General features: G+C 71.2%; 53 protein-coding genes, 1 tRNA gene and 1 pseudogene (2 of these 55 running past the window's edge). 19 read left to right on the forward strand and 36 right to left on the reverse strand.

Features of this window, described 5'->3' with window-relative positions; genetic code table 11:
- A protein-coding gene (locus IF11_RS0110075; protein ID WP_051745743.1) for a S41 family peptidase crosses the window boundary here: on the forward strand, positions 1-1276 show its 3' portion. 2099 nt of this gene lie to the left of the window's left edge; only the last 1276 of its 3375 coding nucleotides appear in the window; the start codon falls outside the window, past its left edge; its stop codon occupies positions 1274-1276.
- Between the two features lie 56 nt (positions 1277-1332).
- On the opposite strand, the gene IF11_RS0110080 is transcribed toward IF11_RS0110075, so the two are convergent.
- The 4 genes from IF11_RS0110080 to IF11_RS0110095 form a co-directional block, all read right to left on the reverse strand.
- Positions 1333-1641, reverse strand: coding sequence for a hypothetical protein (locus IF11_RS0110080; RefSeq protein WP_030351158.1), 309 nt, complete (start codon positions 1639-1641; stop codon positions 1333-1335).
- Positions 1642-1727: 86 nt separating this feature from the next.
- Complete coding sequence (locus tag IF11_RS0110085; RefSeq protein WP_030351159.1) at positions 1728-2627, reverse strand: SDR family oxidoreductase; 900 nt, start codon at positions 2625-2627, stop codon at positions 1728-1730.
- Entirely contained in the window at positions 2624-3523 is a 900-nt protein-coding gene (locus IF11_RS0110090; RefSeq protein ID WP_030351160.1) for an alpha/beta fold hydrolase, read from the reverse strand. Before IF11_RS0110090 ends, IF11_RS0110085 begins: the two co-directional genes overlap by 4 nt.
- Positions 3520-5094 (reverse strand): flavin-containing monooxygenase, encoded by a 1575-nt coding sequence (locus IF11_RS0110095; protein ID WP_030351161.1) that lies wholly within the window; start codon positions 5092-5094, stop codon positions 3520-3522. The genes IF11_RS0110090 and IF11_RS0110095 overlap by 4 nt, the downstream gene beginning before the upstream one ends.
- A 140-nt stretch (positions 5095-5234) precedes the next feature.
- Between IF11_RS0110095 and IF11_RS0110100 the strand changes: the two genes are divergently transcribed.
- Complete coding sequence (locus IF11_RS0110100; RefSeq protein WP_206300666.1) at positions 5235-5930, forward strand: MerR family transcriptional regulator; 696 nt, start codon at positions 5235-5237, stop codon at positions 5928-5930.
- A gap of 111 nt (positions 5931-6041) precedes the next feature.
- Here the strand turns inward: IF11_RS0110100 and IF11_RS0110105 are convergent, their stop codons facing one another.
- From IF11_RS0110105 to IF11_RS0110135, 6 genes are all read right to left on the reverse strand, one after another.
- Positions 6042-6848 carry an exodeoxyribonuclease III gene (locus IF11_RS0110105; RefSeq protein WP_030351163.1) on the reverse strand — a complete coding sequence of 269 codons (807 nt, stop codon included), beginning with the start codon at positions 6846-6848 and terminating at the stop codon, positions 6042-6044.
- 659 nt (positions 6849-7507) lie between these two features.
- Positions 7508-8992 (reverse strand): DUF2079 domain-containing protein, encoded by a 1485-nt coding sequence (locus IF11_RS0110115; RefSeq protein ID WP_051745744.1) that lies wholly within the window; start codon positions 8990-8992, stop codon positions 7508-7510.
- Between the two features lie 47 nt (positions 8993-9039).
- Positions 9040-9486, reverse strand: a complete 447-nt coding sequence (locus IF11_RS37710; protein ID WP_051745745.1) for a hypothetical protein — start codon at positions 9484-9486, stop codon at positions 9040-9042.
- Positions 9479-9994 carry a SigE family RNA polymerase sigma factor gene (locus tag IF11_RS0110125; protein WP_030351166.1) on the reverse strand — a complete coding sequence of 172 codons (516 nt, stop codon included), beginning with the start codon at positions 9992-9994 and terminating at the stop codon, positions 9479-9481. The genes IF11_RS37710 and IF11_RS0110125 overlap by 8 nt, the downstream gene beginning before the upstream one ends.
- Before the next feature lie 161 nt (positions 9995-10155).
- On the reverse strand, positions 10156-10563 hold the full coding sequence (locus tag IF11_RS0110130; RefSeq protein ID WP_030351167.1) for a rodlin: 408 nt from the start codon (positions 10561-10563) through the stop codon (positions 10156-10158).
- Positions 10564-10735: 172 nt separating this feature from the next.
- Positions 10736-11146, reverse strand: coding sequence for a rodlin (locus IF11_RS0110135; RefSeq protein ID WP_030351168.1), 411 nt, complete (start codon positions 11144-11146; stop codon positions 10736-10738).
- Between the two features lie 255 nt (positions 11147-11401).
- On the opposite strand from IF11_RS0110135, the gene IF11_RS0110140 reads away from it, so the two are divergent.
- The 3 genes from IF11_RS0110140 (at position 11402) to IF11_RS0110150 (ending at position 13463) form a co-directional block, all read left to right on the forward strand.
- Positions 11402-11809 carry a rodlin gene (locus tag IF11_RS0110140; RefSeq protein WP_030351169.1) on the forward strand — a complete coding sequence of 136 codons (408 nt, stop codon included), beginning with the start codon at positions 11402-11404 and terminating at the stop codon, positions 11807-11809.
- A gap of 317 nt (positions 11810-12126) precedes the next feature.
- The gene (locus IF11_RS0110145; protein ID WP_030351170.1) at positions 12127-12360 is read left to right on the forward strand and encodes a chaplin; all 234 of its coding nucleotides are present in this window, start codon (positions 12127-12129) and stop codon (positions 12358-12360) included.
- A gap of 137 nt (positions 12361-12497) precedes the next feature.
- Positions 12498-13463, forward strand: coding sequence for a chaplin (locus tag IF11_RS0110150; RefSeq protein WP_030351171.1), 966 nt, complete (start codon positions 12498-12500; stop codon positions 13461-13463).
- Between the two features lie 98 nt (positions 13464-13561).
- On the opposite strand, the gene IF11_RS0110155 is transcribed toward IF11_RS0110150, so the two are convergent.
- Together IF11_RS0110155 and IF11_RS0110160 are read right to left on the reverse strand one after the other, a co-directional pair.
- Positions 13562-14830: an FAD-dependent oxidoreductase gene (locus IF11_RS0110155; protein WP_030351172.1), complete on the reverse strand. Its 1269-nt coding sequence runs from the start codon at positions 14828-14830 to the stop codon at positions 13562-13564.
- Between the two features lie 68 nt (positions 14831-14898).
- Positions 14899-16272 carry a carboxylate--amine ligase gene (locus tag IF11_RS0110160; RefSeq protein WP_206300731.1) on the reverse strand — a complete coding sequence of 458 codons (1374 nt, stop codon included), beginning with the start codon at positions 16270-16272 and terminating at the stop codon, positions 14899-14901.
- 162 nt (positions 16273-16434) lie between these two features.
- Between IF11_RS0110160 and IF11_RS0110165 the strand changes: the two genes are divergently transcribed.
- Entirely contained in the window at positions 16435-17691 is a 1257-nt protein-coding gene (locus IF11_RS0110165; protein ID WP_206300732.1) for a glycoside hydrolase family 26 protein, read from the forward strand.
- A 38-nt stretch (positions 17692-17729) separates the two neighbouring features.
- Here the strand turns inward: IF11_RS0110165 and IF11_RS0110170 are convergent, their stop codons facing one another.
- The 8 genes from IF11_RS0110170 to IF11_RS0110205 are packed head-to-tail and all read right to left on the reverse strand — an operon-like array spanning position 17730 to position 27779.
- Positions 17730-18932: a GNAT family N-acetyltransferase gene (locus IF11_RS0110170; RefSeq protein WP_078490590.1), complete on the reverse strand. Its 1203-nt coding sequence runs from the start codon at positions 18930-18932 to the stop codon at positions 17730-17732.
- Positions 18933-18939: 7 nt separating this feature from the next.
- Positions 18940-19680, reverse strand: coding sequence for a YveK family protein (locus tag IF11_RS0110175; protein ID WP_240627863.1), 741 nt, complete (start codon positions 19678-19680; stop codon positions 18940-18942).
- The gene (locus tag IF11_RS0110180) at positions 19677-20837 is read right to left on the reverse strand and encodes a glycosyltransferase (protein WP_030351177.1); all 1161 of its coding nucleotides are present in this window, start codon (positions 20835-20837) and stop codon (positions 19677-19679) included. Before IF11_RS0110180 ends, IF11_RS0110175 begins: the two co-directional genes overlap by 4 nt.
- Positions 20834-21676 carry a polysaccharide deacetylase family protein gene (locus tag IF11_RS0110185; RefSeq protein ID WP_240627865.1) on the reverse strand — a complete coding sequence of 281 codons (843 nt, stop codon included), beginning with the start codon at positions 21674-21676 and terminating at the stop codon, positions 20834-20836. The genes IF11_RS0110180 and IF11_RS0110185 overlap by 4 nt, the downstream gene beginning before the upstream one ends.
- Positions 21666-23333, reverse strand: coding sequence for a murein biosynthesis integral membrane protein MurJ (murJ, locus tag IF11_RS0110190; protein ID WP_051745746.1), 1668 nt, complete (start codon positions 23331-23333; stop codon positions 21666-21668). The genes IF11_RS0110185 and murJ overlap by 11 nt, the downstream gene beginning before the upstream one ends.
- A gap of 53 nt (positions 23334-23386) precedes the next feature.
- Positions 23387-24841, reverse strand: coding sequence for an O-antigen ligase family protein (locus IF11_RS0110195; RefSeq protein WP_078490591.1), 1455 nt, complete (start codon positions 24839-24841; stop codon positions 23387-23389).
- Positions 24841-26580 carry a sugar transferase gene (locus tag IF11_RS41560; RefSeq protein WP_030351181.1) on the reverse strand — a complete coding sequence of 580 codons (1740 nt, stop codon included), beginning with the start codon at positions 26578-26580 and terminating at the stop codon, positions 24841-24843. Before IF11_RS41560 ends, IF11_RS0110195 begins: the two co-directional genes overlap by 1 nt.
- Positions 26577-27779, reverse strand: a complete 1203-nt coding sequence (locus IF11_RS0110205) for a glycosyltransferase (RefSeq protein WP_030351182.1) — start codon at positions 27777-27779, stop codon at positions 26577-26579. The genes IF11_RS41560 and IF11_RS0110205 overlap by 4 nt, the downstream gene beginning before the upstream one ends.
- Positions 27780-28263: 484 nt before the next feature.
- Between IF11_RS0110205 and IF11_RS0110210 the strand changes: the two genes are divergently transcribed.
- The 3 genes from IF11_RS0110210 (at position 28264) to IF11_RS36520 (ending at position 29830) form a co-directional block, all read left to right on the forward strand.
- Complete coding sequence (locus IF11_RS0110210) at positions 28264-28503, forward strand: chaplin (protein ID WP_030351183.1); 240 nt, start codon at positions 28264-28266, stop codon at positions 28501-28503.
- Between the two features lie 331 nt (positions 28504-28834).
- Positions 28835-29284, forward strand: a complete 450-nt coding sequence (locus tag IF11_RS0110215; RefSeq protein WP_051745747.1) for a hypothetical protein — start codon at positions 28835-28837, stop codon at positions 29282-29284.
- Between the two features lie 207 nt (positions 29285-29491).
- Positions 29492-29830 carry a hypothetical protein gene (locus IF11_RS36520; RefSeq protein ID WP_037727421.1) on the forward strand — a complete coding sequence of 113 codons (339 nt, stop codon included), beginning with the start codon at positions 29492-29494 and terminating at the stop codon, positions 29828-29830.
- Positions 29831-29910: 80 nt separating this feature from the next.
- Here the strand turns inward: IF11_RS36520 and IF11_RS0110225 are convergent, their stop codons facing one another.
- From IF11_RS0110225 to galU, 10 genes are all read right to left on the reverse strand, one after another.
- The gene (locus IF11_RS0110225) at positions 29911-30546 is read right to left on the reverse strand and encodes a vitamin K epoxide reductase family protein (RefSeq protein ID WP_030351186.1); all 636 of its coding nucleotides are present in this window, start codon (positions 30544-30546) and stop codon (positions 29911-29913) included.
- 56 nt (positions 30547-30602) lie between these two features.
- A complete protein-coding gene (locus tag IF11_RS0110230) occupies positions 30603-31109 on the reverse strand; it encodes a DUF5949 family protein (RefSeq protein WP_030351187.1) in 507 nt (168 codons plus the stop codon).
- 91 nt (positions 31110-31200) lie between these two features.
- A complete protein-coding gene (locus IF11_RS0110235) occupies positions 31201-32745 on the reverse strand; it encodes a hypothetical protein (RefSeq protein ID WP_078490592.1) in 1545 nt (514 codons plus the stop codon).
- A 379-nt stretch (positions 32746-33124) separates the two neighbouring features.
- Positions 33125-33198 (reverse strand) — tRNA-Ala (locus IF11_RS0110240).
- Positions 33199-33320: 122 nt separating this feature from the next.
- Entirely contained in the window at positions 33321-34484 is a 1164-nt protein-coding gene (gene sepX / locus IF11_RS0110245) for a divisome protein SepX/GlpR (RefSeq protein WP_030351189.1), read from the reverse strand.
- Positions 34485-34621: 137 nt separating this feature from the next.
- Positions 34622-35260, reverse strand: coding sequence for a GNAT family N-acetyltransferase (locus tag IF11_RS0110250; RefSeq protein ID WP_078490593.1), 639 nt, complete (start codon positions 35258-35260; stop codon positions 34622-34624).
- Positions 35257-35796 (reverse strand): MogA/MoaB family molybdenum cofactor biosynthesis protein, encoded by a 540-nt coding sequence (locus tag IF11_RS0110255; protein ID WP_051745748.1) that lies wholly within the window; start codon positions 35794-35796, stop codon positions 35257-35259. Before IF11_RS0110255 ends, IF11_RS0110250 begins: the two co-directional genes overlap by 4 nt.
- The gene (gene moaC / locus IF11_RS0110260) at positions 35793-36359 is read right to left on the reverse strand and encodes a cyclic pyranopterin monophosphate synthase MoaC (RefSeq protein WP_078490594.1); all 567 of its coding nucleotides are present in this window, start codon (positions 36357-36359) and stop codon (positions 35793-35795) included. Before moaC ends, IF11_RS0110255 begins: the two co-directional genes overlap by 4 nt.
- Positions 36360-36431: 72 nt before the next feature.
- Entirely contained in the window at positions 36432-37766 is a 1335-nt protein-coding gene (glp, locus tag IF11_RS0110265) for a molybdotransferase-like divisome protein Glp (protein ID WP_030351193.1), read from the reverse strand.
- A gap of 3 nt (positions 37767-37769) precedes the next feature.
- Positions 37770-38672 (reverse strand): UTP--glucose-1-phosphate uridylyltransferase GalU, encoded by a 903-nt coding sequence (gene galU, locus IF11_RS0110270; RefSeq protein WP_030351194.1) that lies wholly within the window; start codon positions 38670-38672, stop codon positions 37770-37772.
- A gap of 103 nt (positions 38673-38775) precedes the next feature.
- Here galU and IF11_RS0110275 point away from each other — a divergent pair, with 103 nt between their 5' ends.
- Positions 38776-39375, forward strand: a complete 600-nt coding sequence (locus IF11_RS0110275) for a 5-formyltetrahydrofolate cyclo-ligase (RefSeq protein WP_030351195.1) — start codon at positions 38776-38778, stop codon at positions 39373-39375.
- 61 nt (positions 39376-39436) lie between these two features.
- Here IF11_RS0110275 and IF11_RS0110280 read toward each other — a convergent pair whose 3' ends face one another.
- Positions 39437-42319, reverse strand: coding sequence for a penicillin acylase family protein (locus IF11_RS0110280; RefSeq protein WP_030351196.1), 2883 nt, complete (start codon positions 42317-42319; stop codon positions 39437-39439).
- A 257-nt stretch (positions 42320-42576) separates the two neighbouring features.
- Here IF11_RS0110280 and IF11_RS0110285 point away from each other — a divergent pair, with 257 nt between their 5' ends.
- The 6 genes from IF11_RS0110285 (at position 42577) to mscL (ending at position 48746) form a co-directional block, all read left to right on the forward strand.
- Complete coding sequence (locus IF11_RS0110285; RefSeq protein ID WP_106979138.1) at positions 42577-44145, forward strand: potassium/proton antiporter; 1569 nt, start codon at positions 42577-42579, stop codon at positions 44143-44145.
- 241 nt (positions 44146-44386) lie between these two features.
- Positions 44387-45784, forward strand: coding sequence for an MFS transporter (locus IF11_RS0110290; RefSeq protein WP_030351198.1), 1398 nt, complete (start codon positions 44387-44389; stop codon positions 45782-45784).
- Positions 45785-45850: 66 nt separating this feature from the next.
- A complete protein-coding gene (locus IF11_RS0110295) occupies positions 45851-46237 on the forward strand; it encodes an FmdB family zinc ribbon protein (protein ID WP_030351199.1) in 387 nt (128 codons plus the stop codon).
- 99 nt (positions 46238-46336) lie between these two features.
- On the forward strand, positions 46337-47170 hold the full coding sequence (locus tag IF11_RS0110300; RefSeq protein ID WP_030351200.1) for an S-methyl-5'-thioadenosine phosphorylase: 834 nt from the start codon (positions 46337-46339) through the stop codon (positions 47168-47170).
- 193 nt (positions 47171-47363) lie between these two features.
- A complete protein-coding gene (locus IF11_RS0110305) occupies positions 47364-48014 on the forward strand; it encodes a hypothetical protein (protein ID WP_244888230.1) in 651 nt (216 codons plus the stop codon).
- Between the two features lie 183 nt (positions 48015-48197).
- Entirely contained in the window at positions 48198-48746 is a 549-nt protein-coding gene (mscL, locus tag IF11_RS0110310) for a large conductance mechanosensitive channel protein MscL (protein ID WP_051745751.1), read from the forward strand.
- A 22-nt stretch (positions 48747-48768) separates the two neighbouring features.
- On the opposite strand, the gene IF11_RS0110315 is transcribed toward mscL, so the two are convergent.
- Positions 48769-48993, reverse strand: a complete 225-nt coding sequence (locus IF11_RS0110315) for a hypothetical protein (RefSeq protein ID WP_030351203.1) — start codon at positions 48991-48993, stop codon at positions 48769-48771.
- Positions 48994-49124: 131 nt separating this feature from the next.
- Here IF11_RS0110315 and IF11_RS0110320 point away from each other — a divergent pair.
- The 3 genes and pseudogenes from IF11_RS0110320 to IF11_RS0110330 form a co-directional block, all read left to right on the forward strand.
- Positions 49125-50069: pseudogene (locus IF11_RS0110320) on the forward strand (low temperature requirement protein A); the annotation flags it as partial.
- The gene (locus tag IF11_RS0110325; protein WP_030351205.1) at positions 50066-51097 is read left to right on the forward strand and encodes a P1 family peptidase; all 1032 of its coding nucleotides are present in this window, start codon (positions 50066-50068) and stop codon (positions 51095-51097) included. The pseudogene IF11_RS0110320 and the gene IF11_RS0110325, both read left to right, overlap by 4 nt.
- Before the next feature lie 146 nt (positions 51098-51243).
- Positions 51244-52092 (forward strand): DUF6227 family protein, encoded by an 849-nt coding sequence (locus tag IF11_RS0110330; RefSeq protein WP_030351206.1) that lies wholly within the window; start codon positions 51244-51246, stop codon positions 52090-52092.
- A 73-nt stretch (positions 52093-52165) separates the two neighbouring features.
- Here IF11_RS0110330 and IF11_RS0110335 read toward each other — a convergent pair whose 3' ends face one another.
- The 4 genes from IF11_RS0110335 to IF11_RS0110350 all read right to left on the reverse strand — a co-directional run.
- Entirely contained in the window at positions 52166-54283 is a 2118-nt protein-coding gene (locus IF11_RS0110335) for a PTS fructose transporter subunit IIABC (protein WP_030351207.1), read from the reverse strand.
- A gap of 121 nt (positions 54284-54404) precedes the next feature.
- The gene (gene pfkB, locus IF11_RS0110340; protein ID WP_030351208.1) at positions 54405-55352 is read right to left on the reverse strand and encodes a 1-phosphofructokinase; all 948 of its coding nucleotides are present in this window, start codon (positions 55350-55352) and stop codon (positions 54405-54407) included.
- Positions 55353-55363: 11 nt separating this feature from the next.
- On the reverse strand, positions 55364-56125 hold the full coding sequence (locus tag IF11_RS0110345) for a DeoR/GlpR family DNA-binding transcription regulator (protein ID WP_030351209.1): 762 nt from the start codon (positions 56123-56125) through the stop codon (positions 55364-55366).
- A gap of 107 nt (positions 56126-56232) precedes the next feature.
- Positions 56233-56677, reverse strand: partial view of a S1 family peptidase gene (locus IF11_RS0110350; RefSeq protein ID WP_030351210.1) — the 3' portion only. 851 nt of this gene lie beyond the right edge of the window; the window shows 445 of its 1296 coding nt (coding positions 852-1296); the start codon falls outside the window, past its right edge — the gene reads right to left on this strand; the stop codon is at positions 56233-56235.

A 56677-nucleotide genomic window follows, 5' to 3' on the forward strand; every position in this document is an offset into this window, starting at 1 on the left:
TACGACCGTCTATCTCGACATGCGCCGGATCCTGCACGATGTCGACCCCGGGGCCGAGTGGCGCCAGGCGTTCGACGAGGCGGGGCGCATCATCCGGGCCTATTTCTGGGAGCCGGACCTGTGCGGCATCGACTGGGACGGGGTGCTCGACCAGTACCGTCCGCTGGTCGAACGGGTCTCCTCCCCCGACGAGTTCGCGGATCTGCTGCGCGAGGTCCTCGGCGAACTGGGCACCTCCCACGCGTATGTCACCCCGGCCCGCCGCAACGAGGGCCCGCCGCACTACCAGCGTCCGATCGGTCTGCTCGGCGCCAATCTGGTCTGCCGGGACGACGAGTGGATGATCAAACGGATCCTGCCCGGTGACTCGTCCGACTCCAAGGCGCGCTCGCCGCTGGCCGGTACGAGCATCCGCGAGGGCTCGGTCCTGACCCATGTGGACGGCCGGCCGGTCGATCCGGTAGCCGGTCCCTACCCCCTGCTGTCCGCCGCCGGCGGCACGACCGTCGAGCTCACCTTCCGGCCCGCGGAGCGCAACCGCCCCTCCCGCCGCGTCGCGGTCGTCCCGCTCATCGACGAACGGCCGCTGCGCTACCAGGACTGGGTGGCCAAACGCCGCGAGGCCGTACGGGAGATCAGCGGCGGCAGATGCGGCTATCTGCACATCCCCGACATGGGCGGCTCCGGCTGGGCCCAGTTCAACCGGGATCTGCGTCTTGAGGTCTCGCGCCCCGCGCTGATCGTGGACGTACGGGGCAACGCGGGCGGCAATATCAGCGAGCTGGTCGTCGAGAAGCTGACCCGCCGGATCATCGGCTGGGACCTGACGCGTGACGCCCAGCCCGTCTCGTACGCGTCGAACGCGCCGCGCGGCCCGGTTGTCGCGCTCGCCGACGAGGCGACCTCGTCCGACGGCGACATGATCACCGCGGCCTTCCGGCTGCTGAACCTGGGGCCGGTGGTCGGCCAGCGCACCTGGGGCGGGGTGGTCGGGATGACGGGACGGCACCGGCTGGGCGACGGCACGGTGATCACGGTGCCCATGAACGCCGCCTGGTTCGACGCGTACGGCTGGTCCATCGAGAACCACGGCGTGGAGCCGGACATCGAGGCCCTGCGCACCCCTCTCGACTGGGCGGAGGGCCGGCACGCCCAACTCGACGACGCGGTCTGGGTGGCGCTGGATCTGCTGGCCGGGCATCCGGCCTCGACACCGCCCGGATACGGAGCGGTCCCGGACCTGCGCCGCCCGCCCCTCCCTCCGCGCACGACGTAAAGAGGAGGCGCACCCGGCGGAAACCGGGTGCGCCTCGCTGTCATCAAGCCATTCACTCAGGCGTCAAAGCGGTCATCCAGCTCATCGCGCACGTTCTGCGCCCTGTTCTGCGCGTTGTGCTGAGCGTCGTGCGGGGCATCGTGCTGCGCCTGCGCGTTGTCCTGCTGGGCATCGTGCTGCGCGTTGTTCTGCCCCGGGTTGCGGTCCCTGACCGGTGAGCCGGAGCCGGGCTGCGAACCACGGTCGGGCTGGCCGGGACGGCCGGGCTGCTGCGTCCGGTCGTCCTTCTTGTCGCCCTGCCGCGACTTCGCCTGCTGGGCGGCGAGCTCTTCGGCCTTGTCCTTGAACTGATCGGCAATAGCCATGGAATGTCACTCCTGAAAGGGTGTTGGGGGGCACCGGAGTGGGGCCTCGACCAGACTGACACGCCCGGACATTCCGCGCATTTCGATCAGTTACGCTGCGTGCGTTCCTGCTCGTCGGCCGCCCCGCCCGCCCCGACAAGCCCCTTTCGCACGCCCGCCAGACGAGGTCCGAAGCGCCGCATCTCGCGCTGTCCGGCCGCCGCGATGACGGCCGGCAGATATCCACGTACGGACTGCGTCCCGCGCAGCCACCACTGCGCGTACACATGCGCCGAGCGCCGCTCGATCCCGGCGACGAGCCGGTCCACGGCGGGACCGAGCGGATAGGTACGGTTCGCCGGCCACGGCAGCCGCTGCCGCAACTCCCGCATCACCTCGTCCCGGTCCGCGCCGCGCACCATGTCGGTGTCCGTCCAGGACAGATAACCGACGCCGACCCTGACCCCCTGGTGGGCGACCTCGGAGCGCAGGCTGTGCGCGAAGGCCTCGACCCCGGACTTGGACGCGCAGTACGCGGTCATCATCGGCGCCGGAACGATCGCGGCCAGCGACGCTATCTGGAGGAAGTAGCCGCGGCTTTCGCGCAGGACGGGCAGGAACGCCCGCGCCGTCACCGCGCCTCCGATCAGATTGACCTCGATGACCCGCCGCCACGCGTCCGGGTCCGAGTCCTCGAACGGACCGCCGGTCGCCACCCCCGCGTTGGCGACGACGATGTCGACCTTGCCGAAGCGCGCCTTGACCTCCTGGGCGACCCGCGCCATCGCGGTGTCGTCGGTGACATCCGCGTACCACTGGTCGCTGTCGGCGTGCAGCCGGGCGGCGACCCGCTTCAGCCCGTCCTCCTCCAGACCGACGAGGGCGACCTTCGCGCCGCGCGCCGAGAGCTTGCGCGCCACCAGTTCGCCGACGCCGCGCGCCCCGCCCGTGACGACGGCGACCTGCCCTTCGAGATTCCGGAAACCCTGCCGACCCGCCGCGCTCATGCCACGTCCTCCTTCTCACCCAGGTACGTACCGACGAGGGACCGAATCGCGCCGGTGACGGCCTCCGGGGCCTCCACGGGCGTCATATGTCCCACCCCGGTGAGTTCGGTGAGCCCGGCACTGTCGGGCAGCGCGGCGGCCAGCGCCCGTCCATGCACCGGTGGGGTCAGCCGGTCGTCACTCCCCGCGATGACGGCGGTGGGCACCCTCAACTCCCGTACCTCCGCGTCGAGATCGAGCGCTCCGAGGACATGCGCCCAGGCCACCCGGACGGGCCGCGGACACGCGTGCACGATCCGGGCGCACTCCGCGACCCGGTCGGCCGCGGCGCCGCGGCCCATCGTCCCGTAGCGCAGGATCCGCTTCGACAGCGGCGTGACCGGCCCCAGCGGGGCGCGCGAGCCGAGGATCCGCCGGCTGATCCAGGTACGGGTACGGCCGGGCCGCATCGGTACGACGAGCGCCTCCGGGATCAGCCGCGAACTGCCGGTGCTGCACAGCAGGACGGCGGCCGCGTGCTCCCGGAAGACGGGCCTGCGCGCGGCGGCCATCAGCGTCATCCCGCCCATGGAGTGTCCCGCGAGGACGGCTCGCTCCCCCGGCTCCAGCGTGGCGGCGAGCACGGCCTCCAGATCGTCGGCGAGGGCGTCCGTGGAGTAGCCCGCGGAGTGAGCCGCGGGCGGCGCCGTACGGCCGTGGCCGCGCTGGTCGTAGACGATCACCCGGTGGTCGGCGGCCAGGTCCGCGAGCTGCGCCGCCCAGAACCGGATCGAGCAGGTCCAGCCGTGCGCGAGGACGACGGCGGGGCGGCCGTCCTCGCCGTGGACCTCGACATGGATACGGGTGCCGTCGGCGGAGACGGCGGTCAGTTCACGCTCCTTGTGCGGCTGCCTCATCGGACGCTCTCCTTCGCTGCCCGGGACCCGGCGGCCCGCTTCTGCGCCTGCCTGGAGACCCGCTCGGGCGCGGCGGCGCGGATCACCTCGTACTCCGCGAGATCGACCTCCCGGGTGGCCCGGCGGAACTCGGCCGTCGTCCCCGGCCAGGCGGTGGTGTTGCGGCCCTGCTCGTCCAGGTACCAGCTGGTGCAGCCGCCGGTGTTCCAGACGGTCCGCTTCATGCGCTCCTGCACCTGGTGGTTCCAGGCGCGTACGGCGGCGGGCCGGGGTCCGAGCGCCACGCGTCCGCTCCGGCGGCCCCCGAGTCCGTCCAACTGCCGCAGATAGTCGGCCATGTAGTTCAGCTGGGACTCGATGATCAGGATCATCGAGGAGTTCCCGAGACCGGTGTTGGGGCCGATGATCGTCATCCAGTTGGGGAAGCCCGCCGCGGTCGCGCCCCGCAGCGACTCCATCCCGTCCTTCCACGCCTCCGCGAGCGTGATCCCGTCGGCGCCCACCACCCGCTCGGCGATCGGCATGTCCGTCACATGGAAGCCGGTCCCGAAGACGATCGCGTCGGCCTCGCTCTCCGTACCGTCCGCCGCGACCAGCGTGGAGCCGCGCACCTCGGCCAGTCCCGAGGCGACGAGGTCCACGTTCGGCCGGGCGAGGGCCGGATAGTACGAGCTGGAGAGCAGGATCCGCTTGCAGCCGATGCGGTACGAGGGCGTCAGCTTGGCGCGCAGCACCGGGTCCTTGATCGCCTTCGTCATATTGGCCCTGGCGAGGGACTCGACGAGCCCGAGTTCGTTCGGCCGCTTGGTGAAGGCGTGGACCTGCAACTCCCTGATGCCCCACAGGAGCCGGCGCCGCAGGGTCCCGGTGAACGGCAGCGCCCGGTGCAGCCGGCGCTCGGCCCCGGATATCGCCCGGTCGACGCGCGGCATCACCCAGGGCGGTGTCCGCTGGAACAGCGTCAGCCGGCCCACCTCGGGCTGGATCGCCGGCACGATCTGTACGGCGGAGGCGCCCGTACCGATCACGGCGACGCGCTTGCCGCGCAGGTCGTAGCCGTGGTCCCAGCGCGCCGAGTGGAAGACCTTCCCCGGGAACCCGGCGAGTCCGGGTATCTCCGGGATCTTCGGATCGGAGAGCGGGCCGGTCGCGGAGACGATGACATCGGCGGTGAGTGTTCCGCGCGAGGTCTCGATCTCCCAGCGCAGGGCGTCGTTGTCCCAGCGCATCAGCCGTACCTCGTGGTTCAGCCGCAGATGCGGCCGGAGCCCAAAGGTGTCCGCGACATGCTCCAGATACGCCCTGATGTACCGCTGCCCGGAGAAGGTGCGCGGCCAGTCGGGGTTGGGCGCGAACGAGAATGAGTAGAGATGTGAGGGTACGTCGCAGGCGCATCCCGGATAGCTGTTGTCCCGCCAGGCCCCGCCGACCGAGTCGGCACGCTCCAGCACCACGAAGTCGGTCATCCCCTCCCGTCGCAGCCGGACGGCCGCCCCGAGACCCCCGAACCCGGACCCGACCACCGCCACGTGTACGTGTTCGCGCTCGTGGTCATGTGCGTGCTGGCCCATACCGCCTCCTGACACCGGACGACACCCGCGCAACTCCGCCAGTAATCACTGGCATGATGTGGAGGGTAGAGCAGTGCCGTACTGATGGGTAGGGGGCGGGAGCGGGAACGTTACCGCTAGTACGCCATAAGCTGGCGGGCATGGCAGAAGGCCGCGAACCCCGCGAGTACCGCATGGAGGAGCTGGCCCGCGAGGCGGGCATCACCGTCCGTACCGTGCGCTTCTACCGCGAGCGCGGCCTGATCCGGCCGCCGCGCCGGGAGGGCCGGATCGCCTGGTACGACGACCGCCACCTGGCCCGGCTCCGTACGATCGCGGGCCTGCTGGAGCGCGGCCACACCCTGACCGGCATCGCCGACCTCGCCACCGCGTTCGAGAGCGGCCGGGACGTGGGCGAGGTGCTCGGCCTCGGCGAACCGACCGAGGAGACCCCGGTCCGGCTCTCTCCCGAGGAACTCGCCGACTACTTCGAGGGCGAGGTCACCCCGGACAACCTTCAGGCGGCCCTCGACCTCGGCTATCTGGCCACGGACGGCGACGAGATAGTCCACATCAGCCGCCGCCTGCTGGACGTGTCGGCGGCCCTGGTCCGCGAGGGCGTCCCCCTGGCAGCGGTCCTCGAAGCCGCCCGCCGCGTCCGCGTCCACGCGGACGCCCTGGCCGAACTCTTCGCCACGGTCCTGCGCACCCACACCACCACGCCGGACACGGAGAAACTGCGCCCGCTGGCGAAGAGCGTGGTGGAGTCGGAGTTCTCGCTGGCCCTGGACCGCCACCTCCGCACACCCCCAGAACCCCCGGCACCCCCCAACCCCCCGGAACCCGCCGCCGGTTGAGAACGGGCCCTATGCGGTCTCGGACACAAGGCGCGGCCCGCGGCCCGCGGCCCGGACACCTGCCGTGGGCGGTACGGCGCCGCGCGGCAAGGGCGCTGCCCGAGAAGGGCGTTAGCCGAGATCGTAGGTGACCGTCACCGGCGCGTGGTCGCTCCAGCGTTCCTCGTGGCTCGCCGCCTTCTCGACGTACGCCTTGACCGCACGCGCGGCCAGGCCCCGCGTCGCCACGTGGTAGTCGATGCGCCAGCCCGTGTCGTTGTCGAAGGCGCGGCCCCGGTACGACCACCACGAGTACGGGCCCTCCCCGTCCGGGTGCTGGGCGCGGACGACGTCGACGTAGTCCGCGCCCGTCTCCTCGAAGACGCGGGTCAGCCACGCGCGCTCCTCGGGGAGGAAGCCGGAGGACTTGCGGTTGGCGCGCCAGTTCTTGAGGTCGGCCTCCTGGTGGGCGATGTTCCAGTCGCCGCACACCAGCACCTCGCGCCCGTCCGCCGCCGCGCGCTTCTTCAGCTGCTCCAGGTACGGGAGGAACTCGTCCATGAACCGGATCTTCTCGTCCTGCCGCTCCGTGCCCACCTCGCCCGAGGGCAGATAGAGGCTGGCGACCGTGACACCGGGCAGATCGATCTCCGCGTACCGCCCGCTCCCGTCGAACTCCGCGCTGCCGAAGCCGATCCGCGTACTCTCCGGCTCCCGCCGCGAGTAGAGCGAGACGCCCGCGCGCCCCTTCGCGGCGGCGGGCGCGTGCAGGGCGTGCCAGCCCTCGGGGGAGCGGACCTCCTCCGGGAGCTGCTGGGGCTCGGCGCGTACCTCCTGGAGGCAGATCACCTCGGCGGAGGTGCCGGCCAGCCACTCCACGAAACCCTTCTTCGCGGCGGCGCGCAGTCCATTCACATTCACGGAGGTCACAGTGAGCATTCCGACACACTACCCGCCCCGCTCAGATGCCCTCGGGCCCGGTCTCGGCCATTCCGCCGTCCCCCGCAACGCGCCGTAATGCCACACTCTTGGAAATTCCCCCGGGCGTTCACGCCGCTCACGCCCCGCCGCGACCGCTCCATTTGTTCCGCTCCGCCACGCGCGCGGAGAGCGCCCCGGAACCGGCGCCTCCGCGCGCCGTGCCGGAGCCCTTGCCGTCGGGGCAAATCGATTGTCCGCACTCGCACTTGGGCCACCGGAGCCCCGACCCCGGCACCAGATCAGCGCCCTCGACTCCGCGTACGGTCATTCCGCCAGCCCCCGCAGTCCGACGGCGACGCGCTCCACCAACTCGCGTGTGGGCTCGGGAAAATCCGGCGGCACCCAATCCGGGTCCCATCGCACATAATCCTGGCCCCCGCCCGATGTCGCCGGCTTGTCGATCTCTTCGATCGAGAGTGAATCCCTAGCCATAGGTGCGAGTCCTCGCCTCTTCGTGTGCAATTCCTTGTTTCTACACCCGAAGTGACCTTTACTCACTACTCCGCATGGGGAAATCTCAGTGACAACCCATATGGAACAAAGGGGAGTTGAACGCATGAGCGAGCCCGCCTTCTCCGCGCGCCTCGCCCGCTCCGTCACCGGCTCCGGCGCCCGCCCTACGTCCGCGGCTTCGCCACCCGTTCCAGCACCAGATATCCGCCCGCCTCTCCCGCGACCGTATAAGTGGCCCGTGGATGCAGCCGCTTCGCGTACGCCACCGGATCACCGACCCACCCCCGCCCGTTGTTGAGCGCGATGTAGTCCGGGGTGATGCCCCGCGTACCGCCCACCCAGAAGACCCGGCAGCGCGAGGTGAGCCGGCTGATGGGCCCCACGTTGGCCTCGACCGTCGCATCGTCGGGGATACGGTCCAGCAGCCTCTCCGCCGCCCTCACCTCGGGCCGGACCCGGTACGCGTCCGGTTCGGCCAGCGCCGACAGCGGCAGCGACGTCGTCAGCGCGAGCGCCGCGCCCGCGACCGCCGCCGGCAGGTGGCGCGCGTACGAACGCAGCCAGGGGCGAGCGCCGCGACGGGCCCGCTCGGCTGCGTCGACCAGCGCGAGCGTCACGATGGGCATCAGCACGGCGCTGTAGTGCCAGTCCGTGCCCCAGTAGTGGTCGTCCGACGACAGAAAGCGCCAGCCGAGCGTGGGCAGGGCGATCAGCATCAGCGGGGAGCGCAGCGCGAGAAGCCCGGTGGTCGGCAGCAGGAGCCAGAGGAGGGTACGGAACTTGGTGTCGATGCCGTCGAGGGGGCCGCTCCCGCCGTCGACCTTGACCCAGTAGTCGTACGTGTCGGCCGAGTTGAAAGCCGGTATGACGAACGCGAACGTGAGCACCGCGGCGACCACCGCCAGCGCCGCCACCGCCAGCGCGTCCGGCACGATACGGGGGGCCGTACGCCGCGCCCGCACCGCCACGACCAGCGCGATCGCGGCGGCGGTCAGCCCCAGGTCCTCCTTCACCAGCACCAGCGGCAGCGCCCACCACAGCGCGGCCCGCCAGCGGTGCGCCAGCAGCGCTTCGAGGGAGAAGGCGATCAGCGGGACCGCGAAGGCGATCTCGTGGAAGTCGAACTCGACCGCCCGCTGCACACCCCACGACAGGCCGTACCCCACACCGATCGCCAGCCCCGGCCACCGGCCCAGCAGACGCGCCGCGACGCGGGTGACGGGGATGGCGGAGAGCGCGAACAGCGCGGCCTGGGCGACCAGCAGCGTGATGGGCGTAGGAAAGAGCCGGTACGCGGGGGCCAGCAGCGCGGTGACGGGGCTGAAGTGATCGCCGAGGATGTTCACGCCGGGCCCCTTGAGGTCGGCGACCGGGGCCCGCAGCTGCGCGTACGCGCGTATCACCTGCTCGAAGATGCCCAGGTCCCAGGACATCGTGCGCAGTTGCCGGTATCTGCATATGGACAGCGCGGCGTACGCGCAGAACAGGAGCACGGCGACGACGTACGGATCACGGACCCGGACGGACCGCGCCGGGCTCGCGGCCTGTTCGGGAAGCGGCGTGGACGGGGGCGGGGAAGAGGGCGTGGAGACGGCGGACGGCGGGCTCGGCGTGCCGTTTTCGGGCAGGGCGAGGCTGACTCCGTGCATGGGTGTGGGGTCTCTCTATGAGTATGCGCCGGTGAACCGGACAGGACCTATTCGGCCGACGGCATGGAGATGCCCGCGCCGGAGGGCGGCACCGTGAGCGACGGCGTGATGCTGGGCGTGCCGGACGGCACTCCGCCGCCCGGTGAGCCGGTGGACACCTCGACGGACGTGGTCAGACGGGACGGCGAGGCGAACTGGCTACGGGTCGGCAGCGGATTGGACGGCGACGCGGACTGCGACGGGGTGACCGAGGGGACAGGACGGGCGGGCGGCTGCTCGGAGGTGAGGTTCAGCGCGGCGACCGCGCTCGCTCCGCTCAGCACACACACCGCGCACGCGGCGGCGAGGGCCAGCGTCGTACGCCGCCGCCGCGTCCCGCGTGCTTCGATCTCCTCGACGGGCAGCGGCAGCACCTGCCGCCCGCCCCGGTCCGCGGCGTGTTTGAGCGCGGCGGACAGGGGATCCTCTCCGCCACTTCGATGGAACTCAGGCACCGTGCTCCTCCTCGGAGGTGTCGGAGGCGGGTGAGTCGTCGAGCCCGGCCGCGAGCGCGGCCCTGGCCCGGGACAGATGAGTCTTGACGGTTCCGGTCGAGATCCCGGCCTCTGCCGCCACCTGCTCGACCGTCAGGTCGCACACGTAGTGCAGGACCGTCACCAGACGCTGTCGCTCCGACAGTTGCTGGAGTGCGGAGACGAGGGCGACCGTGCCCGGCTCGGGAGCGGCCAGGGTGTGCGGTTCGCTTCCGCTGTACCGCCGCCAGGCCTCCAGGGCCCGGCCGCGCCTGCGCCACCGGCTGACCGCCAGCCGGAACGCGACGGTACGGATCCACGCCTCGGGTCCCGCGTCCCTGTCCAGCTTCGCCCGGCGGCCCCAGGCTCGTACGAAGGCTTCCTGCACCACGTCCTGAGCCTCGTGAAGGTCTCCGGTCATCAGGTACACCTGTCCCACCAGCTGCTGAACGGAGTGAGCGTAGAACTCCTCAAACTCCTCGACGGTCATGCGGCTCCCAGGACGTGGTCAGATCTCAAGGGGTATACGCATGGGGCGGAGATCCGGTTGACACCGGTCCGCGAATATTTTCCGTACCCGTCGCGCACAGAGCCCGGACATGCCGAAGGCCCGGCCCCGCGCAGTGCGCCGGGCCGGGCCTTCGAGTGGGGTCAGCGGTTGCCGACACCGTTCCCGGACAGAACCGGGATGTCGTCCAGAATGTGCGACAGCGCCTCGTCGCCCTTAGCCTGCGTCGAGTTCTCGACACACTGCTGGTTCTGCGGGGAGGACAGCACGTTGATGTCCTGGACCGCGATCGGCACGGCGCCGATGAGGGAGCCGACGTTCGCCTTGAGCGGCAGACCGACACAGGGCTTGTTCAGCGAGCCCTGGACCAGGCCCAGCTGCGGGCTCATGTCGCCCTTGGTGGACTGGTTGCCGAAGGCCTGCTTCGCACCGTTGCCGCTGAGCGACGTGGTGCCCGAGTCGTCACCGATGGCAAGCGCCGGCGACGCGGCGGCAGCCGTGGCTCCGACGATCGACGCCGCTACAGCGGCGGTTGCCCACAGCTTCTTCATTTAAATACCTTTCCGGAAAGTCGGACTCCACCGGTGGAGTCCGACTCGTTCAACTCGCTCACGGATGGATTAGTTTCGACGCTTCCACCGAATGGCGTAATCCAATGTCAGAGAAAAAGGCCGGCACACCGCGCAATTCAGCGGCGGCCGACCTGGCAGCCCAGCCGATCTCTCAGCGGTTGCCGGTGCCGTTCCCGGACAGAATCGGGATGTTGTCCAGAATGTGCGACAGCGCCTCGTCGCCCTTCGCCTGCGTCGAGTTCTCGACACACTGCTGGTTCTGCGGCGAGGACAGGACGTTGATGTCCTGGACCGCGATCGGCACGAGGCCCAGCAGGGCACCGGCGTTCGCCTTGGCCGGAAGTGCGATACAGGGCTTGTTCAGCGAGCCCTGGATGAGGGCGATCTGCGGGCTCATGTTGCCGTGGGTCGCCATGTTGCCGTATGCCTGCGTGGCGAAGTTCCCGCTGGCGGACGTGGTGCCACCGTCGTTGCCGACGGCGAGCGCGGTGGGCGCGGCGGCGGCGGAAACGCCGACCACGGAGGTGGTGACGGCCAGACCGGCCATGACCTTCTTGATCACGATGAGTCCCCTTCTGAAGGAAGCCCCAAAGTCCCCGGGGCTACTGGTGCAACTCCGGACCCCGGGTTTGGTTCCGGCCCTTCACTCCAACGGCGTATTACCGGGGATCAACAGGGCCGCCATTCCCGGGAAAACCACGGGACAATGCCGTGCTCACCGGCAAGCCGATCGAGTGAAGCAGCGGAACCAAACAGCTGGTGACCGGTTGTGCAGGTCGCTCCGCATGCATTCTTTGATGAAAAGGAACACATCGTGATCAAGAAGTTTATGGTCGGCGCGGCCGTCGCCGTCTCGGTGGTCGGTGTCACGGCCGCGGCGGCGCCGGCGTTCGCCATCGGCAATGACGAGGGCACCACCTCCCTAAGTGGAAACGGCGCCAAGGAAGCCTTCGGCAACCAGTCCACGAAGGGCGACCTGAGCCCCCAGGCGGAGCTGATCCAGGGCTCGCTGAACGACCTGTGCCTCGGAGTGCCGGTCAAGGCCAACGTCGGCCCGCTGTTCGGTCTCCTCCTGCCGGTCGCGGTCCAGGACGTCAACGTCCTGTCCAACCCGCAGAACCAGCAGTGTGCGGAGAACTCCACCCAGGCCAAGGGCGACGAGCCGCTGTCGCACATCCTGGACGACATCCCGGTTCTGTCCGGGAACGGCGCGGGCAACCGCTGATCCCGCACCTCCCGCACCACGTACGGGCCGGCAGGGGCAACGGAGCCCCGGCCGGCCCGTACGGCGTTTCTGACGGCGAATTGAGGATGCGGCGGAAGTGCGGAATACTGCCAAATCCCGGATGCATTCCGGGATGCGCAGCAAAGAAAACATTATCGGGGCAATCGAGTGAAGAAACTACTACCGCATTCCCGGACAGTTTCTTCGGCACCGCGTAATCGTTGGACCTCCAGCAGCGGACGTGTGAGCCGGAAAAGCCGTGCTCGCGTTCCACGAAAGCCGTGCGGACGTATTCGCCGCTGCGGAAAGGGCTCAAGATGAAGTGCAAGAAGGCCGCAACGGTCGTCGCAGGCCTGCTCCTGGCCATGGGTGCCGCTGCCCCGGCCATGGCCGACGCCGAGGCGGAGGGTGTAGCCGCCAACTCCCCGGGTGTCCTCTCCGGCAATGTTGTTCAGGTTCCTGTGAACATCCCGGTCAACGTGTGCGGTAACACCGTCAACATCGTCGCCCTGCTGAACCCGGCCGCAGGCAACGTCTGCATCAACAAGTGACGTTGTAGGCATCCCACCGGGTGTTCTCTGCCGGTCCCGGGGCGCGAGCGACTCGCGCCCCGGGACCGGCCTCAGTTGGCACCGATTTCAACCAGCGACCACTGCTTGCCGCGATTGGCGGGCAGGAGGAGAACCAGATGCGAGATCTCATCAGTAAAGGACTGCTCACCGCCGCCGCGGCGTCGAGTGTCCTCTCCATGAGCGGCGGTTACGCCCAGGCGGTGGACGCCGACGGGGCGGCCGTCGGCTCACCGGGCGTGCTGTCCGGGAACAACATTCAGGTGCCTCTGGAGATCCCGGTCAATGTCTGCGGGAATACGGTGGATCCGATCGGGGTACTCAACCCGGCTTTCGGCAATGCCTGCGCCAATACGTCGAGCGCGCCGAAGCACGCGTCGCATCCGGCTCCCGCGCCCCACTCGGACCCCGCACCGCACTCGGACCCGGCGCCCCACGCGGCTCCCCCCGCGCAGGGGGCTCCCCCGGCGCACGCGACGCGGCCGGCTCCCGAGGCGGACGACAACGTCACACCGGCGGCCCCGCCCCACAGTCACGCGCCGCACCACGGCGCGCCGGGCCACGCGTCCCCGGGCGGGTACCACGACGAGGCCGCCAGCTCCACGCACGCCTCCGGCGTCGCCGCCGGCTCGCCGGGCGTGCTCACGGGCAACGTCCTGGAGACCGTCCTCGACATCCCGCTGAACATCTGCGGCAACTCGGTGGATCTGATCGGCGTCCTCAACCCGGCCTTCGGCAACTTCTGTGCGAACGGCACCCCGGAGGCGCCCCACGGAACCCCCGGCACCCCCGGATCTCCGGCGGCCCCCGAAGCCCCCGAGGCCCCCGAAACCGCCACGCCGCCGGACGACCGCGCCGTGGACCCGGCCTCCCCCGCCACGCATCCGCGGACCCCGGCCCCCCGGGGTTCCTCCGAAGCGATCCTGCCCGCCTCGATGCCCATGCCCACAGTCCCCGACGAGCTCGCTCAGCTGGCCTCCACCGGCAGTGATCTGAACCTGCTCGCCATGGGCGCCGCCAGCGCCGGTCTGCTGCTCGGTGGCGGAATCCTCTACCGCCGCAGCACCGCCGCCTCGCGCGTCTGACGGCGTATCCGCCCTGCCGGGAGAATCACGACGGATTCTCCCGGCCGACTTGTTCCCGCCCCACGACGCCCCGTCCCCGCCCGGCCCGGGACGGCCCGTCAGGACAGTCTCGGCTCCCCCACCGGCGCCGACGAGGCCTGCCGCTGGCGGACCGTGACGAGCGATCCGCCGCGTGCCCCGAGCCGCCGCCGCACCCCCGCCACCAGCCGCTCCGCGGTGTACGCCGCCCCGTACACGAACCGCATCGAGGGCCCGAAGGACGGGGCGCTCAGCAGTCCGGCGACGAACAGCCCCGGGTACGAGGACTCGAAGACCGCGCTCGCCTCGGGCGCGCTGCTCGGGCGCACCGTCCGCATCCCGGCCCGCAGCTCGCGGTCGACCAGGCCGAGCCGTTCGAGCCCCGGGGTGAATCCGGTGGCGGCGATGACATGGTCCGTGTCCACGGTCCCGACCCGGCCCGTGGTGGCGACCAGTTCCAGCCGTACGCGCCCGTCCACCCGGACCGCGCCCGCCACGCTCTCGCCCAGCCGGACGTCCACCGCGGACTCGAAGCGGTCCCGCAGCCACCACGCGCCGGCCGGGCCGAGCGCCGAGGTGAAGACCCGGGCCCGGGTCGTCTCGGGCAGTCTGCGGAAGATGCCCGGGGTCTCCGCGTAGAGGTAGTTCTTCCATCCGCAGCCCAGTCCGGTGTGCGGAGCACGGGCCGCCTCCAGGGCGGGGCGCTGCCGGGGCGGCGGCAGGGTGTTCCAGTTCAGTCGGTCCGACCGGGCCACCACCCGTACGACGGTGCCCTGTTCGGCGAGGAGCGCGGCGGTCTCCAGGGCGGCCTGCCCGGCGCCGATGACCGTCACGTCCCGGCCCTCGAAGCGCGCCAGATCGGCGTGGTGGCTGCTGTGCGACACCTGTTCCGAGGAGAGTCCGCGCAGCGGGGCGGGGATGTCGGTGAAGGGCATCACCCCGACCGCGAGCGCCACCGTACGGGCGAGGATCGTGGTCCCGTCGTCGGTGTCGAGCCGGAAGCCGCCGGGGCAGGCCCGTACGGACGTGATCGTACGTTCGTCGACCGGCGGGGCCGCGCGCTCCGCGAACCACAGGCCGTACGAGGCGAAGAAGCCGACGGGCAGCGGGGAGGCGTGCCGTACCTCCACCCCCTGGGTCCTGGCGTAGGCGGCCAGGCTGAACGCGCCCTTCGGGTCGGAGAGGTTCGACGCCCATGGTTCGGACTTCAGGAACATGCCGGGCGGCATATGGTCCCGCCACGAGGCCATGGGCCTGCCGAACACCCGCAGATCGAGGCCGGCCGCCGCCGCGTGGGCGGCGATGGAGAGTCCGTAGGGGCCGGCGCCCACAACTACCAGGTCGTACATCGTGTGTCCCGCTCTCTGTGTCGCACGTTCGGACAGGGGCTTTTCTTGGGTGGTTGACGGACGGTTCATCAGGGCGCCTGCGAGACAGGGGGGCGCGGATTCGCGCGGTTCCTGCCGCGCCCCCGCTGCCGTACGGGGGACGTACGGGGCCGGTCGGAGCCGGCCGTACGCCGTCCGGGCAGCACCCGTCTGAGCCTGCGCCAGCCGCGCCGTACGACATGCAGCACCCACGCGACGGCCATGGCGTACGCGGGCAGCGGATCGTCCAGCGCGAACCACGCGGCCTCCGTGGACCGGGGCAGCGACACGCCGCGCCCGCTCCGGCGGACGCCCCAGGAGCGGAAGGGCGTGAGAAGGGAGGACCGCAGGGACGCGAGGAAGGACAGCAGGGCGTAGTTCTCCACCACGAAGGTCCTGCCGTGCGCCGCCTCCTGCGCGGGGACGGTCCGGCCGGTGAGATCCAGGTGCTGCGCCCGTACGACATCGGTGCCCGACCGGTCGGTGAAGAGCCGGAACTGCGCGCCGGGCCGGGGGTTGAAGTCGAGCAGGTGGTAGGCGCCGGTGGCGGTGTCGAGCCGGAAGTCGAGATCGAGGATCCCCCGGTAGCCGAGCGCCGAGACCATCTGACGGGCCATCCGCTCGACCGCCGGGTTCGGCAGCCATCGCCCCACCGCGGTCAGTCCGGCCCCCACCGGCCAGGATCGTTCCTTCCGTCCGGCGGCGCCGATCAGACACTCGGCGCCACCGCCGCTGTAGCCGTGGAAGAACCAGTCCAGGTCCCGGCCCTGCGGCAGGAATTCCTGGAGCAGCAGCCGGCTTCCCGCCTCGGCGCTGCGCCCGTACAACTCGCGGGCCTCCTGCGGGGAGCGTACGACCAGGGTGGAGCGCAGCCCGGTCCCCTCCGGGAGGAGCCACGGCCGGCTCCACTTCGCGACCACGGGCAGCCCCAGCGACCAGGCGGCCGCCGCGGCCTCCTCGGCGCCGGAGGGGATGACGGTGCGCGGGTGGGGGATGCCGAGCGTGCCGCAGATGCCGACCAGCTCCGCCTTGTCGGCCACCCGTTCGGGCAGTCCTGACGGCTGTTCAGGGAGCAGATAGCGGCCGTCGAGCCGCTCCCGCAGCCGGCCGACCGCGATCGCGCTCAGATCGTCCATGGCGATGAGCACGGGCGGGGTGGTGAGCCGGTCCGCGATCCGGAGCAGCAGCCGCTGAATCTCCGCCAGATCCGAAGGCTCCGTCAGATTCGTGGGGTGGTCGGGCCGTAGATGCGCCCGGCGCAGATAGCGGGAGCGTCCCACGGGGCTGCGCGCGGCCTCGATCACCGCGTGGACCTCGATCCCGGCGCGGCCAAGGGATCTGACGGCGCCAAGGGTGCCGTGGTGGAACGGGTTGCGGTCGAGCCTCATGAGTACGGCGGGGACTCGGGTGTCAAAGCTCGGCACGGTGATGTCCTTCATTTCGGTAACCCATGCGGGGGATGAAATTCACGAACGGACTACTGGAACGCCAGGCCGGGTTCCCGATCGGCTTATTAGAAATACTTTTGTGATCACGTGACCACGGATCGCGGCCACGGAAAGAGGTCCCACTCAAGAGGAGCGGACATGGCCCTTCGACGACGACGGCTGACGACCACCTGCCTGGGAGTGGTCACGGCCGGCCTCCTCACTTCGGGTGCGGTGCTGCCCGTCACACATCACGCGGACGAGCCGGCCGCGGCGAACGGATCGACGGCGGACGGATCTACGGCGGACGAATCGGCAGCCGACGAATCGGCGGCGGACGTATCGGCGGCGGCGATCGGATCGGCGCGTGAGAAACCGAAACCGCCGCGGGCACCCTCACCCGCGCTGGGCGCGTATCTCGATTACGGTCCGAAAGGCGTCCGGCGTATCGCGGCCATGCAGAGCTGGCTGGGCGGCAGGGAGCTGCGGGTGGGGCACACCTATCTTCCCGGGGACGTGTGGTCCAACATCGAGGGCAAGCCCGAGTTCCTGGAGGACTGGGCCGCATGGCGAAAGGCGAAGGACGACCGCCTGTTCGTCCTCAACGTCCCCATGCTCGAACGCAATGAGGAGCATGTCCCGGACGGAGTCGTCCGCCATGAGCTGCGCCGGGCCGCGCGGGGCGATTACGACAGCCACTTCAAGGTCCTGGCGGAACGGCTCGTCGGCCTGGGTGTTCCGGACACGGTGATCGTGCTCGGCTGGGAAATGAACGGGGAAACGTACACCCACCGCTGCGGGCCCGACCCACAGTCGTGGAAGAAATACTGGAATCGCATCGTCACCACCATGCGTGCAGTGCCCGGACAGAAGTTCCGGTTCGATTTCGCTCCGAACCGCGGACGGGACGACATTCCCTGGACCGAGTGCTATCCGGGTGACGATGTCGTCGACATCATGGGCATGGATTCTTATGACCAGCCCCCGGGCCGGACATTTGATGAACAGGTGAATGAGCCCTTCGGGCTCCAGGAGCATGTGGATTTCGCCGCTGCACACGGAAAGGTTATCTCCTATCCGGAGTGGGGACTCTTCCGCAACGGTGACAACCCGGAATACATGCGCCGCATGCTCCAATGGATCGACACATACAAGCCGGTGTACAACACACTGACCGACTACTGCCCGCACGGCGTCTGGCAGTGCGGGCAGAATCCCAAGTCGTCGAAGATGTACCGGGCCCTGCTGTACGGGTTCAAGCCGGAGCCCGTACCCACGCCCACGCTGCCCCCGATCCCGACGCCCACGCAGCCGCCGCGGAACTGCCTGCCGCTGGACCTCGGCCCCTGGGTGGAGAAGTGGCTGGGCGGCAGGATCTGCATCCGCCTCAACTGGTCGCAGCGCGAGGACGGCTGACCAGCCACCCCTCCGGTACGGGGCGGCGGCGTCCGGGGTCACCCCCCGGCGCCGCCGCCCCGTAGCCGTTTGACGAGCGCGGCGGCGCGGTCGCGGCCCGCCGCGCGCGCGACCAGCAGCTGCAAGGACGGCGCCAGATGCGGCCGGGCGAGCAGCAGCCGCTGGTTGCGGACGCTCTCGGGACGCCAGTGGTGCTTGTACGGCTCATTGCCGCGCAGCATGCTCAGCGTGGCGCGGCCGCTCGCACTGATCCGCTGCGCCCCGCTGCGCAGCAGCATCGTGGCCACATCCACCTTCCTGGCGCGCAGTGCCGGATCGGCCCCGTACAGATAGCCGCCCTCCAGCCGGCCGGACATCAGGGTGAGATCCGCGGCGACCACCGCGCCGGACAGCCGGAACTCGGTCAGCCGCGCGTCGCCGTACTCGGTCATGGACCGTACGGACCGGGTCAGATGGTCCGCGAAGCGCGCGCTGAGATGTTCCGGGGTGACCCCGCGGCCCTGCCACTGGAGCCGGTGCAGCTCCAGCAGCCGCCCGACCGCCGCCGGGATCTCGTCCTTCGGCACCACCCGCTCCTCGATGCCCAGCGCGTCCAGCTTGCGCAGCTTGGCGCGGGCGCGCTGGGCGCGCGAGGAGGTGAGTCTGCCGAGCAGTTCGTCCATGGGGACGCCGGGCAGTTCGAGGCAGAGGGAGTCGTCCAGCTTTCTGCGCGGGCCCGCCCAGCAGGCGAAGATTCGTTCCGCCGCGGCCCCGGGCCGTACCTCGCGCAGATCGATCACCGCCGTACGGGCCAGCTCCGCGAGCGACTTCGCCAGCTCCGCTGCCGCCGCCTCGGCGCAGTCGTCGTGGAGCAGCACGTCGGAGAAGTCGGAGATGGAACCGCCGAGTTGGACGAGGACGGGGAGGGGGCGGTGGACGAGCATCAGCGGGGCGGCCGCGACGAGTTTCGTGCCCCGGCGTACGAGCAGGACCCGCAGCCCGCGCCGGTTCCCGTACGACAGCCACCACGAGTGGAGCCAGGAGTGGCTCTGGAAGGGCGTGGCCGTGCGCGAGCAGCGGTACAACTCGTTCCAGACCGGGGCGAGTTCGGCGAAGCGGCCGGCATCGCGGCAGAGCTCCGTGGTGAACACCGGGCCGGACACCCGCGACGAGGACCTGAACAGCGGGGAGAAGACGCGAAGGGGCGTGACCGGTGGGGCTGTGCGGGCCGCGGCGGTGCGCGCGCTCGATTCGGCGGCCATCAGGCTCTCACACCGTTTCCGACTGCGGCAGCGACTGCGCCTGGGACTGCGGCGGGGCGGACGTCGCCGGACCGGGGACGTTCGCGTGGAACTCACCGTGCCGCGGCTTCGGCCTGACCAGCAGACCGAGCCCGCCGAGCAGCCCGCCCGCGCAGCCGCCGACCAGGGCCGACAGACCCGCCGAGGGGGTGACCGGACCGGTCGGCTCGACCGCGCGGGAGAACTGGAGCACCCGTACCTTCGTACTGCCCTGCAGCTGGGAGCCGTTGAGGACCAGCGCCCGTGCCACCCCGTCCGCCATGCTCACCGCGGTCGAGGCCCGGTCCGAGGTGGCCGTCACGGAGATCATCGGAGCGTCCGGCGAGGTGGCCGTCTGCACGCTCTCCCGGAGCGTCCGCGCGGGCACCCCGGCCCAGACCGGCGCGTCACCGATCAGCGCGACCTGCGAGGCGACGCGCCCATAGGCCGTCGCGAACCCCAGCGCGGCGGCCGGGTCGGACTTCTCCGTCGGTACGACGACGACATAACTGGTCGCCGAGTACTGCGGGGTGCGGAGCATCCCGTACGTACCGCCCGCCAGCGCCCCGGCCAGGACCGCCACCGGCACGATCCAGCGGGCGGGCAGCGCCGTCACCTTCGACAGCGGGAGCCGGGCCCGACGCAACGACGCCGAGACGGAAGCGGATTCGGGGACGACGGGCCGGCGCCGCGCGGCCGGGCGTCGCGGGGGATTGCTGTGCGGGGTCATGAGCAGCTCACTTCTCGGAGGGGGGCCGGGTCGCGGACGGCGTTCTCGTAGACGGTCATCAACTGACGGGCGCTGTGGGCGATGTCGTAGTGGCGCGCGGCCGGGGGTACGGGCAGCCGGTGCGGCCCCGCCTGCTCGAACCGCCGCAGTTCGTCGACGAGTCCGGGTACGGAGCCGCTGACCCGGCGCGCTCCCGGCGCGGCGTCGGCGGGCAGGTCTTGGAGGGCGGGGCAGGTCACATGGAGGACCGGCAGCCCGGCCGCGAGTCCCTCCACGACGGCGAGCCCGAACGCCTCGTCGGGGGAGGTGGAGACGAAGACGTCCATGGCCGCGAGCAGCGAGGGGAGATCCGGCCCGTGCTGTGACGGGTGCGCCGCGCGCGGGGGCGGCGGGTCCTGGCAGGCGCCGTGCAGCAGGATCCGGTCGGCCGCGCCCCGGTCCCGCGCGAGCCGCAGGAGCCGGTCGCGCTCGGGTCCCTCACCGATCAGGAGGAGGCGCGCGCCGGGCAGTTCGGCGACGGCCCGTACGAGCCGGTCGAAGCGTTTGCCGCCGTTGAGCCGTCCGACCCCGCCCACCACGAAGGCGTCCTGGGGCACTCCGAGGCGGGTGCGGGCCACGCGGCGTGCGGTCTCGTCGTAGGCGAAGCGCCCGACCTCGATGCCGTTGGGCACCACATGGATACGGTCGGGGCGTACCCCCCAGCGCTCCAGGCGCCGGGCGACGGTCGCGGAGACGGCGACGGTCGCGGTGCCCAGGCGTTCGCCCGCGAGATAGAGGGCGCGGGCGCCGGAGGAGAGCGGCCGGCCCTCGATCTGGACAGCCCCGAGGGAGTGTTCGGTGGCCACGATGGTCCGTACGCCGGCGAGGCGGGCCGCGAACCGCCCGTACAGGCAGGCGCGGTAGAGATGCGTGTGCACCAGGTCGTACCGTCCGCGCTTGATCAGCCGCGCGAGCCGGGGCAGGGCGCCGAGGTCGCGGTTCCCCGCCATGTCGAGGTCGGTGACGGGGACGCCGTCGGCGACGATGCCCTCGGCGACGGCTCCCGGGTTGGTGAGTGTGATGACTTCGCTGTTCGTCGGCAACTGCCGTAACAAAAGCCTCAGTTGCTGCTCGGCGCCGCCGATGCCGAGACCGGTGATGATGTGCAGCACCTTCATGTCGTCGTCGCCGCCCCGGTGTCGGCGTACGCGGTCCGCACGGCGTACGCGGCCGGGGCGGTCCGCCTGGTGTGCGCCGCGTACTCGGCGTACTCCCCGGCCTGGACGGGCTCGCGGCGCCAGCGGTGCGTCCGCCGCTTGAGGTGCAGCCTGAGGCCGGTGTCGCTCTCCCCGATATGGACGCGGGGCAGGGCGAACACGCCGGTCAGCAGCCCCGGGCTGATGGCGCAGGCGTACGCGTAACCGGCGGCGCGTACGGCCTTGATGGCGCGGGCGTCGACCGTGCCGTACGGATAGCAGTAGCCGGCCACCTCGTGACGGCCGGTCAGATCCTGGAGCAGCTCGCGCAGGAGTTCACGGCTCCGCGCGGTGTCGGCGGCGAGTACCGCGTCGTCGGCCTTGGTCAGATCGGTGTGGCGCAGTCCGTGCGAGCCGATCTCCATGCCCGCGCGGGCCGCCGCGCGGATGCCGTCGGCGGTGAGGAGGGGCTTGCACGGGCCGGGGCTGTCCCATTCGTTCGTACCGCCGAGACGGCCCGGCAGGACGAAGACGGTCGCGGTGAACGCGTAGCGGCGCAGCAGCGGGACGGCCTGTTCCAGGAAGTCGGCGTACCCGTCGTCGAAGGTGAGTCCGATGAGTCCGGCTCCCCGCCCTTCGGCGCGGGCGCGCAGCAGCCGGTCCATACTGACGCCGGTCAGCCCCCGGCGGCGCAGCCAGCGCAGCTGCCGTTCGAGCCGGTCCGGCGAGACCGTCACCCGGTAGGGGTCGTCGGTGGGATCGGCGACGGAGTGGTACATGGCGGCCCACAGGGGGCCGGCGGACACCGTGTCAGCGGGCATGCGCGAGCTTTCGTGTGAGGGGGCGGGTGAGGAAGCGGAGGATGGTGTCGGTCTCGGGGGCCCGCAAGGCGTGCGCGATGACGAGGAACACCGCGCTGACCACGACGCAGGCCGCCATGGCGCCCAGGACGGGTGACGGGACGAGGGCTCCGCAGAGCCATCCGGAGCCGGTGGCCGCAGCCGCGGCGGCGCCGAGCTTGACCAGGCCCCCGGTCATGAACCGGAGGCTGACGGGCACGCTGTGCCGGCCGACCCTGTGCAGCATCAGGGCGGCGGTGACGGTGATGCCGAGGGCGTTGGCGGCGGCGATGCCGAGCACGCCCCACACCTGTACGAGCAGGGTGCCGACGCCGGTGGTCAGCGCCAGCCCGGTGAGCATGGCGAACGCGGGGAACCACAGCGGGCGCGCGGCGGAGAAGTAGCAGCGTACGAGCGCCCCGACGAGTGTGTGGCCCAGCAGACCGAGCGCGTACACCCGCATCACATCGGCGGTCGCCGCCGTGTCCGCCGGGTCGAACGCGCCGCGCTGGAAGAGCACTTCGATGATCTGCGGCGCGCAGGCGACCACCGTGGCGGCCCCGACCAGCACGATTATCCCGGCCAGCGCGAGATCGCGCTCGACCCGGCGCCTGGCCCGCTCGGTGTCCCCCGCCGCCATGGCGCGGGCGACCACCGGGAAGGTGACGGTGCACAGCATCATGGAGAGCGTCATGGGGATCTGCGCGACCTTCTGCGCGTAGTTCAGATGCGAGATGGCGCCGGGCGGAAGCGGAGCGGCGAGGAACCGCTCGATCAGGACCTGCGACTGCCTGCTGAGCGCGAAGACGATGACGGGCGCGAGCAGGGCGAGGGCGACGGGCGGTCCGCCGCCCGTGTCCCTCGGTCCCTGACCGGCCGCGGTCACGTCCACCGGCCGGCGCGCGCGCAGCCGGCGCCACAGGACGGGCGCCTGGACGAGCACCATCAGGGCGCCGCCGATGGCGACCCCGGCGGCGGCGGCCCGTACCCCCCACCGGTCGCGGACCAGCAGCATGGTGGTGATGATCCCGGCGTTGTACGCGACGTAGATCATCGCGGGCGCCGTGAAGCTGCCGTGCGCGCGGAGCGCCGCGCTGCAGTACCCGGCCATGCCGAAGGTGAAGGCGCAGGTGGCGGTCAGCCGGGTGCAGTCGACGGCGAGCCCCGGCTCGGGCAGCCCCGGCGCGAGGACGGCCACCACCCAGGGGGCGGTGGCCACCAGCAGGGCCGAGCCCGCGCTGAGGGCGAGGAACAGCCGGGGCAGGGTGCTCCGCACCAGAAGCCGTACGGGATCCGGGTCCAGTACCGGTGCGGTGGCGCGCCGGGCCAGGGCCAGGCTGAACGCCGGTACGAGGATCAGCGCCATGGCGTCCTCGATGAGGAGCGTGGCGGCCACCTCGGGCACGGTCCAGGCGACCAGGAAGGCGTCGGTGTCGGGACCGGCGCCGTAGAGATGCGCGATGGCCTGGTCGCGGACGAGCCCGAGCAGCGCCCCGGCGGCGGTCAGCAGCGCGGTGAGGAACGCCGCGCGCGCCAGGAACCGTCCGGAGGAGAAGGAGCCGCGGCCTTCCGCGCCGGGGCGGGCGTCTCGTCCCGGGCCGTCTCCTCCCGTACCCCCGCCGCCCTTCGAGCCCTCCATGGAGGGCGGTTCGGGCTGCGGCGGTACGGCGGGAAGGGAGTGCCTCGTATCGCTCACGCGCGGCCGGCCTCACTCTTCGCGGCGCACCGGTCGGGTCCGAGGGCCCAGCGGGCCGCCAGGCCGAGCATCACGGCCGTCAGTACGGTCGAGGGGCCGCCGATGTCCGCGTAACTGAAGTCGACCAGCTGCCAGACCAGCAGCCCGGTGACGGCGAGGCCGCAGTCGGCGCCGGTACGGGAGCGGTGCGCGCCCGGCAGCCGGCGCAGTGCGCAAACGAGGAGCGCGGCCCAGCTGCCCACCAGGGCGACGATGCCCAGCAGCCCCTGTTCGCTGAGGACGAGCAGATACATGTTGTGCGGGGAGAGCAGCGGCTGACGCTGGAAGCCGAGTCCTGCGCCCTCGGTGTCGCTGGCGGCGGAGAGCGCGAGCGAGGCGTGGCTGTCGCGGTAGTCGGGGAAGCCCTTCAGCCCGACGCCGGTGACCGGGTGCTCGCGCCACATGCCGGTGGCCGCGGCCCACATGGTGTACCGGTCGGTGACGGACTGGTCGGGCGCGTCGGTGACCCGCGTGATGCTGTCGAGCCGTTCGGTGATCATCTGCGAGCCGATGCCGAGACCTCCGACGAGTACGACGCCGAGCGCCCCGGTCACGAGCGCGACCACTACGGCACGGCGCGGCCCCGACAGCGTCAGCTGGAGGGCGACGGCCACGGCGGTGGCGATCCAGGCGCCGCGGCTGAAGGACAGCGCGAGGGGTACGGCGAGCAGCCCGGCGCAGCCGAGCGCGACGGCGCGTTGTACGCGGGCCGCGTGCCGCCCCCGGCCTTCCGCCACCGGGCTCAGGGCGAATCCGACGCAGATGACCAGGCCGTACGCGACGACCGTGGCCATGCCCATCACGTCGGTGGGGCCGAAGGTGCCGACGGCGCGGATCTCCTCGCCCATGTACGAGGCGCCGGTGCCGGTCAGATACTGCGTGACGCCGACCGCGCCCTGCACCAGCGCCAGGACGACGACGGACCCGGCGGCCAGCCGGAAGTCGCGGCGGTCGCGCAGGAGGAGCAGCAGCGCGCCGGGCACCAGCACGAAGATCTGGAGGTAGCGCGCCACCCCGGGCAGGCTGGAGGCCGGGTCGTGGGCGGTGATGGCCGCGATGGTCACGCCCAGCACGGGAAGCCCGAGGACGAGGGCGGCGGTACGGGTCAGCGGCCTGGCCCGGTCCCGCAGCACGCGTACGAGACAGTGCAGGACGAGCAGGCCGGAGGCCGCGTCCGCCACGCTCCCGGACCCGGCCGAGCCGTCCCCGGCCGGCGCCGAGGGCACGGCGAGCAGCGCGACGACCGCGACGGCCGGCAGCAGATGCGCCGACCGGCGCAGGACATGTCCCCACGGACCCGCCGTCGGAAGCGCCCGGCCGACGGGCCTGCGGGCGGCGGGATGACGGGCGGTCAGCCCGGCGAACACGCCCGCACCGCCCGGGAAACCGACGCCGGTGGCGTCGGCGGCCATCAGCTGCCCGCCGGGCGGACGAGGGACGCGGCGGTCCGCAGCAGGATGCACACGTCCTGCCACAGCGACCAGTGGTCGATGTAGTGGTTGTCGAACCGCGACCGCTCCTCGATGGAGGTGTCCCCGCGCAGCCCGTGCACCTGCGCGAGACCGGTGATCCCGACGGGCATCCGGTGCCGGGCCGCGTAACCGGGCTGGGTCTTGCTGAAGTTGGCGACGAAGAACGGCCGCTCGGGCCGGGGCCCGACCAGGCTCATGTCGCCCCGCAGTACGTTCCAGAGCTGGGGCAGTTCGTCCATCGACGTACGGCGCAGGAAGTTGCCCACCGGGCTCATCCGCAGATCGTTGGCGATGTTCCAGCGGGTGGCGGACTCGTGCTCGTCGGCCGGGCGCAGGGTGCGGAACTTCAGCAGGGTGAAGGTGCGGCCGTTCTGTCCGACGCGTTCCTGGCGGAAGAGCACATCGCGGCCGTCGAAGAGCCGGACGGCGAGCGCGCAGGCCAGCAGGACCGGGGAGGCGATCAGCAGCAGCGGGAGCGTGAACACCACGTCCAGCAGCCGTTTGACGACCGCGTCACGGCGGCGGCGGCGTACGGCGGGCGGCTCGACCCGGCGCGCGGAGAACCCCCACAGGTGCCGCTCCATGGCGACGGGCGCGGCGGTCAGGTCCCAGGGACCCGCGCCGACGAACCAGGTGGCGCAGCCGTGCTCGTGGAACAGCGCGACAAGGGCCGCGCGGTCCGTGCCGTCGCCGGCGGCGCCGGTGTCGCGGAACCCGTGGTCATGGAACCCGGAATCGTTGAACCCGGGGCCATTGAAACCGGACTCGTTGAGCCCGCGGTCGCGGTCGATGAACCGGTGGTCGATGAACAGCGCGTCCTGGACACCGTTCTGGATGACCGCCCGGTGGATCTCCTCGGCCGAGGTCAGCACCGGCAGGGCGGGGGCGTCCGTCACTCCGCCATCCCGCCCGCCGGTCCTGGCGGCGGCCCGGTCCGCCTCGTCGTCGTCCTGGGCGGGCCCGGCGATCCCGACGGGCCGCAGACCGTACTCGGGGTGCTGGGCGAGCAGCGCGGCCAGCCGCCGCGCGGCCGGCCCCGAACCGACGACCAGCGCGGACCGCAGCCGGTTGCGCGCCACGGCGCGCCGCCGGGTGTGCAGGAGCGAGCGGCAGCCGCACGCGACGACGAGCTGGAGTACGCAGCCGCCCAGCAGCGCCGGGATACCCACGGCCAGTTGGGGGAGGAGCGCGGCGAGTACGGCCGCGGCGGCGCACCAGGCCACCGCGATCCGGGCGGCCAGCGCGGGCAGCTGGTCCAGCCCCGACAGGACGACACCGGGACGGTAGAGCCCGGCGGACGCGTTCAGCACGGTCACCCAGACGATGAGCTGGACGACGAGGACGGCATCGCGCTGCTCCTCGTTGAGTACGACGGTGGACAGCAGCGCCGCGAGCATGTCCGAGGCGATCAGCGGCAGGCCGAAGCGCAGCGGGGAGCCCGCGGGACGGCCGGCCGGCCGCGCGAGACGGTCCGGGGTGTCGCGGGGTGAGGCGATCGAGACACGCCGCAGGACCTGCTGTCCCAGGGTCTGTGGCCCCGGGGTCCGCGGTCCGACGGTCTGCTGTCCCACCGCCTTCTGTCCCACCGTCTGCTGCCCGAGGGCCTGCTGCCCCAGGGCCTGTTCCGCTGTCCGCGCACGCCCGGTCGGCGGCGGAACGCTGGTACTTTCCGTGGTCACTGGGGAATCGGCTCCCTGCGTTCGGGGCGCGGCACGGAGGCGACTTCGCGGTACACGTCCGCGATGGCCCGCGCTGTCTGCCGCACGTCATAGGTGCTGAGTACGTGCTGATGGCCCTGGCGGCCGATGGCTTCGCGCAGTGGCGCGTCGCGGAGCAGAGCGCCGATGGCCGCCGCCAGAGCGGGCGGGTCCTCCGGCGGAACGAGACAGAGCGCTTCATGGCCGGGCGGCAGGCTCTCGCGCGCGCCGTCCACGTCGCTGAGGACGACGGTCCTGCCGCTCGCCATGGCCTCCAGCGGGGCCACCGCCATGCCCTCCCAACGCGAGGGCAGGACGACCAGATCGGCCGCCCGGTACCAGGGCGCGGTGTCCGGTACGGCTCCGGCGAAGACCACCGAAGGCGGCGCGGCGGCGCGCAGCGCGTCGGCGTCAGGACCGTCCCCGACGAGGACCAGCCGCGCCCGCGGCAGCTGGAGGAGGATCTGCCGCCAGGCCCGCAGCAGGATGTCCTGCCCCTTCTGCCGGCAGAGCCGCCCGACACAGAGCACGACGGGCGTGCCCGGCGGAAGGGCGGAAAGCGGCGGGAGCGCGGCCCGCGCGGCGGTGGTGTCGGCCATGTCCGCGGACCCGGGAGGCCCGTCCGCGGAACCGAACCGTCCGACGTCGACTCCGTTGTGGACGACGGACCAGGAGGCGTGGATTCCGGCCCGCTCGCCGGTGCGCCGTTCCGCGTCGCTGACGCATACGACCCGGTCGGTCCACCGTACGGCCCAGCGCTCCCAGTGCCCGGCCAGCCGGCCCGTCACACCGCCGACCGCCTCGAACGACCAGGCGTGCGGCTGGAAGACGGTGGGCACCCGGCCCCGGACGGCGAGCCGTCCGGCCAGTCCGGCCTTGGCGCTGTGGGCGTGCACCAGATCGGGCCGGACCCGCCGCACCACCCGGGCGGCCTGCCCGACCTCACGGACCAGTCCGGGCCCGGGGTCGCGGGTCGCCCGCCAGCCGTGGACCTCGGCGCCGAGCCGGGCCGCCGCCGCGGCCAGCGGCCCTTCCCCGGGACAGGCGACAGCCACCCGTACGTCGGCCTCCAGTTGCGCCTCGACCAGATCCAGGACCACCCTGGCCACCCCGCCGTCGACCGGCTGGACGAGATGGAGCGCGGTGAAACCGGCCCCGGGCCGGCGCCGTTGTGGCTGCACGCGCAACTCCTCCACTCGTGGATACGGGAAAACGATCTCTTCGAGCGGGCTCGGGCGCCCGGAGTACAGTTCCGGTTTTCCGCTCCTACGAAAAACGCACCGGCGCGACAAGGGTCACGCGTGACGCCGAATCGAACGCATGAGTCATCCGGCGCCCCTTGAATTCATTACCGCCCCCAAGAATCGCCGAATTCCGCAAACGGACTCTCCGCCTCGCTCTCCATCTCGAAGATCGAAACAAGAAGGCACCTTTACAGAGGGCAGAGTGAAAATCACGTGAGACGCGCTGAATCGCTCTGAACGTACAAAAGGACTCTTACGAGCGGCTGTTCAGGGGTGGGCCGGCCACCGCACCCGGCCGGGTGACAGACGGGAGTCACTCATTCGGACGCGCAACCGATGGGCGCCTTCGGCGTTGATGCATAGGTCGGGCATTCACGCCCGGCGCGTATAGCGTCCCATTTCGACCGAGGAGCCCTTCTCCATGTCGCGTATCGCCAAGGCTGTTGTTCTCTCCACCGCGGCCGCCGCCGCTGTCGTCGGCGCCTCCGGCGTCGCCTTCGCCGACGCCGACGCCGAGGCCGCCGCTGTCGGCTCCCCGGGTGTCATCTCCGGCAACGTCGTCCAGGTGCCGATCCACGTGCCCGTGAACGTCTGCGGCAACACGATCGACGTCGTCGGCCTGCTCAACCCGACCTTCGGCAACGCCTGCGTCAACAACTGACGACCTTCGCTGTCGGTGCCACGCCGACGTCGCCTCGACGTCGCGTCGACGTCGCACGCGAGAGCCGCTCTTTCCCTCGGGGGCAGAGCGGCTCTTCCGCTGTCCGGGGTCCCTCTTACGCGCCCGCGTGTCCACTCTTCCGGCGGCGCGGCACAGGCCCGCGCGGCCGCCATACGGGCGCGTCGGACCAGGTGAGAGCGGGTCGGCGCGGGGCGGAACAGACACGGCCGCCGTCTGACGGGCCGTACGGAAGGCGCCCGTTCGGTTGCGGGCCCCGCGCGCGGAACCCACGGTGAGGAGAACGTTCCGACCCGTCCCGAAAGGACCAGGCATGCGTCTCCAGCTCTCCCGCCGCGTCACGACCGCCGCCGTGTGTGCCGCGCTGGTACTCGGCACCGCGGCCCCCGTCGCCGCCGCCCGTGAACTCCCGCGCGACTCCGGCGCCGACACCGCGCCGTCCCCGGCGCCGGGCCCGATGGCGTCCGAGGCGTCCGCGGCACCCGCGGCACCCGCGGCACCCGCGCAGCAGACCAAGCCCGTGGAGGACATCGGTGACGTACTGAAGCCGGTCGCCGATCTGGTCCGGGCGGCGCTGAAGGCTCCCGGTGGTGAGCTCTCCGCCGCGGACATCGAGAAGCACACCAAGGCCATCAGGGACGCCGTGACCGCACTGAAGGCCACCGTTCCGGCCGACGCCCTGGCCGATGTGGTGGCGACCGTGGAGAAGTCCACGGACTCGGTGCTCGAACCCGTCGCCGCGGCTGACCCCCAACAGCCGTGAATGGCCCGCGCCCGGCCGCTCGTTCGATACGAGAATAGGGCGAGTCCCCTTCATTCGAGTGGCCTGTCCAGAATTCCTTCCCGACGGAGTTTCCGCCGCGCGCACGCGTCGTTACTGATGACGAGCGACCACGCGAGGGAATCTCCAAGAGGCCTGTGCGAAGCGTGAGTTGTCTCGCAACAGACATCGCTGAAAGAAGGATTCACCATGAAGCCCATGAAGGTTGCCGCTGTCGTCGCCGGTTCCGTGATGGCTCTGGGTGCCGCCACCCCGGCGTTCGCCGCCGAGGGCATGAGCCTCAATGGCGGGCTGGAGACCGTGCTGAGCGAGGGCCTCAAGGACCCCCGGCCGCTGAACACCAACGCGCTGGACACCGAGAACCCGGGGTCCGTGCTGAACGCCGTGAAGGGTGCCACGGACAGCCTGAACAAGAAGAAGGGCGGCAAGACGAACGGCACGAAGACGTCGGGCAAGACGGGCGCCAAGGAGATCGTCGGCACGTCGACCGGCAACAAGCTGCTCGGTGGGCTTCCGCTCGGCAAGTAGTCTCCGGCAGCGGTTTCCGGACGGTCCGGGCCTCGCGAGGGCCCGGACCCCGTAGCCGGCCCGGATTCCGCTGATACGGATCAGCTGGTCCAGAAGTCCCACCAGCGGGTCAGGATGAGCATCCCGATGATCCCGGTCCACAGCACCGGCGGCACCCAGTGGAACTCGCCGAGCGCGCCCCGCAGCCCCGCGGGCGCGGGCAGGATCCCGTGCTCGATGTTGTGCGCCGTGACGTAGCAGAACATCACGATGGTGGCGACCCAGGCCAGACAGCACCACAGACACAGCGAGTTGATGCTGTAGAGCGACTGGTACTGGAGCCAGGTGCAGAAGCCGACGCCGAAGAGCGTCCCGGCGTTCAGGCCCAGCCAGAACCAGCGCCGGTAGCGCGCCCCGGCCAGCAGCCCCGCGCCGACGCCGATGACCACCGCGTACGCCGCCAGCCCCAGCATCGGGTTGGGGAAGCCGAAGACCGACGCCTGGTCGCTCTTCATGATGTTCCCGCAGGAGACCACCGGGTTCAGACTGCATCCCGGGGTGAAGTCCGGGTCCTCCAGCAGTTTGAACTTGTCGAGGGTGATCACCCAGGCCGCCAGCAGCCCCGCCGCTCCGCTGATCATCAGCATGAGCGCGAAGGCCCGGCCGCCGCCCCACGTACCGCCGGTGCTGTCCGTACGCTCGTCGGTGGCCGTGTTCTCGGCCAGTGCCGTCGCCATGACGTCCGCTCCCCTGCTTCCGGTGCTCATCCGGTGTCTGTCCGGGCTTCCGACGCTCAGCCGCGCAGGCGGCGTACCGGCACCAGGCAGTGCGCGGCGCTGGTGAGCATCGCCTGGTCACCCGCGAAGGCGCGCAACTGCTCCTCGGTGACGGGCTTGCCGGGTGTCGCCTCGGCCCAGGGCCGGGTGGCGACGATGAAGTAGACCTGCCCGTGAGCCCGCGCGTCCCGCTCCCACTCCGGCGGGACGGGGCACTGCGCGTTCAGATACGGCATCGTCAGTACGGCGCGGCCCGCCTCGACCAGCAGCGTGATCGGCACGTTGGGGTTCTTCGAGACATCGACCAGATCGCCGCCGGGGATCAGCCCGATCTCGGCGAGCACCGTACGCATCGTCTCCTCGCCGGCCTCCGCCCCGTCCTTGCCGTCCCCGAGTGAATAGGCGAGCAGGTAAGGCGCGTTGCGTTCGCCTTCGGAGGGATCGCTGGTCCAGGTAATCACCGAGAGAGTGCCCAGCCTGGAGGCGTGCCGTGCGCTGATCGAGGCGGAATGGGAAGAGGTCATGTTGCGGCACAGTAGTGGCCCGCGGGGAATATCCGTGAGCCCGCTTCACCCAAGTGGGGGACGGCGCACACCACTTCGGAACATCACTCTCTCAATTTCGTTTTTCAGTACGAGACTTATTCAACTGTCCGCGCACGGGCTTTCCCTGCGCGGCCGGGGACAGATACGCGCGCCAGTCGCTCCGGCCCGGCAGATCGGGCAGGCGCAGGACGCGCCAGCCCTGGGTGTACGCGGGCCGCGCGTCCTCCCCCGCCACCACGACGGCCACCGGCCGGTCGCGGGCGAGTGCGACGAGCCCCGCGGGGGTGACGGAGCCGTCGTGGCCCCCGGTCTGCCGTGACGCGCAGCCGGCGAGGTAGGCGACCCGTACGGCCTCCGCACCGCTGACCACGCACGGCGGGCGTACGCCCTGGCGCGCCAGCTCGGCCGCCACCCGGCCGAACGCCACCCTGTTGGTACGGCCGCGCGCGGCGGCGCTGTCGAGAACCACGTACTGCACCGCCAGATGCGCCGCCAGCAGCGCCGCGAGAGCGCCCACCGCCAGGGGTCGCGGCCACGCCGCCCGGCCGATCCGGGCCAGGCCCGTCGCCGTCGGCAGCGCGAGCAGCGCGTACGTGGGGAGGAGGAAGCGCGGCGCGGCGTAACCGATCAGCAGGACGTACGGCACCGCCATCGACAGCCCGGCCAGCGTCGGCACCAGCACGACGGCGAGTCTCCTGGCGCGGGCGGCGACCAGCACCCCGCAGACGACGAGGAGCGGCAGCATGAACCACCACACCGCGGTGACGGGCCGCCGCCAGGGGATGTCGCAGGGCCGGCAGAGCAGCCGTCCGTCGAGCGCGCGCACCTGGTCGTCGAGGGCGAGATGCCAGCCCAGGTCCCCCTGGATCTCGCTGGCACGCCGCAACCGCGCGGAGAGGCCGCCGTAACTGACGTACGCCTCGACGACCCACGGCGCGCAGCCGAGGGCCGCGCCGGCGGCGAGTGCCAGCAGCGGGAGCGGGCGCCGCCACGCCCGGACGAGGAGCGCGGCGGCGGCGAGCGGCAGGGCGAGCCAGAGGGCGTCGCTGGGCCGCATGAGCGCGACGAACGCCACGCCCCCGCAGAGCCCGGCGAGCGCGACGCGGTCGGACCGGTCGCGGGCGCCCCGCAGGAAGCAGCCGACCGCGAACAGGGACCCGAGGGCGACCCACAGGTTCGGCATGACCTGCGGGCCGTAGAGGACGGTGATCCACAGCCCGGCGAACAGCGCGCCTGCGAGAGCGAGTACGGGCGCCGGGAGCAGCCGTCGCCACACCCACAGCGCGAGCAGGAGACCGGCGCCCGACAGCAGCGCGAGATAGCCGCGGAGGACCTCGACGGACGAGGTCAGCGCGGTCACCGGCGCGATCAGGTAGGTGACGCCCCGGGCGCGCGGCGCGCTGAAGAAGGCTGCTTCGGCGTCCCGGGCGACCTGGCTGACGTACACCGTCTCGTCCCAGCCGAGACCGGACCCGGGCACGACGAGCACCAGTTGGAGGATGGTGTACGCCACGGCGACAGCGGCGGGCCACCCGAAGCCGCGGGCCGCCCGTACGACGCCGCCCCGGCGCTCCGTCCCGCTCGGGCCCGCGGCGACGGCCGAGGTCTCTGTCATGCGCCCCACGCTGCCTCCGCGCCGCCCGCCCGGCCATCGGGACAAGCCACTCGGACGAACGGGCGGGGACGGGGCCTACGAGGTCACGTACTGGCCGTCGTGGGCGTCGGAGGGCGGGATGGGCGTGATGACGTCGCTGCCCGAAGTCCTCGCGGCCGGGTTCACCAAGGGCGCCACTGACCCACTTGCTGTCTGGCGCGATGAACGAGGCCGCCCTGTGACCGGCGGAATCGGACAACTCCGAAGACCTGACGGCCACGAGGACCGCCCTGTCACAACTGCTGGAGTCGCTGCGCGCCCCGCGAACTCCCTGAACAATCCCTGGAAACGCGAGAATCCCGTCCGATCTTCCGATCGGACGGGATTCTCGTTGTTGTTGTGGACCTGAGGGGATTTGAACCCCTGACCCCCTCGATGCGAACGAGGTGCGCTACCAGTCTGCGCCACAGGCCCTTGCAACGAGTGAAACCTTAGCACCCCCGCCGCCGTGCCCGGAAATCCGTTAGCGGCTGGTCACCGGGTCACCGGGCCCGGGGGTGGGCGGGGTGAGCGGGGGCGGGGTGGGGGGCGGTGGGTCACTCGTTGGCCGCGCGGGGGCGGTCGCCCTCGTCGTACTGGTCGAACAGCGGGGTCCTGCCGCGGTCGCGCGTGCGGCGGGGTGCCGGGGCGCGGGGTGGCGGCGGGGGCTCCGTGGCGGGTTCGGCCGTGGAGGAGCGGGCCGCGCTCCATGTTTCCGGGTCGCTGACCTCGACGCCGCCGGTGGCGCGGGGTGCGACCGGCGCGGTGACGTACGTGGGGAGCGGGACCGGTACGGGGTCCCAGCTGTCGCCGCTCGCCGGGCCACGTTCGCGCTGCTGGTCCACCCACTCCGCGTGGTCGGTCTGCTCGACCAGGGCACGGCGGCCCGCCTCTTGGGGCGAGACCGTGGGGGCGGGGGCCGGCTCGGGGCCGGGTTCGGGCTCCTCGTCCGGCTCGCCCGCGGCGGCCGTCGACGACTGGTGGCGGCGCGGGCGGTTCTCGCGGAGCCGCTGCGCGGCGGCCTCGGCCCTGCGCCGGTCCATGGTGAACGCGAAGCGCCGTCGCTCCTGGCCGCGCAGATGCACGATGTACACGCTGAGCAGTACGGCCGGGAGGGCCGGCGCCCAGAGGAAGCCGAGGCCGCCGACCGCCGCGACGATCGTGCCGAGCGTGAAGGCGAGGAAGAGGATCACGGTGGTACGGCGCCGACGGGCGAGGACCTGGAGGCGCTGTGCGCGCCGGGCGCGTTCCGCCGCGGCGCCCGAGGGCCGCGCGCGCCGCTCGGGGGCCCGCCGCTCGGGAGCGGGCGCCGCACGGTCGGGCGCGGGGCGCGCGGGCGCCGGGCGGGATGCCTGGGCGGGACGCGACGCCGGGCGCGTGGCGCCGGACCTGGCCGGCGCCGGGACGTCCGCGCGGATTTCCATCCGGGCTTCGGTACGGGCCGCGGGCGCGGAGAAGGCCCGGACGTCGACGGAGCTGATCGACTCCGTGCGGCTGTCCGGTTCCCCGTCGGGCCCCGCCTCCTCGGCGGTGCGCTCCTGAAGCTCCTTGGCGTAACGGCGCTCCATGGCCCCCCGTCCGGACAGCAGCCGGATGGCGGTGCTGAAGCGTTCCGTCGGGCGTGCCTCGTTGAGCTCGTCCTGCCTGCGGAGCCACATCGGCACCAAGTAGGCGGCCCAGGCCCCGACGATGACTGCGTAGATGAGGCCGCTGCTGCTCACGGTTCACACCGTAGAGGGGTTCGCACGAGGGCATCCGCCAATTGAGCCGGTGTGTCGCACGATCTAGCTGATAGCACTGACTTTTTTTGTGATGGTGCGGATCAGTTTATGGCCATATGCCGATCAATATCGAACACTTATTTCATTTTTTGATCGTTGCCGGTCGCCCCTGGCCGGACCCTGCGCCATCGCCGGAGCAGCCCTTCGGGCACTTCCTCGGCCGTGAGCACATAGACGAGATGATCCCGCCACGCCCCGTCGATATGCAGATAGCGGGGCCGCAGCCCTTCCTCGCGAAATCCGAGTTTGTCGACGACCCGGCGGCTGGGGCCATTCTCCGGGCGGATACAGATCTCGACGCGGTGCAGCCCGACCGTACGGAAGCAGTGGTCCACCGCGAGGGCGACCGCGGTCGGCATGACCCCGCGCCCCGCGACCTCGCGGTCCACCCAGTAGCCGACATGGCCCGAGCACATCGAGCCCCAGGTGATGCCGGCGACGGTCAGCTGGCCGACGAGCCGGCCCTGGTACTCGATGACGAAGGGCAGTATCCGGCCGGCGTTGGCCTCGCCGCGCAGATGGCGGACCATCTGACGGTAGGTGGGGCGCTGGGCGACCGGGCCGCCCGGGGGCGGCGGCGGGATCGTCGCCTCCCAGGGCCGCAGCCAGTCGCGGTTGCGCCGGTTCACCTCACGCCACGCGCGCTGGTCGCGCAGCCTTATGGGGCGGAGGGTGATATCGCCGTCCACCAGCATCACGGGCCAGGCCGGGTTCATCCGGAGGTACGGGGGTGATCGCCGCCGTGGATCTGGTCCACGGCGTGGACGAGCAGCCGGCCGAGCACGGCGAGGCCGTCCCGTACCCCGCCCGTCGAGCCCGGCAGGTTCACGATCAGGGTCCGCCCCGCCACACCCGCCAGGCCCCGGGAGAGGGCGGCGGTGGGGACCTTCGCGGCGCCCTCGGCGCGGATCGCCTCCGGGATGCCCGGGATCTCGTAGTCGAGCACGCGCCGGGTGGCGTCCGGGGTGCCGTCCGTGGGGGAGATGCCCGTACCGCCGGTGGTCAGGATCACGTCGTACGCGGCGTCGACGCCCTCGCGCAGGGCCTGCTCGACCGGATCCCCGTCGGGGACGACCTTCGGTCCGTCGACCGCGAAGCCCAGCGCGCTCAGACCGTCGGCGAGGATCGGGCCGCCCGTGTCGGCGTAGACCCCGGCGGCGGCGCGGTTGGACGCCGTGACGACCAGGGCGCGGTACGGGGACGGGGAAGCGGACCGCGGCCCGGGGCCGCCGCTTCTCGCGGGCGTACTCACTGCGCGCCCCCGTCCGCCTCGGAGACCGCCTCCTCGGGCGGCACCTCCGCCTCGGGCCGGGTCCAGTGGCCCGACTTGCCGCCCGTCTTCTCCTCGACCCGTACGTCCGTGATGACCGCGCCCTTGTCGACCGCCTTCACCATGTCGACCACGGTCAGCGCGGCCACCGAGACGGCGGTCAGGGCCTCCATCTCGACGCCCGTGCGATCGGTGGTCTTCACCGTCGCGAGGATCTCGACGGCGTCGTCCGCGACCGAGAGGTCGAGCGTGACCCCCGAGACGGCGAGCGGATGGCAGAGCGGAATCAGGTCGGGGGTCCGCTTGGCACCCATGATGCCCGCGATACGGGCGGTGGCGAGGGCGTCCCCCTTGGGCACTCCCCCGCCCCTGAGCAGTTCGACGACGCGCGGCGAGACCAGCACCCGGCCGCTGGCGCGCGCGACGCGCGCCGTGACCTCTTTCGCCGAGACGTCGACCATACGAGCCGCGCCCGACTCGTCGATATGCGTCAAGCTGCCTTGCTGAGGGGTTCCGGGGGTTTCCCCCCGGGAAAACACGGTCATTCGCTGTGGCGCTCCCGGTCCGGGCCCGACGGGGCCTGTGTGGGCAGACACGGTACCGCCACCGCGCGGTGGTCAGCCGATCAGGACGACGCCGACCTCCGTGCCGGGCTCCACCGAGACGGACTCCTCCGGGATCACGATCAGCGCGTCGGCATGGGCGAGGGCGGCGATGAGATGGGAGCCGGCGCCGCCCACGGGGGTGATCGTGCCTTCCTCGGCATCGTACGTACCGCGCAGGAACTGGCGGCGGCCCTTCGGGGACGACAGCGTCTTGCCGGCCGCGAGTGTCGCCCGGACGACGGGGCGGTGCACGTCCTTCCGGCCCATCAGGGCGCGGATCGCCGGGCGCACGAACAGCTCGAAGGAGACGTACGAGGAGACCGGGTTGCCGGGGAGGGCGAGCAGCGGGGTGTGCTCCGGGCCGATCGAGCCGAAGCCCTGCGGCTTGCCGGGCTGCATGGCGAGCTTGCGGAAGTCGACCCCGCCTCCCGGCTCGTCCTCGTCGCCGACGGAGGAGAGCGCCTCCTTGACGACGTCGTACGCCCCGACGCTGACGCCGCCCGTGGTGACGACCATGTCGGCGCGGATCAGCTGGTCCTCGATGGTGGCGCGGAGCGTGTCCGCGTCGTCGGTGACGGCGCCGACCCGGTAGGCGATGGCGCCCGCGTCCCGGGCGGCGGCGGTGAGCGCGAAGCTGTTCGAGTCGTAGATCTGTCCCTCGCCCAGCTCCTCGCCGGGCTGGATCAGCTCGCTGCCGGTGGAGAGCACGACCACGCGCGGGCGGGGCCTGACCCGTACCGAACCGCGGCCGATGGCGGCCAGCAGACCGATCTGCGGCGGTCCCAGGACCGTGCCCGCCTCCAGGGCCAGGTCTCCGGCGCGCACATCGCTGCCGCGCGAGCGGACGTGGGCGCGCGCCTCGGCCGAGCGGAACACCCGTACCTCACCGCTCGCGCCCTCACCGCCGACGCCCGCGGGGCGCATCGAGGTGGCCGCGGCGCCGCCCCCGCCGCCGTCGGTCCACTCCACCGGGACGACGGCCTCGGCGCCGGGCGGCAGCGGGGCGCCGGTCATGATCCGGGCGGCCTGCCCCGGGCCGACCTCGGGCAACGCGCCGCTGCCCGCCGCGACATCGCCGATGACGGTCAGCACGGCCGGGAACTCGTCGGTGGCGCCCGCGACATCGGCCGTACGGACCGCGTATCCGTCCATGGAGCTGTTGTCGAACGGCGGCAGAGCCACCGGTACCGTGACGTCCTCCACCAGCACACAGCCCTGTGCGTCGGGCAGTTGCAGCTCGATGGGGTCGAGCGGGTGGACCGCGGCGAGGATGTCCGCGAGATGGTCGTCCACCGACCAGAGCCGCTCGTGGCCGGCGGCCGGTACCGATTCTGCCGTGCTGCTCAAGTGCTACATCTCCTCGCTGACATAACTGCGGAGCCAGGCACGGAAGTCCGGGCCCAGGTCTTCACGTTCGCACGCGAGTCTGACAATGGCACGCAGATAGTCGCCGCGGTCACCTGTGTCATAGCGACGGCCCTTGAAAACCACGCCATGGACCGGTCCGCCCACCTTCTCGTCCACGGACAGCTGCTGAAGCGCGTCCGTGAGCTGGATCTCACCCCCGCGGCCCGGCTCGGTCTGGCGCAGTATGTCGAAGACGGCGGGGTCGAGGACATAGCGGCCGATGATCGCGTAATTGCTGGGGGCGTCGGCGGTGTCGGGCTTCTCGACCAGATCGTGCACCTTGACCACATCGGCGTCACCGGTGGGCTCCACGGCGGCGCAGCCGTAGAGATGGATCTGCTTCGGGTCGACCTCCATCAGCGCGATGACGCTGCCGCCCTCGCGCTCCTGGATCTCGACCATGCGGGACAGCAGCGGGTCGCGCGGGTCGATCAGGTCGTCACCGAGCAGCACCGCGAAGGGCTGGTCGCCGACGTGCGGGGCGGCGCAGAGCACGGCGTGGCCGAGGCCCTTGGGGTTGCCCTGACGCACGTAGTGCATGGTGGCGAGGTCACTGGACTCCTGGACCTTCGCGAGGCGGCCGGCGTCCCCCTTCCGGGTAAGCGCCTCCTCCAGCTCGTAATTCCGGTCGAAATGGTCCTCCAGCGGACGCTTGTTGCGGCCGGTCACCATGAGGACGTCGGAGAGCCCGGCGGCCACCGCCTCCTCGACCACGTACTGGATCGCGGGTTTGTCCACGACCGGCAGCATCTCTTTTGGAGTGGCCTTCGTGGCGGGCAGGAACCGGGTGCCGAGGCCCGCGGCGGGGATGACAGCCTTGGTGATCCGGGAGGACGAGTGAGTCATGCGGAGTACCCTATCCGCGCTGTATGGGCGGAAGATGATACTCCGGTTAACTTTCGTCTCATAAAAGAGCAGACGCGAGGTTTGTGATGTCCGGTGCGTAATGATGAGTAATGACATGACCGGAAAGGCCGCGCTGCGCCGTGAACTCCTCGCCGTGAGAGCGCTCCTGTCCAGTGAGGACGCCCGTGAAACCGCGGCGGTTCTCGCGCGGCGCGCACTCGATCTGCCGGAGCTCGCCGGCGCCCGTACCGTCGCCGCCTATGTCTCGGTGGGACGCGAGCCGGGCACGCGCGCGCTGCTCGACGCGCTGCGCGTACGGGGGGTACGGGTCCTGCTGCCGGTGCTGCTGGCGGACAACGACCTCGACTGGGCGGAGTACGAGGGCGCGGACCGTCTGGTGCGGGCGGGGCGGGGACTGCTGGAGCCTGACGGTACCCGGCTCGGCGTGGACGCGGTACTGGAGGCCGAGGTCGTGCTGCTGCCCGGCCTCGCGGTGGACGGGCGCGGGATGCGGCTGGGGCGGGGCGGCGGCTCGTACGACCGGGTCCTCGGCCGGCTGACCCGGGCCGGCGCCGAACCCGCGCTGACCGTCCTGCTGTACGAGAACGAGGTGGTCGCACGGGTCCCTGAGGAACCGCACGACCACCCCGTACGGGCCGTGGTGACGCCGGGGGGCGTCAGGCGCTTCGACGACCGGCGTTAGGCCCTGGCGGCGCCGGGGGCGGTCACCGTCGGCCCATGCGCCGTGCCCCCGTGCCCCCGGCTCACGATTTGGGCGGCTTGAGCGTGAGGGTGTCGCTCGTCGCGCGTTCCACCGTGCTGACCTTGTAGGGCCAGTCGAGCAGCTCGCCCTTGGCCCACTTGTCCGTCTGGTCGGTGTAGTGCGTGTTGTACGCGTGCCCCGAGGCGCCGGTCAGATTGATCCAGCGGGACTTGTCCCAGTCACCGACGTTGACGACCATCCGCATCGACGGCACCCACACGACCTCGTAGCCGCCCGCCGCGTTCCAGCCCGTCGCGTCGATCGCGGCCTCGCCGCCGCCGAGGTTCCACGGGCCGCGGTTGAGCATCTGCCTGAGGAAGCCGGGGCCGCTGGTCCCGAGGGTCTGGTTGTCCAGCTGGAGCTGGTGCAGCCGGCCCCAGCTCCAGCTGGAGACGTCCTTGCCGAGCTTGGCGGTCAGCTCCCAGCGGGCGTCCTCCATGGCGCGCGCGAACAGCTTGTCGCGGGTCTTGGTGGCATCGTCCCTGCGGCTGCCCGGGGAGCTCCACCACGTGTTGTTCTCGTCCTTGATGATGCCGCGCACGACCTCGTACCAGCGGTCCCCGCCGTCCGGCTGGGCAGCGTCGGGCGCGCGCTGGCCGCACTCCCGTACCAGCTGTATGTCGTCGTCCGCCGGCCCCGTGCTGTCGGCGGGACGGACATTGAGGCACTCGCCCTTGACCCGTACCTCCTTGGGAAGCTTGTTCCCGAAGGCGAGCTTGAGGACATTGCGCCAGACCGCGTTGAAGTAGGCGGCGGCCCCGGAGTCGGGTTCCTGGGTGTAGTCCCAGCCTTCGAGGAGCTTCTGCGCCTCACGTACGGACGGGTCCGAGACATTGATCTTGAGCAGATAGGGCATCAGCAGCTTCGCGATCTCGCTGGTGTTGTCCATCTGCATGGTCTGCATGTCGTCGGTCGAGATCTTCCCGCCGTCCTTGATCTTCGACTCGATCAGGTCGTTGATCCGCTGGCTGCGGGCGCCGTAGCCCCAGTCCTCGGTCAGCGGGTACGGGTACTTCTCCGAGTCGACGACGGCCTGGTTGGCGGTGACGATATAGCCGCGCTCCGGGTCGTACTCGTACGGCAGCTCGTCGAAGGGGATGTACCCCTTCCACTGGTACTTCGGGTCCCAGCCCGGAGCCGGCGTCCGACCGTCGAACCCCTCCGAGCGGATGGGGATGCTGCCCGGCGCCTGGTAGCCGATGTGGCCCTTGGTGTCGGCGTAGATGAGGTTCTGCGAGGGGACCTCGAAGTGCTCGGCGGCCTTGCGGAACTGGCTGAAGTCCTTGGCCCGGTTGAGCTCGAAGACCGCGTCCATGGACTTGCCCGGCTGGAGCGCCGTCCACTGGAGCGACACGGCATAGCCGGAGCCGCGGTCCGGCGCGACATCGCCGACCGGGGCCTTCTCGCCGACCTTCACCAACTCGCTGTCGCGGTCCGAGACCAGCGGGCCGCGGTTGGTGGAGCGGACGGTGATCGTCTTGCTCTGGCCGCCCGCGACCTTGATGGTCTCCTCGCGGGTCTTGAACCGCTTCTCCTTGTCGCCGTACTGGTAGGAGTCGCCGTTGACCTTCTCCAGGAAGAGATCGGTCACATCGGCGCCGAGGTTGGTGAAGCCCCAGGCGATGTCCTGGTTGTGGCCGATGATGACGCCGGGCATCCCGGCGAACGTGTAGCCCGCGACGTCGTACTGGCAGGTCTCCGAGACGCTGCGGCAGTGCAGACCCATCTGGTACCAGAGCGAGGGCAGCTGGGGCGCGAGATGCGGGTCGTTGGCGAGGAGGGGCTTGTCCGTGGTCGTGTACCGGCCGGAGACGACCCAGGAGTTCGAGCCGATGCCGCTGCCGCTCGGGCCGAGCAGCTCGGGGATCTCGTCGAGCGTGCCGGAGAGGGCGTCGAGCTGGGAGTTGAAGCCGGCGGTGGCGTCGGACGCGGTGCTCTCCCCGCCGGTGCCGGTGCCGGTCCCTATGCCGGTGCCTGTGCCTGTGCCTGTGCCTGTGCCCGTCCCGCCTGTGCCTGTGCCATCTGTGCCGAGGCCTGTGCCCGTGCCCGTGCCTGTGCCCGTGCCTGTGCCCGTACCGCTTCCCGTGCCGTCTCCTGTGGCGGCGCTGGGCTCGGCCTTGGGGTCGTACTTGCCGGTGATCGGGTCGATCCCGCCCTCGCTGACGATGGGCTTGTTCCGGTTGTACGGGTACGACGGATACAGGTCGTCGATCTGCTGATCGCTCAGCCGGCTGGTCAGCAGCGAGCGGTCGATCTCGTCCTGCATATTGCTGCGCAGGTCCCAGGCCATCGCCTTGAGCCAGGCCACCGAGTCGACGGGCGTCCACTTCTCGGGCTTGTAGTCATTGGTGAAGCTCAGCGCGGCGTACTCGACGGAGATGTCCTTGCCGTCGCGGCCCTCCAGATACGCGTTGACGCCGTCCGCGTACGACTGGAGGTTCTTCTTGGTCTCCGCCGAGAGCTTGGTGTCGTACTCGCGCTGTGCCACCCCGTGCCAGTCGAGGGTGCGCAGGAAGGTGTCGGTCTTGACCTGGCCCTTGCCGAACATCTCGGAGAGCCGTCCCGAGGTCATATGGCGCCGGACGTCCATCTCCCAGAAGCGGTCCTGTGCCTGGACGAAGCCCTGGGCGCGGAACAGGTCCTGGTCGCTGTTCGCGTAGATCTGCGGGATGCCGTAGCTGTCGCGTCTGACGTCCACGGGCCCGGAGAGGCCCTTGAGTTCGAGCGTCCCCGTGGTCTGGGGGAAGGAGGCACGGACCGTGCTGACGCCCCAGTACGTGCCGTAGCCGACACCGCCGACGAGCGCCAGCACCAGGACGATCACGATCAGACGGGCGCGTCGCCCCTTCTTTTTGGCGGAAGGGGGGGCTGTGTTGGCGGGCATCGCTGTCCTTCGAGGGGCAGGGTGGTCCTGGAATGCTGGAGCAACCATAGGCGCAGCCGTTCATCGTCCCGGACGCGGTGTCATGTAGTGCGACTCGTCGGACGATCGCACAGGTGATCACGCCATGATTCCCGGCGGATAGCGGCCGCGAGGGAGGCGCAGATCACATCGGCTCGTACTGGCGATCGAAAGCATCAAGAAAACGTTAAAGATTAGGTAAGGTAACGAAGTACCGGCTGCCGGAGGAACGATCCGGCATGCGCGAGGGGAAGGATCGGCCGCTGTCTGTCCACCATCTCAATGAACTCCTGCTGATCAGCTCTCTCGTGCTGCTGATCGCGGTCGCGGCCGTCCGGATCTCCTCCCGGAGCGGGCTCCCCAGCCTGCTGCTGTATCTCGGGATCGGGGTCGTCATAGGGCAGGACGGCCTCTTTCATGTCAAGTTCGACAACGCCGAACTGACGCAGGTCATCGGGTATGCCGCCCTTGTGGTGATCCTGGCCGAGGGTGGTCTGGGCACCAAGTGGAAAGAAGTGAAACCGGCGTTGCCCGTCGCCGCCGTGCTCTCGACCGTGGGCGTCGCGGTGAGCGTCGGGGTGACCGCCTCCGCCGCGCACTATCTGATCGGCCTGGAATGGCGGCAGGCGCTGATCGTCGGCGCGGTCGTCTCCTCGACGGACGCCGCGGCGGTCTTCTCCGTCCTGCGCAAGGTGCCGCTGCCGTCCCGGGTGACCGGGGCGCTGGAGGCCGAGTCGGGTTTCAATGACGCCCCTGTGGTGATCATGGTGGTCGCGCTCTCGGCGTCGGGCCCGGCCGAGCACTGGTACGTGCTGGTCGGTGAGATCACGCTGGAACTGGCGATCGGCGCCTGCATCGGACTGGCCGTGGGCTGGGCGGGCGCCTTCGGGCTGCGGCATGTGGCCCTGCCCGCCTCCGGGCTGTACCCGATCGCCGTGATGGCCATCGCCGTCTCGGCGTACGCGATCGGCGCCACGGCACACGGCAGCGGCTTCCTCGCCGTCTATCTCGCCTCGATGATCCTGGGGAACTCCAAGCTGCCGCACGCCCCGGCCAACCGCGGGTTCGCGGAGGGGCTCGGCTGGATCGCCCAGATCGGCATGTTCGTCCTGCTCGGGCTGCTGGTGACCCCGCACGAGCTGGGCGACGACTTCCTGCCCGCGGTCGTCGTCGGTCTCGTCCTGACCGTGGTGGCCCGGCCGCTGGCCGTGCTCATCAGCCTGCTGCCGTTCCGTATCCCCTGGCAGGAACAGGCGCTGATGTCCTGGGCCGGTCTGCGCGGCGCGGTGCCCATCATCCTGGCGACCATCCCCATGGTTTCGAACATCGAGGGCAGCCTCCGGATCTTCAACATCGTCTTCATCCTGGTCGTCGTCTACACGCTGATCCAGGGGCCGACGCTGCCCTGGCTGGCCAAGGCCCTGCGGCTCGGCGACCCCTCCGAGGCCGCCGACCTGGGCATCGAGTCCGCGCCGCTGGAGCGGCTGCGAGGCCATCTGCTCTCCGTGGCGATCCCCGCGCACTCGAAGATGCACGGCGTGGAGGTCGGGGAACTGCGGCTCCCTGCCGGGTCCGCGGTGACCCTGGTCGTACGGGACGGCAAGAGCTTCGTACCGCAGCCTGCGACCGTACTGCGCCGCGGCGACGAGCTCCTGGTGGTCGCGACCGATCCGGTACGGGACGCCGCCGAGCGACGGCTGCGGGCGGTCGGACAGGGCGGAAAGCTGGCCGACTGGCTCGGGACGGGCGCGGGTACGGGGGCCGGGACCGGCGCGGGGACCGGGACCGGTGGCAGCGTCCGCTCGTAATCGCAGGCGTACGTTCATGGTGTTCACTCCTTTCCCAGGTGGCGTGGCGTTCGCACCTGTACGATGAAGGCACAGTTGATCGACCAACTCTGCCTGACGCAGTGCTGGCGCGACCGTATGGCGGCCGTGGCGTTCCCCGATGTGGGCCCTGGTATCTACCGCAGTTCCGCGCAAGAGGACAGCTCTCGGCGGCGCCCGTACATCCAGGGGCGCGCTACCAGGCGGCAGAAAGGCAAGGACCGTGTCCCACAACACGGTCGACACCGCCGAGGACGCCACCCCGGCCGCGACACCCCGCCCCGGATACGGACGGCTGCTGCGCACACCTGGCGCCTGGACGTTCCTGCTGCCCGGTTTCGCCGCCCGGCAGCCCTTCGCGATGCTGACGATCGGCATCGTGCTCCTGGTCCAGCACACGACCGGCTCGTACGGCAGCGCGGGAGCCGTCGCCGCGGTGACCGGCGTCTCCATGGCGCTCTTCGCACCGCAGGGCGGAAAGCTCGCCGACCGGTTCGGGCAGCGCGCGGTGCTCGTCCCGGGCGTGCTGCTCCATACCGTGTCCGTCACGGCGCTGATCGCGCTCGCGCTCGCTGGTGCCCCGCTGTGGGCGCTGTTCCTCGCCGCTGTCCCGACGGGCGCCTCCGTTCCTCAGATCGGTCCCATGGTCCGGTCACGCTGGGCCGCCGTACTGGGAGGCAGCCCCTCCAGTTCTGGTTCGGGCTCGGGCTCCGGCTCGGGCTCGGGCTCGGGCTCGGGATCCGGATCCGGATCCGGATCCGGATCCCGTGGCGACGCGTCCCTGCTCCCGACGGCTGCCGCCTTCGAGTCCGTGACGGACGAGTTCACCTTCGTCATCGGCCCGGTACTGGCGACCGCACTGTGCACCGGCGTCCACCCGGCGGCCGGACTGATCGCCGAAGCCGTACTGACGCTGGCCGGCGGGCTGCTCTTCGCCGCCCAGCGGGGTACCCAGCCCAAGACCGGCCGGCGTGGGGAAGGCGGCTCGGCAGAGCCGCGCGTCTCCGCGCTCTCCGTGCCCGGGGTGCGGGTTCTCGCCATCTCCTTCCTTGGGATCGGTTCGGTCTTCGGGGGGATGCAGGTCTCGCTGACCGCCTTCGCCGAGGAGATCGGCAACCCCGGCGTGAACGGTCTGCTGTACGGCGTCTTCGCGGCGGGCAACATGCTCGCCGGAATCGTCTGCGGGGCCGTGGCCTGGAAGATCGGGCCGCGTCGCAGGCTGGTGGTCGGATACGCGGGGCTGACGCTGGCCGCGTCAGCGCTGTGGGCTGTGCACTCGGTGCCGCTGCTCGCCGGACTCGGACTGCTGGTCGGACTCTGCATCGCGCCCGCGCTGATCACGGGCTACACGCTGGTCGAGTCGCTGGTGCCCGCTTCGGCCCGTACCGAGGCGTTCACCTGGCTGACCGGCGCCGTCGCGCTCGGCCAGGCCGCGGCGGTGACCGTCGCCGGACAGCTGGCGGACGCCCATGGCGCGAGCGCCGGATTCCTGGTGCCGCTGGTGGGCACCGCGCTGGCGCTGGTCACGCTGATCGCGCTGCATTCGAGGCTGACCCCGAAGGTCCCCGGGCGGGTCGCCGCGCGTGGGAAGAGTCACCGCGTGCCGGTGACAGTGGACTGATCGCGCGGAATACGTCACTATGGAGCGTCGTTAGCACTCATTGAGTGAGAGTGCCAGGAGGAGCAAGTGCCGACCTATCAGTACCAGTGCACCGAGTGTGGCCAGGGCCTCGAGGCGGTGCAGAAGTTCACCGATGATGCCCTTACCGTGTGCCCGAATTGCCAAGGACGCCTGAAGAAGGTCTTCTCCGCGGTCGGCATCGTCTTCAAGGGCTCCGGGTTCTACCGGAACGACAGTCGTGGCTCGTCGTCGAGCAGCGCGCCTGCTTCGACGAGTTCCTCGGGTTCCACCTCGGGTTCCGCGGATACGAAGTCGTCCTCGTCGTCGGAGTCCAAGGCCCCGGCGTCGGCCTCGTCCTCTTCCGGCTCGGGCTCCTCCTCGGGTGGCTCCGGGTCCGGTTCGGGCTCCAGCTCCAGCTCGTCGAGCAGCTCCAGCGGCTCTTCGGCCGCCTGACGCCTCTCTCCTTTCTCGTTCTGTTTCGTGGGGACCCCGCCGTTCTGAACGGCCGGGGTCTTTCGCGTACGCGCGGGCGAGTACGGCTACTGTGATCGGATGGCGAACGCAGAGATCGGTGTGATCGGTGGCTCGGGTTTCTACTCCTTCCTGGAGGATGTGACCGAAGTCGAGGTGGAGACCCCCTACGGGCCTCCCAGCGACTCCCTCTTCCTCGGCGAGATCGCCGGCCGACAGGTCGCGTTCCTGCCCCGGCACGGCCGGTCCCACGGCCTCGCACCGCACCGCATCAACTACCGCGCCAATCTGTGGGCACTGCGTTCCGTCGGTGTGAAGCAGGTTCTGGGCCCGTGTGCCGTGGGCGGGCTGCGGCCGGAGTTCGGGCCGGGCACGCTGCTCGTACCCGATCAGTTGGTGGACCGTACGAAGGCGCGCACGCAGACCTTCTACGACGGGCTGCCGCTTCCGAACGGAAGCACCTCGAAGGTCGTGCACATCTCGCTCGCCGATCCCTACTGCCCTGAGGGACGCAGGACAACGCTGGCGGCGGCGCGGGGGCGCGACTGGGAGCCGGTGGACGGCGGGACGCTCGTGGTCATCGAGGGACCGCGTTTCTCGACGCGGGCGGAATCGCGGTGGCATGCGGCGATGGGCTGGTCGGTGGTCGGGATGACCGGACACCCCGAGGCGGTACTCGCTCGTGAACTGGGGCTCTGCTACACCTCCATGACTCTGGTGACGGACCTGGACGCGGGCGCGGAGACCGGCGAGGGGGTCTCCCACGAGGAGGTCCTCAAGGTCTTCGCCTCGAATGTCGACCGGCTGCGCACGGTGCTGTTCGACGCGGTGGGCGGATTGCAGGCGAGCGAGACGCGTAACTGTCTGTGCGCGCACGCTCTGGACGGGATCGACACCGGTATCGAGCTGCCTTGATCAGGATGTGCCCGGCTCCTTCGCCAACCATGCGCGAGAAACCGGGAATTGCGTCGACGCCCGCCTGAACCACTCCGGTGGGTGAGGAAGTTGTCCACAATCGGCGACTGATTCACAGGCCGCAGCGGGATCGTGACGGACCGTGCATCGTGAGGAGCGACCGCAGAACTCCTCACAGCAGGTGGCGATTGCCATGTCCCGTTCCTTCTCGCACGATCCGTCCCTTCCCTCTCTTCCTCCGCTCCCGCACCCCTCGCCCGTCCCCTCCTCGCTCACCTCACCCTTTCCTTCCCCCCTCCCCTCACCCGCCGCGCCCGAGCCGTGTGGTGTGCCGCCCTTCGGTCCGCTGCGGGTACGGGGCTCGGGCCGACGGCTGCGCAGGGCGCTGTTCCGGCGGCGGCGTACGACGGCGGCCGGTCTGGCCATGACGGCTGCCGCGCTGGCCGCCGCCGGGGCGGGGGGCTCGGTCGGTACGGCGGCGGACGCCGACGCGCGCGCGGAGTCCACGGCGCCCGGCGCCGCGGCGGTGCCACCGCCGTCCCGGCCGCCTCGCGCTCAGCGGGCCGCGGAGATGGTGTCCGCGCCGGTACGGATCGCGGACGCCGCGACGGTCCGTCTGCTGCGCCGAGGAGACCGGGTGGATGTGATCGCGGCGGCGGAAGGGGCTCCGGAGGCGAGGGTGGTGGCCTCGGGCGCCCGGGTGACCGAGGTTCCGAAGGCACCGGAGACCATCGGGGATGGCTGGGATGGCGGGGCGCTGATCGTCCTGTCCGTTCCACGCGCGACCGCCACGGAGCTGGCCGGCGCGGGCGCCACATCACGGCTGGCGGTGACGCTGTGCTGAGCCGGCTCGCGCGGGGGTGGCTTGTGCGGGGGCGGTTCGCGCTGGGCCGGGGCGTTCGCACTCGCACTGGCGAGCTGTGGGGTCGCCTGATCGCGTCTGCGGATTGGACAGTGTGGGCACGCGCTCCCGTAGGTTGCGAAGCTGATTGTCACCTCTACCGCACATGCGAAGAAAGGCTCACTCGTGGGCAAGGAGAAGGAGAGCGTGCTGGAGGGCTTCAAGGCCTTCCTGATGCGCGGCAACGTGATCGACCTCGCGGTCGCGGTGGTCATCGGCGCGGCGTTCACGAACGTGGTGAACTCGGTCGTCAAGGGTCTGATCAACCCGGTGGTCGGCGCGTTCGGCACCCAGGATCTGAACAAGTACAGCTCGTGCCTGAAATTGCCGTGCGAGACGAACGACGCGGGCGAGATCGTAAGCGGCATTCCGATCATGTGGGGAACGGTGCTGAGCGCGGTCCTCACGTTCCTGATCACGGCGGCCGTCGTGTACTTCCTGATGGTCCTGCCGATGGCCAAGTACCTCGCCAGGCGGGCCAGGCAGCAGGCCGCCACGGAAGAGGTCCAGGAGGTTGTGGAGGCCAGCGAGCTGGAGGTGCTGAAGGAGATCAGGGACACGCTGATCGCGCAGCGCGGGCCAGGGACGGCCGTCCCTGGGCAGAGCACCTCTGGTCAGACCGCCCCCGGTCAGACCACCCCGGGACCGAACAATCCGGGGCAGGGCAATCCGTAGCGTCTGATCGCTTCAACGCCGGTCAGAGGTGGTGGGGCGGCTTCTCGTCGAGGAAGCGCGCGAGATCGGCCGCGCTGTCACCGCTCCCGCCGGGCCGGTCTCCCCAGCCACGGTCCGTGTCGTCCGTCGACTGCTGGTCCAGCGGATCGTCGAAGATCAACGCCGGATTGGGGCGGGGCGGCCGGGACGGCTCGGCCGACTGGGGCTGCTCCGCTGCCGGCGGCTCGGGGGTGGGGGCGGTGCTCATGGCTCCAGGGTACGGGGGCGCGGTCCGCGCCAGCACGGACGAGGACGGCCCGGAGCGACCCGCCCCGGCCGGGGTGGCACGCGGCGCGCGCCTCACCGGCCCGCCACTCGTACCTCTGCTGTGCTGGGCGCGACTGCGACGACGTGCCGTACCGGATCGCGACGCTGGTACAGATCTCCGGGGTGCTGATCTACGCCGCCGGGGTGCCGCGCGCTTTCGTCGACGACGACTGGACCGTCACCGTCATCGGCTATCTGGTGATGCGGGTGACGCTGACCGGGCAGTGGCTGCGGGCGGCGGCGTCCGAGGCGCCGGGGAGCCCCGCCCGGCGCACCAATCTGCGCTATGCGTTCGGTCTGGTGCTCTGTCAGGCGGCCTGGGTGGCCTTGCTGGCCGCTCCCCACAGCATGAAGCACTGGCTGTTCCTGATCCTGGTGGCGGCCGAGCTGCTGGTGCCGGTGATCGCGGAGCAGGGGCACGAGACGCCCTGGCATCCACATCACATCGCGGAGCGCTACGGGCTGTTCACCCTGATCGTGCTGGGCGAGACGATGTCAGCCGGGACCATCGCCGTGCAGTCGGCGCTGGACGAGCACGACTCGCTCGGGGAGTTGCTGCCCATCGCGGCCGGCGGGATCCTCACCGTCTTCGCCGCCTGGTGGATCTATTTCGCGGCCCCCGCCCACGAGCGCCTGACCGGCAACCGGCAGGCCATTCCGTGGGGTTACGGGCACTTCGTGATCTTCGGTTCCGCCGCCGCGATCGGCGCGGGGGTGGAGGTGGCCGTGGAACAAGCGGTCGGCAAGGCGCATATCCCGACGACCGCCGCCTCCGCCGCCGTTACCGTCCCGGCCGCTCTCTTCCTGCTCACGGTCTGGCTGCTGCACGCGCGCCACTTCAAGACCAGTACGGCGCAGCAGCTCGTCCTGCCGGCCTCGGCGGCGGCGATCGTCACCTGTACGTTCCTCGGGGCCTGGGCGGTCCTCGCGTCGGGGCTGGTGGCGGCGGCGACCGTGGCGGTGGGGGGGACGCTCGCCGGGCGTGCGGACGCCCGTGGTACGGATGGGGGTTCATGACATCCAATGACGCACTGACCGACGTGGCGGGCCTGCGGGTCGGGCACGCCCACGTGGCCGGGGACCGGGCGCTGACCGGCACCACCGTCGTTCTCGCCCCGGAGGGCGGGGTGGTGGCCGCGGTGGACGTACGGGGCGGCGGGCCGGCCACCCGGGAGACCGACGCCCTTGATCCTCGCAATATCGTCCAGCGCGTCGAGGCCGTGGTGCTGACGGGCGGCAGCGCGTACGGGCTCGACTCGGCGTCCGGGGTGATGGCGTGGCTGGAGGAGCGCGGGCGCGGCATCCGGGTGGGTCCCGACCCGTCCCAGGTGGTGCCGGTCGTGCCGGCGGCCGGGGTCTTCGACCTGGGGCGCGGTGGCGACTGGCGGGTCCGCCCGAACGCGGCGACGGGCCGTGCGGCGGTGGAGGCGGCGGCCGGTACGGAGAGCGGGGCACCGGTCGCGGAGGGCGGCGTCGGGGCCGGGACGGGCGCTCTCGTCGGTCCGGTCAAGGGCGGGGTCGGTACGGCGAGCCTGGTCCTGGACTCCGGGATCACGGTGGCCGCCCTGGTCGTGGCCAACGCGGCGGGTTCCGCGATCGATCCGCTGACGGGCGTGCTGTACGGGCGCTACCTCAACGGCCGTACGGAGTACCCGGCGCCCGAGGTCCACGAGGCGGCCCAGCGACGGCTGGCCGAGCTGCGCGAGCGGAACGGACCGCCACCGCTGAACACCACGCTCGCCGTCGTCGCCACCGACGCCGGACTGTCCCGGGCGCAGGCGCACAAGCTCGCGGGCACGGCGCACGACGGCATCGCGCGCGCCGTCCGTCCCGTGCATCTGCTCAATGACGGGGACACGGTTTTCGCCCTGGCGACGGGTCAACTCCCGCTCGCCGAGGGGGATCCGCTCGCGCTCAATGAGGTGCTGGCGGCCGGGGCGGACGTCGTGACCAGGGCAATCGTGTCCGCGGTCGAGGCGGCGGAGAGCGTGGCGGGACCCGGCGGAACGTTCCCGTCGTACCGCGAGCTGTACCGGCTCGACTGACCGGCGTAGTCACCGAGTTGACGGGGGGCGCGCGGGAACTTCACGTACGCCCCCTTCGTTTTCTCAAACTTAGGACGCGATGTCAGCCCTAGGCACTACGTTATGCAATCACCAAGTGACATGTGGCGACGGCCTGGAGACCCATCTTGAACGATCCCTACGAGACAACCGAGACGCACCTCGAGCGACTCCTGGGTCGGGCACTCAACTCCTTCGACCTGCCGGACGCGTTGGTCGAGCAACTCGGCCATGCGCTGGCGCACGCCAGCTCGCTGTGCTCCGCGCACCACAGTGCTGGGCTGCACCGCGAGACGTATCGACACACGTATCTGCTCATGGACGGCAGCGCGCTCAGTCTCTGGGAGCTGGTGCACAACACCGGCCGGGACGACGCGCGGTCGCACGAGCTGTACGCGGAGGAGTCCGAGGCGCAGCTCGCCGCGGCCCGTCTCTGCCGTCCCGGCAGCCCCGAGGCCGCGCGGCTCTCCGACGACGGGTCAGCGGGCCCGGAGGTGGCGCGCGATCCCGACGGGCCGCCCATGGACGATGTCGCGGCGGGTCTGCTCGCGGAGCTGGAGTCCGAGCGCACGGCCGAGATCGACGCGCATCTCGCCCTGCTCCGCGGTCTGCGCGCCATGCCCTCGACCCCGGTTCCGCGGCACCGGATGTACTCGCCGGACAACTCCCCGGACCATGCCCGCCGGGTGCTGCGCCGGGCCGAGAACGCCGACCGGCCGGGCGAGCAGACCGCGCGGCTGCTGCGGACGGCGTTCGCGCACCACATCACGCAGGTCTTCGGCAGACAGTGCCAGGTCGAGGGCAAGGACGCCGGGTTCATGCTCTACGAGCACGCGTTCCTGCTGATCGACGGCAGCGAGACAAGCCTGTGGGAGGTGGAGCACACGGCGACTCCGGACGGCCGTCATATGTGCGAGGTGTACGAGACGGAACACCTCGCGCGCGAAGCCATGGAGCTCCGCGCGCAGGTGCGATGACATGAGGTGAGGGAGGGACGGGGTGGGTCGTACGGCCGTCAGGGTGGACGGCGTACGACCACAAGGGCCCGGCTCAGACGGCCACCGGTACCTTGGCGTCCGCGCCGGCTCCCCCGTCACCGGTGATGCCGCCACCGGTGGTTCCGGCCTCCGCCGCCTGGTCCGGGCGGCCCGTCTTACGGGCTCCCTTGAGCAGGATGACCAGCCCGGCGCTCACCGCCGTACCCGCCGCGATCGCGATCAGGTAGAGGAACGGGTTGCCGATCAGCGGGATCACGAAGATGCCGCCGTGCGGGGCCCGCAGCGTGCACTCGAAGAGCATCGACAGCCCGCCGGTGACCGCGCCGCCCGCCATCGCGGACGGAATCACCCGCAGCGGGTCGGCGGCCGCGAAGGGGATCGCGCCCTCGGTGATGAAGGAGGCGCCGAGCACCCAGGCGGCCTTGCCGTTCTCCCGTTCGGTACGGGTGAACAGCCTGCCGCGTACGGTCGTGGCCAGCGCCATGGCGAGCGGCGGGACCATACCGGCGGCCATCACGGCGGCCATGACCTTGAGGCTGCCCTCGTTGGGGTTGGCGAGGCCGCCGACCGCGAAGGCGTAGGCGACCTTGTTCAGCGGACCGCCCAGGTCGAAGCACATCATCAGGCCGAGAATGACACCGAGGATGATCGCGTTGGCGCCGGAGAGGCCGGACAGCCAGTCGGTCAGCGCCTTCTGGAGCGAGGCGATGGGTTTCCCGACCACCAGGAACATCAGGAAGCCGACGATCGCCGAGGAGATCAGCGGGATCACGACGACGGGCATGATGCCGCGCAGTGGGGCGGGGACTCGCAGCTTCTGTATGGCCATCACCGTGCCACCGGCGATCAGACCGGCGGCCAGGCCGCCCAGGAAGCCCGCGTTGATGGTGAGGGCGATGGAGCCGCCGACGAAGCCGGGCACCAGACCGGGGCGGTCGGCCATCCCGTACGCGATATAGCCCGCGAGGACCGGCACCAGGAAGCTGAACGCCAGGCCGCCGACCTGGAAGAGCAGGGCGGCCCAGCTGGTGTGGTCCGTCCAGATGAAGTGCTCGGCGACGGAAGGGGCCTTGTTGATGGTGTAGCCGCCGATGGCGAAGCCGAGGGCGATGAGAAGACCGCCCGCTGCCACGAACGGGACCATGTAACTCACGCCGGACATCAGCCACTTGCGCAGCTTGGTGCCGTAGCCCTCGCCCGGTTCGCCCGCGTTGTCCACGGGTGAGGCGTGGGCGCTCGCCGTACCGGTGATCTCGCCGCGTTCCGCCTTGCCGCGCACCTCGCTGATCAGCTCGGCGGGCCGGTTGATGCCCGCCTTGACGCCGACGTCGACGGTGGGCTTCCCGGCGAACCGCTCCTTCTCCCGTACCGGCACATCGTGCGCGAAGATCACGGCGTCGGCGGCGGCGATGACGGCGGGGTCGAGCCGGTTGAACCCGGCGGATCCCTGCGGCTCGACGACCACCTCGACGCCCGCCTGCTGTCCGGCCTGTTCCAGCGCTTCGGCGGCCATATAGGTGTGGGCGATCCCGGTGGGGCAGGAGGTGACGGCGACGATCCGGAAGACGCGGTCTGCGGGCTTCGCCGGCTCCTCGGGCTCCTCGGCCACCGGGGGTATAGCCGGGGACTCCTCAGCGGCCGGGGACTCCTCCGCAGGCGCCTCCGGCTCGGCCGGCACGGCGGGCCCGGCAGACGCGGCGGGCTCCGGCTGCGGCTCGGGCTGCGCGGCTTCCTCGCCGCGGATCAACGATGCCGCCGCGGTCGCGTCCGTCGCCGTACGCAGCGACGTTGTGAAGTCCTCGTTCATCAGGCGCCGCGCCAGGGCGGAGAGGATCGTCAGATGGGCGTCGTCGGCACCGGCCGGGGCCGCGATCAGGAAGATCAGATCCGCCGGACCGTCCGGGGCTCCGAAATCGATCCCCCGCGCCGAGCGGCCGAAGGCCAGCGTGGGTTCGCTGACATGGGCGCTGCGGCAGTGCGGGATACCGATACCGCCGTCGAGCCCGGTCGGCATCTGCGCCTCGCGCGCGGCCACATCGGCCAGGAAGCCGTCCAGGTCGGTGACCCGGCCCAGGGTCACCATCCGTTCGGCCAGCGAGCGGGCCGCGGCTTCCTTCGTCTCGGCGGCCAGGTCGAGGTCGACCAGGTCCGCGGTGATCATGTCGCTCATCGCGGGCTCCTTCGCTCGCTTATCGCGCGGGTCAGGTGAGTGGGAGAAGAGGCAGGAAAAGGAGGGGCAGGGGGAGGGAGATGCGCCGGGGTGGCGGGGCGCCAGGGGGCAGGGGACGGGGTCATGAGGCGGGCTCCGTGAGAGGGCGGTCCAGCGGGACGTCGGCGGTCACCGTGACCGCCGACGGGTCCAGGTCCGCGGGCGACGGCATCACGCTGCCCGGCAGCTGCACCGCCGCCGCGCCGTGCGCGACGGCGGACGCGAGGGCCGCGGGGCCTTCGCCGCCCGCCGCCAGGAACCCGGCCAGCGAGGCGTCGCCCGCACCGACGTTACTGCGGACCGCGGCGACGGCGGCGGAACCGAAGTACGTTCCCGTGCCCGAGACCAGCAGCTGGCCGTCCGCGCCGAGGCTGGCGAGCACGGACCCGGCGCCGTACGTCCGCAGCTCCTCAGCGGCCTTGACCGCGTCGCCCACCGTCGCCAGGGGGCGGCCGACGGCCTGGGCCAGCTCTTCGGCGTTCGGCTTCACGACGTCCGGCCGTTCCCGGAGGGCGGCCAGCAGCGAGGGGCCCGAGGTGTCGAGCGCGATCCTGGCCCCTGCGCGGTGCGCGCGGGCGACCAGCTCGGCGTACCACTCGGGCGCCAGGCCGCGCGGCAGACTGCCGCAGCAGGCGATCCAGGCGGCCGCGCCCGCGTGCGTACGGATCGTGGAGAGCAGCGACTCCGACTCGGCGGCCGTCAGTTCGGGACCCGGCGCGTTGATCTTCGTCAGGGTGCCGTCCGGCTCGGCGAGCGCGATGTTGGAACGGGTCGCGCCCGCGACCGGCACCGGCGCGACCTCGATGCCCTGCCCCGCGAGCAGTTCGGCGACGAGCGCGCCGGGCGCACCGCCGAGCGGCAGTACGGCGACCGTACGCCGGGCCGCCGCGGCGACGGCCCGCGAGACATTGACCCCCTTGCCGCCGGGGTCCATGCGCTCGGCCGTGGCCCGCAGCACTTCGCCTCGGTCGAGGGCCGGGACCTCGTACGTACGGTCCAGGCTCGGGTTCGGGGTGATGGTGAGAATCATGCGGCGCTCTCCTAGACGCACAGCACTTCGGTGCCGGCGGCCTCTACCGCCGCCGCGTACGAAGGGCTGAGCCCGCTGTCGGTGATGAGCAGGTCGACATCGGCGAGAGCGCCGAAGCGGGCGAAGTGCTCCTGGCCGTGCTTGGCGGAGTCGGCGAGCAGCACCACCCGCCGGGCGGCGCCGACGAGCGCGCGCTTGACCGCGGCTTCGGCGAGGTCCGGGGTGGTGAGACCGCCGTCCGGTGAGAACCCGTTCGTGCCGAGGAAGACGACATCGGCGCGGATCTCGCCGTACGCGCGCAGGGCCCAGGCGTCGACGGCGGCGCGGGTACGGTGCCGCACCCTGCCGCCGACGAGATGGAGGTCGATGCCCGGATGATCGGCGAGGCGGGCGGCGACGGGCAGCGCGTGGGTGACGACGGTGAGCCCGCACTCCAGCGGCAGCGCCGCCGCGAGCCGCGCCACGGTCGAACCGGCGTCCAGGATCACGCTGCCGTTCTGCGGCAGCTCGGCGAGCGCCGCGTGCGCGATACGGTCCTTCTCGTCGGCGGCGGTGGACTCACGCTCCGCGAGGTCCGGCTCGAAGTCGAGCCGCCCGGCCGGTATGGCCCCACCGTGCACACGCCGTACGAGCCCGGCCCTGTCCAGGGCCTTGAGGTCACGCCGTACGGTCTCGGCGGTGACCTGGAACTCCTCGGCCAGCGACAGCACATCGACGCGACCGCCCTCGCGGGCGAGGCGCAGGATCTCCTGCTGGCGCTCCGGTGCGTACATGTGGTTTTACGTCCATTCCGTGCCCGAACCTGTGGTTTCGGCGACACGCTACGCCCAGATTTCCAGAAAGTAAACAGATCCGGGCACGGTACGGACAGAGTCGGGCGTCAGCCGTTCTCGCTGGGGCTGCTTTCGCCGTAGCCGACGGCCCCTTCACCGGCGTCGTTCCCCACGGCACCGCCGTCATTCCCGACGGCCTCGCCGCCGCCGTCCCCGGCCGCACCACCGTCATTCCCGGCCGCACCGCCGTCATTCCCAACGGCACCGCCGTCGTTCCCGACGCTTCCGTCGCCGATCTGGGCGCCGGCCGCGGCCAGCGCGGTGGTCACCGGCTGGAAGAAGGTCTCGCCGCCGACGGTGCAGTCGCCGCTGCCGCCGGAGGTCAGACCGATGGCGCTGCCGTCCGCGGTGAAGAGCGGGCCGCCGCTGTCGCCCGGCTCCGCGCAGACGTCGGTCTGGATCAGGCCGGTGACCGTACCCTCCGCGTAGTTGACGGTGGCGTCGAGGCCGGTGACCGAGCCGTCGTTCAGCCCTGTGGTGCTGCCCATACGG

It is taken from the genome of Streptomyces scopuliridis RB72 (assembly GCF_000718095.1).
GTDB classification, from domain to species: domain Bacteria; phylum Actinomycetota; class Actinomycetes; order Streptomycetales; family Streptomycetaceae; genus Streptomyces; species Streptomyces scopuliridis.

Bases quoted from the DNA above. Each gene is read 5' to 3' on its own strand.
- IF11_RS0110080 (WP_030351158.1), bottom strand. From the start codon at position 1,641: ATGGCTATTGCCGATCAGTTCAAGGACAAGGCCGAAGAGCTCGCCGCC.
- IF11_RS0110085 (WP_030351159.1), bottom strand. From the start codon at position 2,627: ATGAGCGCGGCGGGTCGGCAGGGTTTCCGGAATCTCGAAGGGCAGGTC.
- IF11_RS0110090 (WP_030351160.1), bottom strand. From the start codon at position 3,523: ATGAGGCAGCCGCACAAGGAGCGTGAACTGACCGCCGTCTCCGCCGAC.
- IF11_RS0110095 (WP_030351161.1), bottom strand. From the start codon at position 5,094: ATGGGCCAGCACGCACATGACCACGAGCGCGAACACGTACACGTGGCG.
- IF11_RS0110100 (WP_206300666.1), top strand. From the start codon at position 5,235: ATGGCAGAAGGCCGCGAACCCCGCGAGTACCGCATGGAGGAGCTGGCC.
- IF11_RS0110105 (WP_030351163.1), bottom strand. From the start codon at position 6,848: ATGCTCACTGTGACCTCCGTGAATGTGAATGGACTGCGCGCCGCCGCG.
- IF11_RS0110115 (WP_051745744.1), bottom strand. From the start codon at position 8,992: ATGCACGGAGTCAGCCTCGCCCTGCCCGAAAACGGCACGCCGAGCCCG.
- IF11_RS0110125 (WP_030351166.1), bottom strand. From the start codon at position 9,994: ATGACCGTCGAGGAGTTTGAGGAGTTCTACGCTCACTCCGTTCAGCAG.
- IF11_RS0110130 (WP_030351167.1), bottom strand. From the start codon at position 10,563: ATGAAGAAGCTGTGGGCAACCGCCGCTGTAGCGGCGTCGATCGTCGGA.
- IF11_RS0110145 (WP_030351170.1), top strand. From the start codon at position 12,127: ATGAAGTGCAAGAAGGCCGCAACGGTCGTCGCAGGCCTGCTCCTGGCC.
- IF11_RS0110150 (WP_030351171.1), top strand. From the start codon at position 12,498: ATGCGAGATCTCATCAGTAAAGGACTGCTCACCGCCGCCGCGGCGTCG.
- IF11_RS0110155 (WP_030351172.1), bottom strand. From the start codon at position 14,830: ATGTACGACCTGGTAGTTGTGGGCGCCGGCCCCTACGGACTCTCCATC.
- IF11_RS0110165 (WP_206300732.1), top strand. From the start codon at position 16,435: ATGGCCCTTCGACGACGACGGCTGACGACCACCTGCCTGGGAGTGGTC.
- IF11_RS0110170 (WP_078490590.1), bottom strand. From the start codon at position 18,932: ATGGCCGCCGAATCGAGCGCGCGCACCGCCGCGGCCCGCACAGCCCCA.
- IF11_RS0110175 (WP_240627863.1), bottom strand. From the start codon at position 19,680: ATGACCCCGCACAGCAATCCCCCGCGACGCCCGGCCGCGCGGCGCCGG.
- IF11_RS0110180 (WP_030351177.1), bottom strand. From the start codon at position 20,837: ATGAAGGTGCTGCACATCATCACCGGTCTCGGCATCGGCGGCGCCGAG.
- IF11_RS0110185 (WP_240627865.1), bottom strand. From the start codon at position 21,676: ATGCCCGCTGACACGGTGTCCGCCGGCCCCCTGTGGGCCGCCATGTAC.
- murJ (WP_051745746.1), bottom strand. From the start codon at position 23,333: ATGGAGGGCTCGAAGGGCGGCGGGGGTACGGGAGGAGACGGCCCGGGA.
- IF11_RS0110195 (WP_078490591.1), bottom strand. From the start codon at position 24,841: ATGGCCGCCGACGCCACCGGCGTCGGTTTCCCGGGCGGTGCGGGCGTG.
- IF11_RS0110210 (WP_030351183.1), top strand. From the start codon at position 28,264: ATGTCGCGTATCGCCAAGGCTGTTGTTCTCTCCACCGCGGCCGCCGCC.
- IF11_RS0110215 (WP_051745747.1), top strand. From the start codon at position 28,835: ATGCGTCTCCAGCTCTCCCGCCGCGTCACGACCGCCGCCGTGTGTGCC.
- IF11_RS36520 (WP_037727421.1), top strand. From the start codon at position 29,492: ATGAAGCCCATGAAGGTTGCCGCTGTCGTCGCCGGTTCCGTGATGGCT.
- IF11_RS0110225 (WP_030351186.1), bottom strand. From the start codon at position 30,546: ATGGCGACGGCACTGGCCGAGAACACGGCCACCGACGAGCGTACGGAC.
- IF11_RS0110230 (WP_030351187.1), bottom strand. From the start codon at position 31,109: ATGACCTCTTCCCATTCCGCCTCGATCAGCGCACGGCACGCCTCCAGG.
- IF11_RS0110235 (WP_078490592.1), bottom strand. From the start codon at position 32,745: ATGACAGAGACCTCGGCCGTCGCCGCGGGCCCGAGCGGGACGGAGCGC.
- IF11_RS0110250 (WP_078490593.1), bottom strand. From the start codon at position 35,260: ATGAACCCGGCCTGGCCCGTGATGCTGGTGGACGGCGATATCACCCTC.
- moaC (WP_078490594.1), bottom strand. From the start codon at position 36,359: ATGACCGTGTTTTCCCGGGGGGAAACCCCCGGAACCCCTCAGCAAGGC.
- galU (WP_030351194.1), bottom strand. From the start codon at position 38,672: ATGACTCACTCGTCCTCCCGGATCACCAAGGCTGTCATCCCCGCCGCG.
- IF11_RS0110275 (WP_030351195.1), top strand. From the start codon at position 38,776: ATGAGTAATGACATGACCGGAAAGGCCGCGCTGCGCCGTGAACTCCTC.
- IF11_RS0110280 (WP_030351196.1), bottom strand. From the start codon at position 42,319: ATGCCCGCCAACACAGCCCCCCCTTCCGCCAAAAAGAAGGGGCGACGC.
- IF11_RS0110285 (WP_106979138.1), top strand. From the start codon at position 42,577: ATGCGCGAGGGGAAGGATCGGCCGCTGTCTGTCCACCATCTCAATGAA.
- IF11_RS0110300 (WP_030351200.1), top strand. From the start codon at position 46,337: ATGGCGAACGCAGAGATCGGTGTGATCGGTGGCTCGGGTTTCTACTCC.
- IF11_RS0110305 (WP_244888230.1), top strand. From the start codon at position 47,364: ATGTCCCGTTCCTTCTCGCACGATCCGTCCCTTCCCTCTCTTCCTCCG.
- IF11_RS0110315 (WP_030351203.1), bottom strand. From the start codon at position 48,993: ATGAGCACCGCCCCCACCCCCGAGCCGCCGGCAGCGGAGCAGCCCCAG.
- IF11_RS0110325 (WP_030351205.1), top strand. From the start codon at position 50,066: ATGACATCCAATGACGCACTGACCGACGTGGCGGGCCTGCGGGTCGGG.
- IF11_RS0110335 (WP_030351207.1), bottom strand. From the start codon at position 54,283: ATGAGCGACATGATCACCGCGGACCTGGTCGACCTCGACCTGGCCGCC.
- pfkB (WP_030351208.1), bottom strand. From the start codon at position 55,352: ATGATTCTCACCATCACCCCGAACCCGAGCCTGGACCGTACGTACGAG.
- IF11_RS0110345 (WP_030351209.1), bottom strand. From the start codon at position 56,125: ATGTACGCACCGGAGCGCCAGCAGGAGATCCTGCGCCTCGCCCGCGAG.